Consider the following 52,630-nt stretch of genomic DNA (forward strand, 5'->3'; position numbering starts at 1 on the left):
GTCGAGGACTCGCTCGCCGAAAACGTCCAGCGCGTCAGTCTGCACCCGCTCGATCAGTTCCGTGCTTTCCAGACCTTGCGGGAGCAGGGGCTTGGCGAGGAGGAGATCGCCGCGCGCTTCTTCGTTTCGGTCGCGACCGTCAGGCAGCGGCTTCGTCTGGCTTCCGTCTCGCCGCGGCTTCTCGACCTCTATGCCGAGGACGAGATGACGCTGGAGCAGATCATGGCCTTCTCGATCACCAACGACCACGTCCGCCAGGAGCAGGTCTGGGACACGGTCTCCCGTTCGCATAGTCGTGAGCCCTATTACATCCGCCGGCTGCTGACCGAAACCGCGATCCGCGCCAGCGACCGCCGCGCCGTCTATGTCGGTATCGAAGCCTACGAGGCCGCAGGCGGTGTGACCATGCGCGATCTGTTCGACCAGGATCAGGGTGGCTGGCTGCAGGATCCGGCGCTGCTCGAGCAGCTCGTGATGGAAAAGCTCAAGACTGACGCCGAGGCGATCCAGGTGAGCGAAGGCTGGAAATGGGTCGAAGCGGCCTTCGATTTCCCCTACGGCCACACGTCCGGCCTGCGCCGCTTCTACGGCGAGCAGGCCGAAATGACTGAAGATGAGCTGGCACGCTATGACGCCACCCGCGCCAAATACGACAAGCTCGACGCAGAGTATTCGGAGGCAAGCGAGTACTCGGAAGCGACCGAACGGAAGCTGGAAGAGCTCGGCAGCGAACTCGACCGGCTCAACGACCGTCCGTACGTGTTCGAGCCACAGGAGGTCGCCCGAGGCGGTGTCTTCGTGTCGCTCGGCGCCAGCGGCGAGCTCAAGATCGAGCGAGGCTTCGTGCGGCCGGAGGATGAACCGAAGGCCGAGATCGATCCGACCTCTGATGTTGGCAACGGTCGTGCGGATCATGGCGGTGATCTACCAGTATCCGGCGGCGCCGGCGGTGAAGGCACCGAACCGGACGACGAGGACGAAACGATCAAGCCGCTTCCCGACCGCCTCGTTCTCGATCTCACGGCAGCCCGGACGATTGCTTTGCGCAACGCACTGGCGAACAACCCGGTCATCGCCTTTGTCGCCGTCCTGCATGCCTTTGTTCTAAAGACCTTCTACGTCTACGGTTCGGATTCATGCCTGGAGGTGACGCTGCAGAGCGCCCGCTTCAGCCAGACGCCCGGTCTCGGCGAAACGGTCTGGGCGAAGGAGATCGATCAAAGGCAGGAAGGCTGGGGGCAGGATTTGCCCAAGGATCCGAACGATCTCTGGGATTTCCTGATCAAGCTCGACGAGGTCAGCCGGCAGGCCCTGTTTGCGCATTGCGCCTCGCTTTCGGTCAACGCGGTGATCGAACCCTGGAACAAGCGGACGCGCGCCATCGCCCATGCCGATCAGCTGACCCGCTCGATCGGCTTCGACATGGTGGAAGCCGGTTGGACGCCGACCACCGACAACTATCTCGGCCGCGTCACGAAGGCGCACATCCTGCAGGCGGTTCGTGAGGCAAAGGGGAACCAGGCAGCGGAGCTGATCGGCCATCTAAACAAAGTCGACATGGCCCGCGAGGCCGAGCGGCTGATGACAGGCTGCGGCTGGTTGCCGGAACCGCTTCGCATGACGGTCGAGGAAGCCACCATCGAAAGCGATGGTGTCGAAGATGACGCGGCCGGGTCCGATGAGGGCGAGACTGTGTCCGAAGCCTCGGGCCTGCCGGCCTTCCTGCTCGATGAGCCAGGAACATCGAGCGATGACGCCAGCGATACGGAGAGTGGAATCGACGGCGAGCATCTCGCTGCCGCCGAATAGTTCACGAGCATCATCAGCCTGACCCGATCGCCGTTGCGGTCGGGTCCTTTTCCCAACAGCCCGGCCATCGCGCCGGGCTTTTCCGTTCAGGAGGCACCTATGCCCGACTTCACCATCGAGACCACCTATCACCTGCCGGTCTTCCGGCGTCGCACCTATGAAGCTGGCACGCTGGACGAGGCGTGCTGAGCTGCCATCGAAGATGACAGTTGGGATATCGCCGAGAAGGACTTCGATTCCTCGGGCGCAATTCATATCACCGGCATCTGGGACGGTGCACATGCGGCCTATGCGGGGCCGCCGCTCCAAATCCCTCCGCAGTTCGACGAACCTGTCCAGCGCCGGGCGCGTCATTTCGAGATCCTGCTCGGACTGCTGAAGATCCTGTTCGATGACGTCCGCGCGGCCCGGCCACCGTCGCTCGATTGGCTCGACCGATCTGTCTGGGCGATTGCCCGAGGAGAAGCCATTCTCGCCGGAGACCCGGATCCTGAAGGGCCGGTCGGCCCACCAAAGCCTTCCCACGTCCTGGTCAGACTTCAGGAGGATCGTGTGCGCGCCGCAATCACCGCGGTGCTCGACATAGACCCGAACTTTAAGGGTTTAACACCCGAGGCCGTGACCGACGACGAGGTCCACGTCGCGTGCCTGTCTATTGCCACCACGATGGACTTTTCCGACGTGGTCGGAAACGCCGAATTCCAGGCGGCGCTCTTGGCAATCCGGTCGGCGCACCGCCGGCTGGCTTCCGATTGACCCTCTTCCCAACATCCTTCCCAACCTCGCCCGGCTATCGCGCCGGATTTCCGCTTTTAAGGAGACAGCTTATGACCACTCTCACCTCCAACAACCCGTCCGACCGTTCCGGCTTCAAGGTCGATATTTCCCGCGGCGAACGCATCGGCCGCGTCTCGTCCGAATGGTTCTCACGTCCCGACGATGAACGGTTCCTGTCGCTGACCGAACTCTACGATACCGTTCGATCCCGAGCCGAGCGCGCCCATGCCCGAACGATCGAGAGCGCTGCGATCCGTGTCGAAGCAACGCGCGACAATGCCGGGCGGCTTGAGCTTCTCGTTCCAGGTCAGTGCCAAGCGATCGCACCGACCCACTGGAGCTACGGCCAGCTTTGCAGCCTCGTTGGCGCTCCCGCCACCTATATGCGGCAACTGCCGGCGCCGCTTGCGGCGATCAACCTGCAGCATGGCCTGCTCAACCATCGTGCCGAGCTCGTCAAGACGCTTGAGATGGATGACGGCCGGCTGGAACTGCGGGCGGTGACCGGACCGGAATACGGTCGGATCTGGGATCATGAACTGGTCTCGTCGGTCATGAAGATCGCCGGCAACGGGACCGGCGACACGATGTGGAAAGTCCCAGGTGTTCTCGACTGGGCGACGATGACCCACAATCCCTTCGTCGACATCACCAACGACACGACCACCCTTTATGCCAGTGATCGCGACGTCTTCCTGTTCCTGGTCGACGACACCCATCCGATCGAAGCCGGACGCCTGCCGAGCGGTGAGCCCGACCTCTATTTCCGCGGCTTCTACGCCTGGAATTCGGAGGTTGGTTCGAAGACGCTCGGCATCGCCTCCTTTTATCTGCGAGCGGTCTGCGCCAATCGCAATCTCTGGGGCACCGAGAATTTCGATGAGATTACCATCCGCCATTCGAAGTTCGCCGCCCAGCGCTTCGCGCATGAGGCAGCACCCGCGCTAACCAGCTTCGCCAATTCCTCGCCGGCACCATTCATCGCCGGCATCAGGGCGGCGCGGGAGCGGGTCGTCGCCCGCAAGGACGACGATCGCGAGACCTTCCTGCGTCGGCGGGGCTTCTCGAAGGGCGAGACCGGCAAAGTCATCGAGATGGTGCTGTCGGAGGAGGGGCGGCCGCCGGAGTCGGTCTTCGACTTCGTGCAGGGCATCACCGCGCTGGCGCGCACCAAGACCAATCAGGACACGCGTCTGGAACTCGAAGGCAAAGCGAAGAAGCTGCTGGAGAGTGCCTCCTGACGCGCCTCGAGACAGATCAAACTAGCCTCAACATCAACATCACCATCAGCCCGGCCCCGTGCCGGGCATTTCCGTTCATGGAGCACTGCAATGGCTATACCCGATTTCGCTCGCTTGAATTTCGATACGCTGCTGCGCGCCGCGTCCGATGGCAATCTCGCTCTCATGGAATGCCTCGATGCCGCTACACGCCAGCCGCGTTACGTGGTCTGCGCCGTCAGCCGCAGTAACGGCGAATACGCCTTCACGCCGTTTGGCCATCTTGCCGAAGGCAATCCTTACGATGCCTATCTGCCGCCCGATCCCGATGATCCGACTGGCTTCATCGCGAGCCCGGCGACCTAATCCTGTCAATAGCCGGCGGTTTAAGCCGGCGATCCCCGATCCTGCCCTGGCTGCCCGATTTCGATCCTCCGACCTTCGGCAGGACGCCGGGCTCCGCTGTTCTTTCCTCACTCTGGAGCATCCTTCGATGAATATCATCTCGCATTCTCAGACCGTTTCCACTTCGACACGACCTCATTCCCAGAACCGCGCTGGAGCACTGATGGATGCTGGCAGTCAGATCACGCCGCTTCTGGAGCAAGGTAAAGTCCTCACCACAGCTGACCTGCGGCAAATTATTACCGAGGTTTTCGGCGGCAGCGACGCCGAGGGCGTCTGGATCTGGAAGGAGGCCTATGAGGCGACCGAGATCGCCCAGGTGCTGTTCCTGCACAAATTCCGCGCGATCGTATCCGGAACCCGGTCGCCCGAAGCGACGCTAGCGATGCTGACGAAAGTGGCAAGCCTCGTGCCGACCCATACACGCCGATCCGAGGAGAGCCAGGCACTTCAGCAATTCTCGACCCCGATCCCGCTTGCCTATGTCGCATCTCGTGCTGCCGGCATCATAGCCGCTGACGTGGTGCTCGAACCGTCGGCTGGTACCGGCCTCATGGCGATTTTTGCAGAACTCGCGGGTGCACACCTGACGCTCAACGAATATGCGACTGTCCGGTGCTCGCTGCTGGAGCGGCTCTTTCCCGGTGTTTCGATCTCTCAACACGACGCCGCGTATATCGACGATTACCTCGACCGGTCCATTCGGCCGACCGTGGTGGTGATGAATCCGCCATTCTCCGCCGGCGTTCATGTCGAAGGTCGCGTGGCTGATGCCGCCTGGCGGCATCTGGCCTCCGCGTTCGCGCGGCTTGCTCCCGGTGGGCGGTTGGTCGCCATCACCGGCGCGAGCCTCTCTCCTGACAATCCCGCATGGCGCGACGCCTTTTTCCGACTGCAGGTGCCGGGCACCGTTCTGTTCAGCGCGGCGATTGGGGGCAGCATCTACGCCCGTCATGGAACGACGATGGAAACGCGCCTGATCGTGATCGACAAGATCCCGGCCGACGATCCGTCGAAGCTCGTAACGTCAAGCGGTACAGCGCACGATCTCGAAACACTGCTCACCTGGATCACCGGCCTTCCGCCCCGCGCGCCCGCGGCGGCGTCGAACTCCATCGGTGCGCTCTCCAACGGTAGCCTGCGCGCGGACACGATGCGTCCAGCAGCGGTTGCCGCCCCGGCGTATCGCCCCGCGGTCGGAGGACAGGCGCAGCCTGCAGCAACGGTCCGTCCGATACCCGTCGATGAGGAGATCATCGAACTCTCCTACGAACTGCGGGACGCTCGGCCGAAGGATGAGGCAAACGCTGCTGACGGTATCTACGAGACCTACCGGCTGCAGTCGATCCACGTTCCCGACGCAAAACCTCATCCTGACACGCTGGTCGAATCGGTTGCGATGGCCTCGGTCGCACCGCCGAAGCCGAGCTATCGCCCGCACCTGCCGAAGCGCATCGTCACCAACGGTGATCTCTCCGACGCCCAGCTCGAAAGCGTCATCTATGCCGGCGAAGCCCATTCCCGTTACCTCGCTGGCCATTGGAGCGCCGATGCCTCCTTCGACAATCTCAAGGCTGTGGCGCCCGACGCGGAGGATGCCGTTCGCTTTCGCCGGGGATGGTTTCTCGGCGATGGAACCGGGGCCGGGAAGGGCCGCCAGGCTGCCGGCATCATTCTCGACAACTGGCTCAAGGGCCGCCGTCGCCACGTCTGGATTTCCAAGTCCGACAAGCTGATCGAGGACGCGCAGCGTGACTGGAGTGCGTTGGGCCAAGAAAAGCTGCTGGTCACACCTCTGTCTCGCTTCCGGCAGAGCAAGGCGATCAAGCTGGAGGAGGGCGTCCTCTTCACGACCTTTGCGACGTTGCGCAGCGATGAGCGCGAGGGCAAGCGATCGCGGGTTCAGCAGATCGTCGACTGGCTCGGAAGTGATTTTGACGGCGTCATCGTCTTCGACGAAGGCCACGCCATGGCTAACGCTGCCGGCGGCAAGACTGAGCGCGGCGACAAAGCGGCATCGCAGCAGGGCAGGGCGGGGCTTCGCCTGCAACGTGCCCTTCCGGACGCCCGCGTCGTCTACGTCTCGGCGACCGGCGCATCGGAAGTCGAATCCCTTGCCTATGCCGAGCGCCTCGGTCTCTGGGGCAGCAGCGACTTTCCCTTCCCGACCCGCTCCGAGTTCATCGCGGCTATCGAGGATGGCGGTGTTGCGGCGATGGAGGTGCTGGCCCGCGACCTCAAGGCGATGGGCCTCTACGCCTCCCGTTCGCTCTCCTTCGAAGGCGTGGAATACGAGATCCTCGAGCACGAGCTGACCGAGGAACAGGTTCGCATCTACGACTCCTATGCCGGGGCGTTCCAGGTCATTCACAATCACCTGGACGCGGCAATGGAGGCATCCGGTATAACCGGCAAATCCGGGACGTTGAACAGACAAGCCAAGGCGGCCTCACGTTCGGCCTTCGAAAGCTCGAAGCAGCGCTTCTTCAATCATCTTCTGACCTCGATGAAGACGCCGGCTCTTCTCAAAGCGACCGCTGCAGATCTGAAAGAGGGTCACGCTGCCATCGTCCAGCTGGTTTCGACGGGAGCAGCGCTGACCGAGCGCCGGCTGGCACAGATCCCGACCGAGGAATGGGGCGATCTGCAGGTGGACGTGACGCCGCGGGAATATGTCATCGACTACCTGATGCACTCCTTCCCGGTGCAGCTCTTCGAGGAATTCTCCGACGCCGAGGGCAATCTCAGCTCGCGGCCGGTTCACGATGCGGACGGCAACCCTGTCATCTGCCGGGAGGCCGAACGCCGCCGCGACGAACTGGTCGAAACCTTGGGCAGCCTGCCGGCGATCCCGACCGCTCTCGACCAGATCGTCCAGCACTTCGGAACGAGCCAGGTGGCCGAGATCACCGGCCGCTCCCGCCGCATCGTCCGCCGTGAGGATAGCGGCTCCATCGCCCGCTATGCCGTGCAGAACCGGCCGGGCAGCGCCAACCTAGATGAGGCCCGCGCCTTCATGGATGACGAGAAAGGCATTCTCGTCTTCAGCGACGCCGGCGGGACCGGCAGATCCTATCACGCGGATCTCGCCGCCAAAAATCAGCGCCTGCGTCTTCACAACCTTCTGGAAGCAGGCTGGCGCGCCGACGTGGCGATCCAGGGCCTCGGGCGCAGTCATCGCACCAATCAGAAGCAGCCGCCCCGGTTCCGGATGATCGCCACCAACGTCAAGGCCGAACGGCGCTTCCTCTCGACCATCGCCCGGCGTCTCGACACGCTCGGCGCCATCACCCGCGGCCAGCGCCAGACCGGCGGACAGGGGATGTTCCGCAGCGAAGACAATCTCGAATCCCAATATGCCCGCGACGCGCTGCGGCAATTCTACGGACTGCTGCATGCCGGCAGGATCGAAGGCTGCTCGCTGGAAACGTTCGAAAGCATCACCGGCCTGTCGCTCACCTCGGAGGAGGGCGGATTGAAGGATGAGCTGCCACCCATCCAGACCTTCCTCAATCGCATGCTGGCGCTGACCATCGCTATGCAGAACCTGCTGTTCGAGGCCTTCGAGCAGCTGCTGGCCGCCCGCATCGAGGGGGCTATTGCCGCCGGCATCTATGACAAGGGCCTGGAGACGATCACCGCAGACAGCATGACGGTCACCGACCGCCGGCTGATCTACACGCATCCGGTCACCGGCGCGCGGTCGCATCTCTTGACCATCGAGCGCAGGGATCGCAATGCGCCGATGCAGCTCGAGGACGTTCAGACGCTTGTGAGCCAGGATCCGCGCGCGAAGCTGATGATCAACGGCAAGTCGGGCCGGGCAGCCGTGATGGTCCCGACCCGCTCCATCATGCTGGAAGACGGCTCCATTCAGCCGCGCGTCTCGCTGATCCGGCCGACGGATGAGCTCCGCTTCGAAGTCCGGCAGCTCGAAGAGACCAGCTGGCAGGAAATAGACGAGCAGGCTTTCGCAAATGCCTGGGATGCCGAGGTTGCCGCCGTGCCCGAATTCTCGACGTCCACGGTGCACATCGTCAGCGGATTGCTGCTGCCGATCTGGAAACTGCTGCCACAGGATTTCTGCCGGGTGCGGCGTCTGCAGACCGATGACGGCGAGCGGATCGTCGGCCGCGTCATTGCGCCGGATCGGCTCGCCGGCCTTTGCCGCAACTTCGGGATCGATCAGACGCAAGTGCTGGCCGGCGACCAAGCCTGGACGGCGCTGGTCGACGGATCCTCGATCGTCGGCCTTGCCGGTGACATGGCCCTCCGCCGCGTGCGGGTGATGAACGAGTTCCGCGTCGAATTGACGGGCTTTACCGACGGTATGCGCGACTGGCTGCGGTCGATCGGCCTCTTCTCCGAGATGATCAATTGGAAGCTGCGCTTCTTCGTGCCGGTGACCGATGAGGGCGCGGAGATCCTGTCGAAGCTGATGCAGCGTCATCGCCTCGTCGATGTCGCGCGCCGGTCGTGAGGGAGGTCTGCCATGCTTTCCGCGTCGGATCTGGCGGGCCGTCTCGCGCAAGACGCCGAGGCGGTCTGCCGTCATTACCTCTCCGCCGGCCGCCGCGCCGGCAACTACTGGCTCGTCGGCGACGTCGCCAACAACAAGGGCCGGTCGCTCTATGTGCATCTGATCGGCCCGCGTGCTGGCCGGTGGACGGATGCGGCGACCGGTCAGTTTGGTGACCTGCTCGATCTCGTCCGCGAGACCTGTGGCCTCGTCGATTTCCGGGACGTTGCCGAGGAGGCGCGCCAGTTCCTCAGCCTGCCTCGGCCTGAGCCGGGGTCGTCGCGCAGCACGGACGCCCATAATTCTGCGGCAGTCGAGCGGCCCACGTCTGAGCGGGCCCGGCGTCTGTTTCGGATGACCCTGCCGCTTACAGGCACGCCTGCCGACGCCTATCTGCGTGAGCGCGGCATTTTGCGGGCATCGACCCATGCGCCGCTCCGTTTCCATCCGTCCTGCTACCATCGCGATCTCGTCACCGGCCGGGCGAGCAGCTATCCGGCTCTGATTGCCGCCGTGACCGACGCTGCCGGCGCGATTACCGGAGTGCATCGCAGCTGGCTCGATCCCGATGGCGTCGGCAAGGCCAAGGTGGACAATCCCCGCCGCGGACTCGGCAGGCTGCTCGGTAATGGCGTACGTTTCCGCTTTCCCGTCACCGATCCTGTACCAGTCCTGGCGGCGGGCGAGGGCCTCGAAACCATGCTCTCGCTCTCGCACGTGATGCCCGGCATGCCGATGGTCGCGGCCCTGACGGCCAATCACCTCGCGGCCTTCAACTTCCCGCCCGGATGCCGGCGCCTCTACATCGCCGCCGACGCGGATGCGGCCGGCCGTCATGGGATCGAGGGATTGAGCCGCAGGGCACAGGAACGCGGGATCCTGCCGCTGGTGCTGTCGCCGGAGCTCGGCGACTTCAACGAGGATCTTCGCTGGCTGGGTCCCGACCGGCTGACGGCAAGCCTCAGAGCTCAACTCATTCCCGAAGACACGATGGCCTTCCTGCCCGCCTGAAGCCGGGCGCAAAGGGTGGGGGAGGGGCTAGCGGCAGCACTGGCGAAGGGCGGTCCATTCGTCTCATTCCGAATGGGCGCGCCCGCGGGCCTGCCGAGAGGCGACCCTTACCACGCGGGGCTCCGGCCTTCAGCGGGTCAGTCGGGTTTCTTCCCCTTCCGGTCCGCAGGCGCGGCCCGTCATTCCTCGCGGATCAAGAAACCCTCCCTCCGCCGCCCGGCGCTTCGCTGGGCCGCTGCGCTTCGCTTGCGGTTCCGGCCTCGGCCCGCGTGACCGGGTTCGCCGTCAGGCCGCGAGAGGCGCGGCCCACGAAACGGAGACCACCATGGACCTGATCCTTCACCCCGACGACGGCTTCGAGTCCCATCACGCTCCCTCTCCGACCGACCGCTTCATCTACGAGATGCAGGTCTTCGGCTATCGCCCGTTCCAGGACGAGCCCGACCCGCGGCCATTGCCGGAAGAGCCGCAAGTCCAGTCATCGATCACCGTGATCTTCGACGCCTTCGCCGAAATGCTCGGCGACACCCGGCTGGAGCCCGATCTCGAAGACCTGTTCTGGTCGATCCCCAATCTCTTCCATCGCGCCGGCGAGCGCATCCAGCGCGAGCTCGACCGCAACGAGGAGGCGCAGCGTACCGGACAGCGCGAACAGGACGGCTCGGAGGTGAAGAGCGTCGAGCTCGAGCGTCTGATCGCCGAGGGCATCACGCTGTTGGAACGCCGCAATGCCTTCGAGTTCATGCGCGACTTTTCCGCCGATCTGTTCGAGGCGCAAACCGGGTCCGCCTGGCGGCCGCGCACCGGCTCCAAGGTCAGCCACGCAAACATGACGGCGGCGATGATCGATAGCCGCGACTTTCTCTCCGCTCGGCGGCGCGCCGAGACCGAAGTGCTGATCCCGGCCGGCACGAAGATCGCTTTCGCCGGTGGCATGGACTATAACGACCACGACCGGATCTGGGCCAAGCTTGATCAGGCGCATGCCAAGCATCCTGATATGGTGGTGCTGCACGGTGGCTCGCCGAAGGGTGCAGAACGTATCGCCGCCTGCTGGGCTGAAGCCCGCAAGGTGACGCAGATCACCTTCAAGCCGAATTGGACGAAACACGCCAAGGCCGCACCGTTTCGGCGCAATGACGATATGCTGTCGGTCATGCCCGCCGGATTGATCGTCTTTCCCGGAAACGGCATCACAGGCAATCTCGCCGACAAGGCACGCCGGCTCGGCATTCCGGTCTGGCAGGCATCAGGAGACGGCGCGTGAGCGCCGTCTTCCGGATACATGGAAAAGATGGAAAACATGGAAAAATTGGATTATATGGGAATCGAAGTGGAGATCTTTGCGATGAAGCAGTTCACGACAGGCGACCTCAACAAGCAGATCGGCGACGTTACCGATGCGGCAAGCCGCGAGCCGGTTGTTCTGACTCGCCACAAGAAGCCTCGCTTCGTGCTGATGAGCTACGATCACTATGAGCGCATGCGCACCGGTGGCGACCCCCGCCGCGCCTTTCATATCTCGGAAATGCCCGCCGAGCATGCAGAACTGTTCGACGAGGCGCTCGATAAGTTGGCGCGCGGCGAAGGCTACGACGATGAGCCGTGAATTCCGCCCCGGCGAGGTCATCTCCTATCCCTACCTCTGGGCCTGGCAGCAGCAGCGCGGTGAGACCGAAGGCCGCAAGCAGCGTCCCGTCTGCGTCGTCATCGCCATCCGCAATGCCGCCGATGGAAATACCCATTTGGCGCTTCTCGCCATCACCACCCAACCGCCGCAAACGGGTCGCGCCTCATTGGAGATCCCGGACATCGAGCGCAAGCGCGCGGGCTTAAGCGATCTGAAGCAGTGCTGGATCATGGTCGACGAATACAACTACGATATCGTCGAGCGCTCCTGGTACATCGAGTCCGGTCAGGACATCCTCGGCCGCTTCAGCAAGTCCTTCATGGTGAAGATCGCCAGACTGTTTGCCGAGGCGCGCGGTCGAACCGGCCGGGTCAACCGCCTCGACCGAGACTTGCCGCATCCCCGCCGCCCTCCGAAGCGACATCCCTTGAAATCACGTCTGTCACGCAGTCCGGCTCCGCAGAACTGCAGTTGCGTCAGGAGAGGCGGACAATTCGCGTGCCACGCCACCGAAGCCGTCTTTGATGACGAGGATGGATCAGAACGGTGCCGATCTATCGCGTCGCGTCTGCCTGGTTGACGGCCAGTCCGTTGACCCGAACACCACCGACGCATGCCACGCGCGCGGTGTACTCGGCGGGGCCATAACCGGCAGCCAAGGCGAGGTCTCCTGCTGACGTCGCAATCAAGGACCATTCCCGTTCTTTATGTCGCCTTTCTAAGGGACCGGCCGCGATCAGCGTCAACCCGCAAGGGGTTCCCCTTCGCTACGCTCCGGTGACGCCTGCGGCAGGCCCCTTCTTCGGGCGCCATCGGGAATGGTCCCGATGCAACGAAGGAGACAATTCCATGGCTACCACGATCGCAACCCTCACCGAAAAGACCGACGGCACTCTCGAAGGCGTCTTCGCCACCATCCGGGTCAACGCCCCAATCGCCCTCGTCCCGAACGCCAGCAAGGCGAGCGAAGAAGCCCCGGACTACCGCATCATCCACCGCAAGACCGGCTTTGAGATCGGCGCGGCCTGGAACCGCATCTCCCGCCAGACCGGCGAGGAATACATCTCTACGAAGCTCGAAGCGCCCGAGATCGGCGTGATCTTCGGCAACGTCGCCCCGGCGCCCGGCGGCGAGCCCGGCAAGAAGGTCATCCTCTGGAACAGCCCTGCCTGAACCGGACCGCCGGCCCCGAAATCGGGGCCGGCCTCCCCCATTCCAAAGGAGGCCGCCATGAGCCGCTACACAATTACCGTCATCAGGACCGCATCCCGCCACTCCGACCCGGATGCCATTATCGGCTACGACCGCCCGCTTCAGACGTTCTTCCTCCAGGCATTTCCGGACGCAGGTGGCGAGAATCTCGGACTCTGGCTTGGCACTGACTTAAGGGAGTTCGAAACACTGTCGCAACTGCGGTCCGCAGCAATCGCACGCGGTTTCGACTTCATACCCTTGGCATCCGGCATTCTTCACAAGCTGCTGGACGACCATGCCCGGGAAGCGCATCACGCGGTCAGCGACACGATCATCCAGGATCTTCTTGAGCGGACATCCGCCCGCTGACGCAAACCCCGAACGAAAATAGCCCGGTACGGCGCCGGGCTATTTTTTGCTTGCTGACAAGATTACTTGTTCAGTGCATCCTTCAATGCCTTGGCCGGCGTAAAGGCCAGCTTTTTGGCCGCGGCAACCTTGATCGTCGCGCCGGTCGACGGGTTGCGAGCCTCGCGCTCGGGTGTCGCCTTCACCTTGAACTTGCCGAAACCGGGCAGCGACGTCTCGTTGCCGGCCACCGCGGCTTCGGTGATGGACGCGATCACCGCTTCGACGATCGCCTTTCCCTGGGCCTTGGTGAGGCTGTGTTCGCCGGCGATCTTGTCGGCGATTTCATTGGTTGTGGTCATTTTCTTCTCCGCATCGTTTCAGATGCAGAATCCCTGCCATTGCCGACCGGAGCTGTCATCGACATGCTGCGGCAAATGGGGCGGAAAGCCCAGGATCTCCACAGTTATTCACGTGATCACGTATCAGTAACCCGCCGACGGGCATCGAGCCCGTCCTCGGATTCGGGCGCGATACGGAGAGGAAATGTCTGCTCAGTCCATCCGAGGGTGTCATGGGTGCATGACGGCCTCAAGGACGAGCGGTGCCCCCAATTTTGCCTCCGCTCCGGTTCCCTGCACTCCGACAAAATCGGCACCCCCACTCGCCGCCGCTGGCGGTCGCGTTCCGCGATCCCTGACCCCGCCACGCACCCATGACCGCGCACGTCGTCTTTCACAAACGTCAAGGAGACGACGACGATGCTTCTGGAACAACACATTGAAGAGCTTCGCCTCGAACTGCGCGAAGCAATCGACCCGGTGGAGCGCCGCGAGATTGAAAACGAACTGGAGCTGGCGCGCGCCGAACTGGCGGTGATCACCGCAGAGCAGGAAGGCGCAATCGACACCGAGCCACCCTTCTGAGGGTGGCTTTCGCCATGTCGCCTGGCCTGACGCGCCGGATCGACCGGCGCTTCAGGCCAGCTTCGCTCGCCACCGGCAGGTGTCAGAACCTGCGGAGGTTCTTGTGGGAAGGGCGGAAGCGGTGGGATACCCCCACTCCTGTTTCGCTCCCATGCCATCGACATCAGGATGGCATCCGCCTCCGCGGCACTCCCTTCGCTATCGATCACCCGATGCATCTTCCCGGATATGCGGTTTCGGCCCGTATCCGCGAGACCGCCTCTTTCGCAAAAGCTGAAGGAACAGCCTGACCGCCTCTTCCTCCCGCGCGAAATGATGCTCCCGCCTTTGACCTCTTGCGCCGATACGACCCCATCGACGGATGAGACAGGCCTCGCCGAACAGGTTGGGCTCGATCGACATGGCATAGTAGCGGGCCATGTTTTTCTTGGCGTCGATGCGTTCGACATAGAGCTGGTAGCGTTGCGCGATCATGACACGGAGAATCGGGCAGGGCCGACTCGGCGTCCAACGACATGTTTGAATCGGTCGGCCTCTATTGATTCATGGCGGTGATGGGTTGTCGGAAGGGGCAGCATGATCCGGGCGAGCCGCCTGCGGCGGACGGTGCTATTCGCTGGCGCTCACGGAGCCCGTAAGCGGTCTCCGCCCATTTGGGTGACGCCCCTCTCGCGGCTGCCGCATCCTCAGTGCGATTATCTGCACGAGCAGCCAGACGAAAAGGTTGCAGGGCCGGCTGCGCTCGGCAAACGGTCACGTCGCCTGTCGGCGACGTGGTCTATCTCTCTCTGACTTCCTATTGTCGCATTCGCCCCGGCGGCCTCAAGGACGTCGCGGCCCCTCCAATTTTTTCCGCTGCGCCGCTGACGCGACACAACGAAAAAATCGGTTCCTCCGCTCGCCGCCGCTGGCGGTCGCTATCGCGATCCTTGACCCCTTGGGTCGCCAATGCGGGCACCTTTTCGTCAGAACGAAAAGGAGGCTTCTTATGTCTGATTTCAACTTTCTCATGCTTCATGCCAAACTCGCCGGCTTCAAGCTTCTGGTGAGCGCGAACCGTATCGGCTGCGAGGATGAATTCTCAAAGATGCTCCACGACCGGCTGATGGCCGGCCTTGATGGGGCGATCCGCTCGACGCGCCACATCATGGACCTGCAACGCGAGTTGGTCATCGGGGACGATTTGGAGGGGACGATATCGTGCCAACTCCAAGGCGAGGAGGAAGTCCTCGCCCGCCGCACGTTTGTGCTCCTCGATGAGCTAGAGATCGATTACTTCACCTATGAGTATCGGGTCAACGGCGGTGAATGGCACAACGCCTTGTCGGCAGACTGCGACGGCATCGAGATCAGCTATCCGACGACCGTCTCGGTGAGCGACACGGAGATCGGCCCCCTCGCTACGATCATCCACGATATTGCGCGGGAAACAGGTATTGCCATCAGCGTTGCGCGCGTCGTTTACGCTTGAGCTGATGGGACGAGAGGCCGTTCCGCCTCTCGTCTTTCCCATTGGCTTGACCGCTTGCAGGCATCGAGCCAGCGCGCGTTCCTGAGGGGAGAGACTTGCCGCCTCTCCCCTCAAACACCCCTCTCCCTGTGGTGCGGGATGACACCCGCCCGGCCTTTCGGGCCGGTTGGCGGACGCTGCCGCGACTTTCCCAAACAAGACGGAGAGGATGAACTCCTTGCGCTGCGCCCGCATTCTTCGGTCATCCGCTCCAGGTGTTCATCCTCTCCTGCAGTGCGCTCGCCGTCTCATCGTTCGCATGTCGTCGATGCCCGTTCCCTCCGGTCCTCTCGACTCCTCACGACGACAGCTCGCTTCAGCATCTCCCATCAAATCGGCCTGGGCACCGTGCTGTTCCTCCGGCGCGGATCACAGGCTTGCCCCTGTGAGCGCTATTGCTTTGTCTCACGACTCGCAACAGCATCAGCGCCTCGGGCACGGTGTCCAGGCCGATTTGATGGGAGATGGCAGGATAGGCTATCGGTATACCGTTAGCCGTTTTCGCCCGAGGGACGATGGCCGAGAGGCGTGATCAGTGCCGGAATCTGTCGCCGCTTATTCGCAGGGGTAGGGGTCTGCCGGGGACATGGATTTGGGCTTGGTAGAGATCGTTCGGCGGCAGAAAGAGGCACCTTCTCACGGCGGCACATTAGATCGCTGGTCTGTGAATCGGCGAGCGGGCAATTCCCCCGCTTCGCCAATCAGGCGTTCTCGCGTTTCGGCGGTTGGGCTGGTCGGTGGATCAGCGAATAGGTTCGTCAGCGATTGTGCGGCTCGGAGAATAGGTGAGGGGGTGCTTCGCCAACTGCGCGCATCGGCAAACCGGCGATCGCGCTTATTGCTCATAGACGATTTCAGCGAATAGGTGGTTGAGCCAATTAGCTTTTTGCGGATTGGGAGTATGAACCGATAGGTAGCTTCGCGAACCGACGGTTCGGCGATTGCGCGGATGAGCGATCTTGCGAATGAACGTCGAGGCTGCTTTTAGCGGGGAGGCTTTTACCTGCCAATTGCCAAGGTAAGCCGCCAGTTCCTCGGGCGTTGGGTACCGACTGCTTGAGAAATTCCAGGAACGCTGCCACGCGAGCGCTGAGCAGATGTCGCGACGGATTTAGCGCCGATAATGCGATCGCAGATCATCAGCAGGTGCAGGTTCAAGACGTCGTTTGTGCGTGGCCGCGGGTGAGGCAAACGACCTTGCGGCGAGCCTCGGTCTTCAACACGAGCCTTTTAGATGGTATGCCGCCCGATCAGCAGAGTCCCTATCCGAGCGATGGAGGTTGATGATCCGAGCGGCATCTTTGGAGCTTATTCCGTGCTTCTTCGCGAAATAATCGACGTCATATGGATCGGAAATCTTCTTGCGTGCGTCCTGCTCGATTTGCTGACGTCGCTGCATAGAATTCTCCTCTTAACTGAGGGAAGGGTTCATGCAACGATGGCTGCTTCGTGGTTGTTTGACGATAGTGAATGGTGTTCAGCAATCGTCTTGGAGGCAGTTCTTCGCTGGCTGTTGCAGCGAAGACTCTGCCGCGTCAGCGGGAGGGACCGCTTCGTCGGGTTTTGGTGCTTCCATTTGATGTGGGCGGCGCCCCTTGCTCGGTATAACCCTCATGCGTCGGAAGTTGCGGCAGGTCGTCTCCGCAGCATTTGAAGCCCTCAGGCGGCCGCATCTGGTTGATAAAATATTATACTGGAGTATAAGTACGGCTCGCGGCGCGAGGAGTAAGGTCAAGGGAGATCAGAACACCACTGCGCGGCCTCTACGCTGTTAACAACCGGGTCTGCATCTGACACACAATCGTTCCCTACTGACGAAGGAATGGTACAAAGTTCCGATATCTATCGATTGCCCGGGCTGCGGCGCACAGACCCGGTCCGCCGGCATTGTTGTCGGACCATCGAGCCTCGTCAACGCTGCCGACGGCTCTGAGAACGATGTTCTGAAGCGGCCATGGACACCGCTTGATGCCTTCGCATTCGTCGAGTCGCTCGGTGGTCGAACTAAGAATGTCGGGCAGTTCATCGTCGACCGCTTTCACAGCGCGTTCGAGTTCAGGAACGATCGCTTGCTGTCGATCTGCGAGCATTGCGGGGAAAATCTCTCACCCGCCACTACCCGCTCTGTCGCCATGAACGGCTTCGTCCGCCTTGGACAGAGACGTCTGCTGGTCAACGAACGGATGCTGCTCTTCGCATCGCACGTTGTGTTGACGGAATTCCATGGCGGCACGTCAATCGAGGAAAGCGACCTGCCGCATCCAGATTACGCGCTCATGCTGATTTGCGATGCGGAAAGCGCAGGCGGCGAAACCGGTACCGTCGAACTGTGGCACAGCATCGCGCGTAATGACTACGCCATCACTGTGAAAGGTCACGAAGGTCGGGAGATCTTCTGTGACACCCTCCATGATGACCTCGCGGTCTTAGTGGCCACTATTTCCAATCTCGGACTGGTCCTGACGCAGCTCCACCTGGCACAGCCATCATCACCCTACTGCCGGCTTGCCCGTGATCTCTTTCTCGAAACCCTTGCCCATGCCGGATATCGGCAGGAAAATTAGAAAGCAACACGATGCGGATTTCCAAAACGCGATCGGGATCTTTGGCGATAGTGATCCTGTTGTCCGGATGTGGCGACCTGACACACCCACCGCGACCGCTGCCCCCAGTCCCATTTGCTTACCTCAGCCTCACCGCTTGCAGAGCCTATGCCAGCAATATCGTCGAGTGCCAGCTTGAGTATGGTACCCAGTTCGGACGCCAACGCCTCGGTCCTGTCCAGCAGACGGGTCTTAATATCAGTGGCGGTGACAGCCGCTATCAGGTCGCGTCCTGCTATCCGATCTCGAGGATCCAGAAGGAATTGCCCAATTTCGTGTGCCGAATCTATAGCTCCCAATCAGGAGTTCATACCGGTTCGGTGCTGATCAAAGGCGGCACAGCGGTGCGCCTAGCCCGCATTCTGGGCGATCGTGAACAGATCCAATATCGTTGGACGTCGGATAAATGGTCGCGGCTACACGACTGAATTTGCTAAGGAAACGAGCACTCCGCCATCGCTATTGCTGCCGACAATTATACCAGAGTGAAACTTTAAGGTTGATTTCCGTAACGGAATGCAGTTCAAAATCTTATACCGCAGTATAATTTTGGACTGGTTCGGCCATGGATCGCATCCCGTTTTCGCCCGTGAAGAGACCGCAAAAGGCATGGTCGCGAAGCGCGCTGTGGGTTGCTGGAATGTCAACCTTCCTGCTCACCGGTTTCGCTTCCGAGCCTCGCGACAGCGATCTGCCCTTCTATTCGGGAACGCCTGCTCACGCCGTTGGGCCTGGCGGTATCACGACTGAGAAGGTGGGGAGAGTGGCAGCCCGGTTGAACCCAATCGTCGCGTCACGTCTGGTCGTTGCAGCCAAGCAGCCGCCACAGCCGACAATCGATTGGGTCAGCTTCAGTCAGCGCTTTGACGCGTCGAAAGATGGACATCCGATTGGACCCGGCGTTCTTTCGTTGGACACGGTTGAAGAGTTTGAAAACAGTCGCGCGGAATTGCAGGGAGAAACGGCTGATAGCGCGCGCCGCGAACGCACCGTGCATTCGCCAATCCCCGTCTTCTCCTTTGATCCGACGCCGTCCCCTCACATCGTCGATCCGCCGGCCGCGTTAAAAGCTGATGCCGACCCGGGGTCGATACAGCCCAGACCCGATCTCCTTTCCGGCATTCCTGAAGAATATGCAAAACTCGCATTGGCGAGCGCCGCTGCAGAGGAAGTTGACCCGAACTGGGTGCTCTCGATCATGCGGGCCGAAAATGCGAGCTACGATCCACGCCTCGTCAGTCCAGCAGGTGCCGTCGGCTTGATGCAGGTGATGCCGCGGATCGGCGCAGCCTTCGGTGCGAATGATCTCACCGATCCCGAACAGAATATCCGGGCCGGCACTCGATTCCTCAGTGTTCTCATCGACAAGTATCGTAATCCGGTGCTTGTCGCCTCAGCCTATAACGCCGGTGAGCCTCGTGTCGATCTTCACCACTCCTTGCCGCTGATCCGGGAAACCGCGGATTACGTCACGCGTGTCGTCGGGTTCTACCTTGGCGCGGCGGCGACCTCTACGCGCCTACATGCCGGCCTGTCATTGCCGTCGCAGCCCGGCCCGAAGCGCCGGGCAGGAACTGCCGATCGCGCAAAATCGCCGATGCTTGTTTTTTCTGTAGCAGATCCGCTCACAGCGGCGAAGCGCTCCCCCCGGGAAGACGGACCGACCCACGTCGGCGGTCCGGTTAAAATCGTCAAGGAAGAGGTGCATTGATGAATCTGATCGCAGTGGCAGTCCTTTATGGCAGCGTCGCCTGGCGTTCAAGGACGAAGCGCAAATGGCTTGGCAATGCCGCAATGGTATTTGCGGCCAGCCTGATCCTGCTTGTCAGCCAGTTCGAGCCAGCTGCGGCGCAGAACCTCGATGCCTTGCAAAACGCTGCTGACCGGCTGGTGCAGTTCTTTACCGGCCCCTTCGGCCGCTCGGTCGGAGCGATCGCCTTCATCGGCATGTTTCTGGCCGCAGCCTTCGGTTACTGGTCCTGGGGCGCCCTGCTTCGGGTCGGGGGAAGCCTTGCCGGCATGTTCGCCGCCGCCGAACTTGTCGACTTCCTTGCTGGCAGTGGGTCGTGATCATGGCGACATCTAGCGGCAACACCGACGGCGGAGACGACTACATCGAATGCCATCCGGTCATTCTCGCTCTGACACGGCCGCCGACGGTCATGGGGATCCCTTACACATACTTTCTGGCGGAATGCTTCATCTCGCTGATGGTGTTCATGATCTTAGGCTCGATCCTCTGGTTCCCGGTCTCCTTCGTGATCCTTCACAGCATTCTCTATGTGCTGACGGTGAAGCTCGACCTGTGGTTTTTCGAGATCGTCGGCCGGCTCAGTATGTGCGGCGTCAATCCTCTGGGTCGACGGCTCGGCGGTGGAATCAGGACCTATGGGGCGTGATCGATGGGCACCATGGCGAGATCGTTGAAAGGCAGCTTGTCGAAAGGTTGGGAGATATTCGCCGACCGCAGCATATCGACACACGTCCCGTTCTATGCGCCGATCGAAAACGGCATTATCCGACTGAAGAACGACTGCCTGGTCTCCACTGTGCAATTGACCGGCTTTTCGTTTGAGACCGCCGATATCGAGACCATCAACATGCTGCAGCGGCAGCGCAACGCCGCGTTCCGCGCGATCTCGTCGATCGGCAATTTTGCGCTATACACCCACGTCGTCCGGCGCAAGGTCGCACCGTCGCTGCCATCGGCTTTCGCCGATCCCTTCATGCGGCGTCTCGACGACGTATATCAGTCGAGCATCTCCAGGAACGAGATGTTCGTCAACGACACCTACGTGTCCGTGGTTGTTCGGCCGCTGTTCAAGAAGGGGTCGGCGCTCTCCCGTGTCATGGGCTTCGGCGGCAATGTCGTGCGCAAGGAGCAGTTTCGTGCGATGCGCGACAGACTGGTCGAAGCAACAAGGGCTCTGGAAAAATCGCTTGCCGCCTACGGTCCGAAAGTCTTGCGCGACGTGCGGCGCGCCGAGGTCGATCTTGGCGACGGAAAGACGATCTACCGGACCATCTCCGACGACACGATGCTTGAGGAAGGCACGCGAACAATCTGGTTCTCGGAGCAATGCGAGTTCTTCTACACGTTGCTGAACGGCGGCCGGGTCCGGCCGATCCGTCTCGGCAATATCCCGATCGACGAGATGCTGCCGGCGCGACGGACGTCGATCGGCAATCGGATCATCCATCTGCAGGGCGATACGGTGGGCGACGACCGTTATGCGGCGATGGTATCTCTGAAGGAATATCCGCCGGAGACCGGCGCAGGCATGCTCGACTACATCCTCAGGCTGCCTTTCGAGATGGTGCTGACCCAGTCGATGTCGTTCATCGACGACATGGCTGCCCGCAGCCGCATCGAAAGGCTCGATCGGCAGATGTCGAAAGCCGACGAGGGCGGCTCCAGCGTCCAGGCCAATCTCGACATCGCCCGGGATGAACTGGCCCGCAAACGCGTTGCCTTTACCGAGCATCATCTCACGGTCATGCCGATTGCCAGGACGACGGCGCAGGTTGATGATGCTGTGGCGCTGATCGGGAATGAGCTCGGCGCGCTTGGCGCCTCCTATGTTCGGGAAGATCTAAATGCCGAGCCGGCCTATTGGGCACAGCTCCCCGGCAACCAGGCCTATATCGCACGCCGCGCTTTGATTTCGACGCTGAACTGCGCGGGCTTGAGCAGTTTTCACGCCTATCCCTATGGCAAGCCGGACGGAAACCACTGGGGTCCGGCAATCACCATTTTCGAGACGACCTCCGGCACACCCTTCTTTTTCAACTTCCACCAGGGAGACGTCGGGCACACGACGGTGTTCGGACCGACGGGTTCGGGCAAGACCGTTATCATGGCTTTCCTGATTCTGCAGGCCTACCGCGTCAGCCCGCGACTGAAGACGATCGTCTTCGACAAGGACCGTGGCCTCGACATCATGGTGCGCGCGGCGGGCGGCCGATACATGACGCTCGAGCCCGGCGCACCGTCAGGGTGGAACCCGCTGCTGCTTGACGATACCGAGGAAAACCGCGTTTTCCTGTACGGGCTGTTGAGCTTCATGCTGAAGCCGTCAAAGGACGGCGAGAGCCTGACTCCGCAGGAAGAAGCGATCATTCGCAACGCGATCAAGTCCGTGCTCAAGACGAAGGACAGATCATATCGCCGGCTCTCTTCCTTGCGTGCCCTCTTGGCCGGAAGCGAGAGGACCGAAGGCAGCCTGATCGCCAGACTCGACAAATGGGTCGACAAGGGACCCTATGCCTGGCTCTTCGACAATGCCGACGACGACCTCCACATTTCCAGGCCACTGATCGGTTTCGACATGACGTCGATCCTCGACGATCCGACGGTGCGCACCGCGGCCCTCCTCTACATGTTCCACCGGCTGGACGAGATCTATGACGGCAAGGCGCCGATCATCAATCTGATGGACGAAGCCTGGAAGCTGCTCGACGACGACGAGTTCAAGCGCACCATGAAGGACTATTTCAAGGCCATCCGGAAACGGAACGGTCTGGTGATCTTCGGCACGCAATCGGCCGACGACGTCGTGCAATCCAGTGTCAGCCGCACGATCATCGAGCAGACATCGACCAACATCTTTTTCGCCAATCCGAAGGCCGATGAGCACTCTTACATGGAGCATTTTGGCCTCTCCAGGGCCGAATTCGAATGGGTCAAGAACGGTGACCCGAGCTCGCGGTTCATGCTGATCAAGCAGGCGAAGAGCAGCGTGATTGCGCGCGTCGACATGTCCCACATGCCGGAGTTCATCAAGGTCATGTCCGGCCGGGAGGAGACCGTTCGCGAGGTCGAGATGCTGCTCGACGAATATGGAGACGATCCGAAGAACTGGCTGTCGAGATTTTGCGACTGGGAGGGAGAAGCGTCCGATGACCAACGCAAGACTTCCTGAGCTGGCGACGGCCGCCGTGCTGGCGCTGGCGACAGTGATGACCCCTGCGGCCACCCGCGCTCAGGTTCCAGTCATCGACAATGCCCGCCAGAAGATCCAGCAGGCGACCTTGAACTGGTACCAGAGCTATCAGGCTGATACTCGCAAACTGAAAGGCGCCTCGGGCGGTACGACTGACAGCGTAGCGCCCGGTCAGGGCTCCGGCGCACCCGCCGATTGCTCGGCAGACGGCATGGGCGGCGACACGGCACCGGCGGCGCCATCGCAGCGGACGCCGAGCCAGCAGGAAGTCGCCCGTATGGTCGAGGACGAGGCGACCCGCCAAGGTGTCGATCCCAATTTCGCGCTCGCCATTGCCGAACAGGAATCGCGTTTCCGACAGTCCGCGCGCTCGGCGGTCGGCGCCACCGGTGTCATGCAGCTGATGCCAGGAACCGCAGCTCAGCTGGGCGTCAATCCCTACGATACGCGCGATAATATCCGCGGGGGCGTCAAATACATCAAGCAACTCCAGGGAATGTTCGGCAGTCGCTACGACCTGATCTCCGCCGGCTACAATGCCGGGCCATATCGCCAGTCGCTGCAGAATGGTCAGATCCCGAACATTCCTGAAACCCAGGATTATGTCAAAAAGGTCTCCGCCTACTACGGCCGCAACAAGGCGCAGAATGGCGACCGAACCCCACCAGCTGGCGACAACACCGAGCCCGAAAGCGCGAGCTACGGGAACGGTTGCGGTGAGCAGCTGAAAAAGGCTGTCGACCGCAATACGCAGGCGCAGGTCGAGCGCGGATCGGTCTGGAATGATCTGCTTGGGAATTCGATTGAAGCGAACCAACAATATCTGCTGCGCCTGCAGGCCGGGCTGCAATCGTCGTCGGCGAACTTACGCGGCTCCGGTGGCGGCAATTCGAAAGATTTCGACGGTTCGCTCGTGATGGCGCAGATCCAATGCCCATCGACGATCGTCGACACCGGCAGCACCCGCTGCTTTGCCGTGCCGTCGACCGCCACGACCGAGCAGATCCAGCGCTGGCTCGATGACCTGCAGGAACAGGCACGCGCCAATGGCACCATCGCGACCTTTTCGGTGATGCAGGATCCCGTATTGGGCCTGGTGACGGTCGTCGACGCCAGAGCGACAGCAAACTGAAAGGACAGGAGAGGTTAGGCACATGAAGAAATTTGTCGTAGCGGCAGCCCTTGGCATCGTCGCCGTCTCGCATGCTGACGCGCAGGTTCCCGTCAAGGATTCGGAGAACATTTCGCTCAGCGAGGACATCAAGAAACTGTCGTCGCAAATTCAGCAGGACACCTCGGTCGTCAAGGACAACACGACGAAGACCTTGCAGGCGATCACCGGCGATCGCAGTCAGGATGCCAGCCAGTTCGCCAAACTTGCGACCGGCAATGGCTTCAGCATGGGGCAGGCGCCGGACTTCGGATCGATCCTGTCGGGAAATCAGGCCGTGTTCGGCGGCATTAGCGGTCAGTTTCAGAATACGGCCGCCAAACTGATTAACGGCCTCAACCTGGTGAAGATGGTGGTCGATACCGTCAAGGGCGGGGAGCTCTCAGGCGCCAACCAGGCCTATTCGCAAGGGGTCAATGCCTTGACGACGATGACGGCGCTGACGGATGCGATGAACAGCGCAACGAAGGATCGGCAAAACTCGTTCATGCAGGCGACCGAGAAGATCGGCACGGCTCAGGATCTGAAGGGTGCGCTCGAACAGAACACCCAGATGGTGCTGCAAGGCAACCAGACCGCAAACGAAGCCGTTGGCTCCCTCAACAACCAAGTCATGCTGCTGAACCAGCAATACAAGGCGGCGCTCGCCACTTCATCGCAGAACCTCAAAACCTTCGCGCCGCTTCCCGACAGTGTCATGCGGGATGGAGGCTTGGAGCAACAGGGGGCCTCGGTTCGCGATCAGTTGAAGGCATTCGAGGAGCAGGAGCAGGAGCAGTGAGGCTGGCCCTGATCCTGGCATTTTGTTGCGCGGCTCTCAGTGGCTGCGGCGGCAAATACGAACAGTTGGCGAAATGCTCGGCCGACGAACACCCCGTGCCGGCGCCCGGCTACGATAGTGCCCCGCAACCAGCGCCGCCGGAACAGGCGCTGGCGAGAGTGGTCAAAGATGATTGCGGCCCGATGCGGCCTGTCAATTAGGATGCGAAATGGATCCAGTCAGCTACGCGATCAATTTCTATGGCGACGCGCTCAGATATTTCGACAAGATCAACGAAGCCTCCCTCGAACGGGCGTGGGGCCTGTTTGCTGAAAATAGCAATCTTGTCTCAGCCATCCTGGCGATCTTCCTGATCCTCTACTTCCTTTGGGGTGCACTCGGACTGTCGAGCGTATCCCTGCAGGACATGGCGGTTACGGCCTTCAAGATCGCGCTCGCCTGTGCACTGATCATGTCCTGGGCCACTTTCTACGACAGTATCGGCCAGTTCGTATTGTCCTCGCCACAGGATCTCGGCTCGGCTATTTCCTCGGCAATGGGCGGGCAGTCGGCTGGGTCCGATCTTGCCCAGCAAGTCGCCAGCATGGCGCGCAAGGTCTACGACTTCGCCATGCAGCTCTTCAATTCCTATGAATCCGGCTGGCTGCCGAATGTCACCGGCGCTGTGGTCGTGTTCATTGTGCTGGTGTTCGGGCTGCTGCCGATGCTGCTAATCCTTACCGGCGTCACGCTGTTTGCCAAGATGATCACCGCCGTCATGCTGGCGATCGGCCCGATCGCCATCCTCTGCTACTTTTTCGGCATCACGCGATTTGTCTTCGACGCATGGGTGAGGGGCGTCGCCTACGGCATGTTCATGCTGCTCTTCACCTACATCATGGCCGGCCTGTCGTTCGGTTTTCTAATCGGCATGATGGACACGATCAACGGCGACATGGCGACCAAGGAAAACGCATTGGCGATCGTGCTCGCCATGGTGCTCTACCTGGCGCTGATCTCCTATTTCATTTTTCAGGTGCCGGATTTCGCCAGAACCTTTTCCTACGGCACGGCAATTTCGGGCGCGCCGGGTGGAGGCGGTGTCGATACCGGTTACAGCGCCGCGCGCAGAACACTTGCATCCAGCAATTCGAGGGCCGGGCAGGCGGGGGCCGTCGCGCTTGGCATGCTGACTGGTCCGAGAGGCGCCGTGACGGCGGCAGCACTTGCCGGCCGCGGCAGTGTGGCCGGCGTCGGGACGCTCGGCAGGATGCTCACCAATCGCCGCCGCAACAGCGAGTGAACGAGACATCGATATTCGAGGGTAACACTTGGCATTGTTCAGAAGACAGATAACACCTGCGCCGACCGATCATGTCCCCGGGCCGCAGGAAATCTATGACCGGCACTTGTCCTGGGGCGAGAAGAACCGCTCGCTTCGGACCTTGATCGGTCTCATCCTGCTTGCCTTCGCGGTGGCCGGCTGGGCCATCGCCGGGATGCTCTCGTATTCGGTGGCGCAACTCTTCCCGCTTGTCCGCACCGAGGTTGTGCCCCTGATCGTGGACAAGAACACGGGCTACATGGAAACCGTGACGACGCTCGACAAAGATCGGTCGAGCGTCTCGGAGATCCAGGCGGTTCGCGCGTCGTTCGTCGGCAATTACGTCATCCGCCGCGAGACCTACGATCCCCGCTATCTCTCGGACAACTTCGACATGATCGCGCTGTGGTCGGAACCGAACTCCGAGGCCTTCAAAGAATATGAGGCGTGGATGAACCCGAGCAACCCGCGAGGGCCGGTGAAGACACTGGGTGCCACCGGCGACATCCATCCGGAGATCCTGTCGGTCAATCCTCTCAATGCCTCGACCATGGCGGTCCGATTTGAGACACGGGAACGCCAACGCGGTGGCGACGTCGTCAATCGCTGGTCTGCGACAGTGCGCTACCGGCAGATCAATCTTCCCGCCAGCAACCGAGTTCGTCTGTACAATCCGCTCGGCTTTGTCGTCACCGAATATGCAAGGGTTCCGGAAACCATGCCGTCGGGGCCCGCCCAATGATGAAACGGATGGCGGCGCTTTCATTCTTACTGCTGCTGGGAACCACGGTCGGGCATGCCGAACTGGTTGCACGTCCGGGAAGGCTCGATCCTCGAGTGCGCTCGCTACCCTATTCGGCTGAACAGGTTTTCCTGGTGACCGGCACCTACGGTATGGTGACGACGATCCTCTTCGGCACGGACGAAGAGATCACCCAGGTCGTTGCCGGCGACACCGTCTCCTGGCAGATTCTGACCTCGGCCGACCGGCGTTCCCTGACCTTGAAGCCAATGGAAAAGGACGCTTCGACCAATCTCTCCGTCGTGACCACCAGGCGGACCTACTCCTTCGATCTGCGGGTCAATGACAGCAAGGCGATCCAGAACCAAACCTTTAAGTTGCAGTTCACCTATCCCGAAGATGCCGGTCTGAAGGGGACGGCTGAACTCTGGAAGCAGGCGCAGGATGCTGCCGGCAATTCGAACCTCAAGAACATCCGCCGCGACAAGGTCAACTACGACTATGGCTTCAAGGGAAGCGATGCGGCAAAGCCGCTCTGGGTATTTGACGATGGCCTGAAGACCTTCATGAAATTCACCGGCGACATTCCGGCGATCTTCATCGTCGACCGGAAACGCCGCGAGAGCCTCGTGAACTACCGCCGCGAGGCCGACTATATCGTCATCGACAGCGTCTCGCGGCAGTGGTCGCTGCGCTATGGCACCGAGGACGAGACCTGCTTGTTCAATTTGCGGACTGTTCCCGCTGATCTACCGGCGCCGATCGAAGGTGCGGTGGCGCCGAGGCGGATTGGTGCCGGCAGTACCTTGCAACAAGCTCAACATTAGGAAAGCGCGCCATGTCGGATCCAAACTATCATTCGCTCGACACTGACAGCGCAATTGGTGGGCCGGTCCGGCGGAGCGGCGTCGGTCTCATGCGGCCGATCGCGGTCATAGCGGCCATCGCCGGCGTGGGCGTCGTCCTTTATTTTCTGCTTGCCGGCGGCGAGCAGCAGCCGGCGATCGACACGACGCCGCGCGAGGAGTTTCGTCCGGTCCAGACACCGAGGAACGAAGGGTTCAGAACGCCGGCCCCGCCTCCTTTGCCGACGGTCGTCGTTCCGGAAGCGCCGCCGCCACCTCCTCCGCCGCCGCCAGCGCCCGTCGTTCCGGCGGCTGCTCGCGTTTTGCCGCCGGCCGAGGTCGACTGCACCAGAGGCAAGAACCCGGACAATCCCCGCTGCATCGAGCTCGCGCGGCAAGCCAAGCTGCTGGAGCGTGTTCGCTCCTCCGCCATCGTCTTCGACCAATCGGACCAGAGAAACGGCGCGCCACGGGCCTCGACCGACGTCACGGGTGCGGGACTGTTCGGCGCCAGCGATCCGGCCGGGGCGCAAACGGCAGCAGCGTCAAACGGCGGCGGCGCGGTCGACAGTGATCGTGCTTTCCTGAAGGCGATGGGCGGGCAGGGTGTGGACGTTTCGGTGGCAGCCGAGAACCGCCGCACGGACGCCTGGATCCCGCAGGGCACGATGATCCGCGGCACGCTGGAGACGGCGATCAACTCAGACCTCGCCGGCATGGTGAAGGGGATTGTACGGGAAGACGTCTATTCGTTCGACGGCCGGCGCATCCTCATACCGGCAGGCTCGTCCCTAATCGGCGATTATAAATCCGGCGTCGAGCGGGGGCAGGAGCGGATCCTGATTGTCTGGACACGGATGATCCGCGGAGACGGCGTTTCGGTGCAGCTCGGCTCCTATGGCACCGATCGGCTTGGGCGCTCGGGCATGACGGGTGTCGTCGACCGAAAGTACTGGGAACGGTTCGGACCACCAGCGATGATGACCCTGATCGGTGGCGCCACCCAATACATCGCCCAGCTTGGTCAGAAGCAGGATCGCAATATCACCATTATCAACGACAATGGCAGCGTCACCAGCATCCCGCAGGACGGTGGCGAAACGTCGCAGGACCGTGCCCGCGAAATTGCCGCCGAGACGATTGCCTCCGGCATCCAGCAGCTGGCGTCAGAAGCGTTCCAGGACAGCCGCAATATCCGGCCGACGATTCATATCCCGCAAGGCTCCGACATCAATGTCTTCGTAACACGCGACCTCGACTTCGCCGGGCTTTATCCGGATCCGGTCCGCGAAGAGTTTGAGAGACTGCGCAGAAGGAAGCTTGGCAAATGAATGCACGTCCAGCAATTTCTGCTGAGCAGCACTTTCTATCTGAGGCGATCGAGCCGATCCGGCCGTTCCTCGACGATCCCGGCGTGGTCGAGATCTCCTGCCAGCGCAGCAATGAGATCTGGCTCGAGCGTATCGGCCAACTCAGCATGGTGAGGCAGCAAGTCGACGGCCTCGACCAGGAATCAATCCGCCATATGGCCTCGCGCGCCGCCTCGTTCACCAGGCAAACCGTCAATGCCCAACATCCGCTCCTGTCGGCGACGCTCGTCAATGGCGAGCGCGTGCAGTTCGTGCTGAACCCGACCTCGGCAACCGGCCATGCCTTCTCCATCCGCAAGCAGTTCATCCGCCGTTTCGATTTGACCGACTATGAGAAGGCTGGCGCTTTCCGCTTCACCAAGGTGACGGGGGACGACTATATTGACGACGTCGATGTCGAGCTGTCGCGGCTGCTGCGGGCCGGCAAGGTTCGAGCCTTCCTGGAGCTCGCGGCGATCAATCACCGCAGCATGCTAATTTCGGGCGGCACCTCCACCGGCAAGACGACCTTTCTGAATACGATGCTCACCGCCATTCCGAACCATGAGCGGTTCATCCTCATGCAGGACACAGCCGAACTGGAGCCGAGCCAAGAAAATGTCGTGTCGCTGCTGGTCTCGAAGGGCGGCCAGGGCGAGGCGAGGGTGACGATGGGTGATCTGCTCGCCACGGCGCTCCGTCTCAGACCGGATCGGATCTTCATGGGCGAGCTGCGCGGCGACGAGGCCTTCGACTTCCTCAATGCGATCAATACCGGGCATCCCGGTTCAATGTCGACGATCCATGCAAACTCGCCGCACCACGCCTTCAACCGACTGTCGACGCTGGTACTCAACAGCAATGTGCGCATGGAGCGCGACGACATCATTCGATACATCCGCTCGATCATCCCGATCGTGGTCCAGTTGAAGAAGAGCGATGCCGCCGGCGGTCGGGGCGTCAGCGAGATCTACTTTGCCGATGAGGTGGACGAAAATGGCAAGCGTATCCACGCACACAGAGACTGACCGACCGAAATGGACGGGCCTGCAGCGGGCATCGTTGTTCACATTGCCGATCGCACTGTTCGGAATCGTTCTCCTGTGGCTCGCCTTCTTCACGCTGATCTATGACGCCTACATCACCTCGTTCGGATCTTCGTCCTACTTCGATTATGTGGGACAGGCGCGCCTGATCGACGCCGTCCACTATACTTGGTCTATCGTCCGTGTCCGCAACACGGTCGGACTTTCGCTGCTGGCCTTCGTGCTTGCCTTGCCGTTCCTGTTTTTTCTGCTCTGCCTCTGGATGCTGAAAGGCGGCAGGGCGCTGTCGCGCAAGATCCTCTACCTCCTGCATGTCCGGTCGATGTTTAGTCTGATTGCCCATACGGCTCTCATCTTCGCCGCCGCCTATGCCGGCGTCATCGTCTATGGCGTAGCCTTTTATCTCGTTGCCACAAAGGCGGGTGAGCATGCCGAGATTGCCAGCTACTATGGCAATCATCTGGCCGCGATGTATCAGGCGCCGTTCGGCGCAATTGATGCAGCCGGCGGCTATCAGAAGCCATCCCGGCAGACGGTGCTTGCCGCACTCGCGGGTCTCGCTGCCGCCGGTACCATCGTCGGATTTCCGATCGGCGCGGCAATCCAGAAGCGTCAGCGGATGATCATGGGTAAAGCGCGGCTGGCGACCTTGAAGGACGCCGCTGATTTTCGGCTGCGCGACAAGCACGGCATCGTCCTTGGGCTGAAGCAAGGCCTGCTTCTGCGCAACGACGGCGACCAGCATGTCATGGTGATCGGTTCGCCGGGGCAGGGCAAATCGCGCGGCTTCGTCATCCCGACGATGATGAGCTTTCAGGGATCGCAGGCCGTCCTCGACATGAGCGGCGAGCTGTTCGAGGAGACTTCGGGCTACCTGAAAGACAGGGGATACGAGGTTTTCCTGCTGGCGCCCGGCTCGAAATTCACCGACGGCTACAATCCCCTCGACCTGATCAGTGACGAGCCGAACCAGCGGATCACCGACCTGCAGAAGTTGACGCAGATGCTGTTGCCGGAGCGGCTGCGATCGGATTCCTCCGACTTCTGGGAGGAAAGCGCCAGGATCCTGTTGACGGCGATGCTCGCGTTTGTGCTCGAATGCCCGGATACGCGCAAGTCACTCAGCGAGCTCTATCGCATCCTCAACTCGATGTCGGACGAGCGCAAGGCGATCATCCAGTTATTGGAAAACTACGAGCCGGTTCTCTCCGACCAGACCCGTATGCAGCTGACCAAATTCGCCGGCCGCCATGAAAAGCTCGGGGAGGGGATTGCGGCTGAGATCGTCGCCAAACTCAACTTTCTGCAGAACCCATTGGTGGAAGCGCTGACCTCGATCACCACCATTCCGATCGGCACCATCAGAAAGCGTAAGCTCGCAATCTATATCCAGGCGGACTGGAACGCCATGCAGATTTATGAGCGGCTGATCTCGATATTCATCCAGCAGATGGCCGACAAGCTCGTGCAGATGGGACCGTTGCGCAACGGTGAGCATGAAGTGCTGATGATGCTCGACGAGTTCGGCAATGGCGGTCGGATCGATACGGTGCTGACGCTCGCTCCGCTTATTCGCAAGAATGGCGTCCGTTTCGTGTTCATCCTCCAGGACGGCGCCCAGCTCGAACGGTTGTATCAGCGCTCGGGCCAGAAGATCCTGATGGGCGCGTCGACGATCAAGCTGTTCATGAATTTTCAGAACCAGGAAGATGCGACGGCAGTCTCGATGGCTGCCGGCAAGACGACGGAGTGGGTCGAGCAATCGTCCTATTCGCATCGTCACGGCCGAAGGCAGCGGTCGATCTCGAAGGTGCCTGTCTCTGTCGATCTCCTTCCCGTCAATACGCTGATGATGATGAAGCCGGAAGAGGCGATCCTGCAGGTCACCGGCATGCCGCTGATGCGCATTATGAAGCTAGATTCCGGCGGTGAGCGGATGTTCTCGAAAGTGCGAAAGTTCAAGCCGGTGAAAAGGCCATGCATTCAGCCAGTTGAATGGACGATCGACGACGGCAAGTCCGCTCCGGCGGCCCCGGCCTCGTCAGGCGCTGACATTGATGTCGTGCGCTTCGTCGTCAAGGATGGTGTCCGCCAGGTCTACATTTCCTCTCTCGACGAGCTGCGTCATCGCCTGGATCTCGACGAGACGCGCGAGGCCGGTGCGACGGAGGAGGAGGTACGGGCAGAAAAGCAGAAGCAGCCGGGAGGCCAGCGAAAGGGAGATCCGGCGAACGGAAAACGAAAGCGCGGCATGCCGAAAACTTCTGGTGCCGCTCGCGAGAGTGACATCGATCTCGATATCGACGAGGAGAAGCTCAGCCGCAATGTCTATTCGGGCTCACCGGCACATCGGAGCGCTCGAGCCAAACAGGCCAATGGTCCATCGAAGCAAATCAGTCCTCGGCCGGTGGCGCCTGTTCTTCAGCGGCAGGAGGTCAGAGACGTATTCGGGGTCGATCTTACCGCGTTGAACGAGGTGATCTTCCAGCAGGCCGAAGAGAATGCACTTGAGCCGGTCGAGCTCAACGCGGATGTCGAGCTCTTGATAGAGAGCCTGTCGGATCGGCTCACGGAGGACAGCTCGAGAGCCTACCTGCGCCAGTTCGCTAGCTTGGTGCGGGATCCGCTGGGCGAGGATCGGGAGCAATCTGGGACCGAGGCGCATGCTGAGTAGATGCGACGTACCCCGCAACGACGCAACACTGCGTCCCCATCTGCCAGGGAGAACGACACATAGGTGAGATCCGACATTTCTTACACCGCAATATTTCAGAAAGTGGTCATCTCGAACGAATTGTTGCTGCCGCCAAGGCTGACGCCGGCTTTTGGCTGATGGTGAAGGAGCGCGAGATGGAAAGGCAAGCGAACCGAGCCGAGGTTGGCCCAGAGGGCGATGGTGAGGATGCGATCGACAAGTCGGCCGGTGAGGCTGACGCCCACGATCACAGAACTGGCCGACGACCTCGTCTCGCGCATGTTCGGAACTTGCCCACCCGAGGTACTGGTGATCATCCAATAGGCGCTCCTCGATGCCGCGAGAGTCGAGCTGAGCGCTGTCCGGTGAAGGCCAATCAAACGCTGCGGAAAATTGGCGACCACAATTGATCTTCAGGTCAGGATGTCGTCATCGGATGTTGGCGGGGTATTTCTGGCCTGACGAACTTGATCGATCACCCAGTCTTGTAGCCGCTTGGCGGTGTCTGCGGCCTTCGCCTCCGCGAGGTCCTTGGGAAAAATGCCAAAGATCGGCCCGAGATGCTTCATGCGAGGCAGCGTCCTTTCCTTCGCCTCTCGGTATTCGTCGGTCTCCATCCCAAATGCTTCGACGATGAGGTTCACGGGCGGGGATCGTCGATACGACGCCTCCAATATGAAGTCCGGCCTGCACACACCAATGGGAGTGTCCAATGCGAATAGCGGCTTGATGATCTTGATGCGAAGATCCGGCGCGGCGTCGAAGAGAGCTTGCTGTAGCCAGAACAGCAGATGCGAAACGTCTCTTTCGAATCCCGATTCGACCGGAAAGAGCGTGTCGCCATTATAAACAGGCTGCGCATAGGCCTGGATCGCCCGCACAGGGCCTTCGTCATCCTCCTGAAAATCGACGTTCAGCAAAGTCAGGAACGGACCCCTCAGCGCGGGATCGCCCCGCAATGGCTGGCGGACCTTGCCGAGCACATCGATCTTGCGTGAGGACGATGCCGGCATGATCGTCTGCGCCGAAACGCTTTTCGAAAACACCAACATAAAGCCGGTTCGTCGAAGGTTCTCCGGCCAGTCCGGACGAGAGGTCCAGAGCAACCGCTGCCAACGGCTGGCCGGGTCCCAGTAATCCGCACCCCATGTCGACATCAGTGCGTTCAGTGTCCAGGTCCGCAGCACCCTGAGCTCCCTCGCGGCGGAACGCATCCTCGAGAGCTGACCTCCCAGCGCAAATTCGGGATGGTCCTGCAGTGGGGGTATGACGTTTGTACCCGCCCTGTCCAGCATCCGCCACAGGATGCCGCCAAGTCTGGAAGGACGGTCGTTTCGTTCCCTCGATCGGGTGGGATCATCGTCCGAGAGATCAGCAAGACGGTTGGGGATGGCCGGAAGGGCGTCGATATAGCTGCGCTTGGGTTTTGGCAGCGGGCGGATCTGATAGCGACGATCGAACAGCGCGGGAGCAGCGTCCTTGTCTACATGGAACGGGCACGTTTGCGCATGGTTTGGACGCTCTTCATGCCGGTGCGGGTCCGCCTCCTTCGGGGTCAGTCGTCGCAGCGTAAATGTACGCTCCTGTTGGATCGGTGCGAGCAAAGGCTGCAAGCCAGCGGCGAGGCAATCGCATTCAATCCAGCCGTCCATCACTTTGGAGCGTTTGATGACCGAAAGCGCAATAGCCTCATCTTCCTTGGATGCAGCGTTGCCATACCAGGCACGCAACGCGGTTGCCTCTCGGTCGGACAGGTCGGCAAGTGGATGCGCTGGACTGTTGCGAACGACGATCCGCATGCGAGACCTTCAATAACCGAGGAGCCAGAGCCGATAGCCGAGGTATCCCACACCGGCGGCGGCGCTTGCGGCGATGATCGTCTCTCCCCAAGCTCGGATGTTCCAAGCCCTGCCTTTGTCGATGCGCGAACCTTCGAGCACAGCCGAAAGGAAGGCATAGATCGGGATCATCATCGCGAAACCCAGCGTGAGGCTGTCTCGGATTACGATGCAGGCGAGGAGGAAAACAAATCCGAGAACCAGGGTCGCCACACAGAGCCGCCGCAAGTCAAATCGGTAGCCATGCTTTTTAAGCGACGTCATCGAGAGTCTCCTTCGAACTCAATTTCGAAAAATATAACTGCAGTATAAGTGATGAGCGAGCAGCGGCAAGGGACTCGAATCTATGGAGGGACTTGTCCATGAGGATTCGTGCCGATTGAAGACGGCGCCAACTAGCGGGCTCGGCGATCCCAGGAGGTTGCGACATCCTCTTGCGGGGCGTGATCGTCGCAGTGTAAGACGTGTAACGAAGTTGTGAACGCTTGGATGCAAGAGATAGGCAACAAAGGGTTTACGCTTGGTCATCGTGGTCTCTAGCCGGCGTCAGGCATTGGATGAGCAGTAGAATTTCGAACAAGTCCCGGACCAGCAGCTGCGGCAGCATCCTCTGTCGCCGGGATGAAACGTCTCATCGTGCCGTATCGAGCACATTTTCCGCCAGGGAAGGTGTTCTATGTCTCGTGTGAAAGACGATCCGTCCGGCAACGCAGTGGACGTTTCGGCATTGAAGGCGCTGTCGTTTCAAGAAAGGCTCGCGATCGGCCTGCGCCGATTGAAGGCCGAGCGGGGCTTGTCGAACAAGGATCTGGCCGAGCAGCTCGGTGTGTCGGAGGCCTATATGTCGCAAGTGACCCGCGCCATGCGTGACGTCAAGCTGTCGACCCTCGACAAGATGCAGCGCGAGTGGAACGTCATTATCGAGGATTTGCTCAGGGTCACCAAAGACGATCTCTCTCGGATAGAAGCGTTGAAAGCGCGCCGAGGGAAGAAAAAAGCTCCCGAGACCACGTCATGATTTTCCTGTCATAGCGCACGATCGGCCTGCGCGAATTTAGTGATCGAGGTTAAACCAGAACCTTTCCTTCACGCCTTGGTCGTTCGGGATATCGAAGAAATAGGGATCGGCTCGCCGCGGTCGCGGCGTGGCAACTTGCTGGATGCAGCCATCATGGCCGTTGCCGAAACTGCGCTCTATCGTCATACCTGACTGTCTCGTGTGGGCATTGCGCTCGATCGGTGATCGGCAGAAATCGACTGTTTTGATGCACTGGTCGGGCTCGCCGCGCCAGCCACCGTCGCCTTGCGAGCTATAGCCGACCGTCGTTCCGGCCGGGCAATCCTCGTAGTTTTCTCGCCCCGGCTTGCCTGCCTTGGCCTCATGGCAAATCGGCCAGGAAAATCCCGGTTCCTTCATCGCGGCAATGAGCTTTGTCATAGGTGGAACACAGTAGGCCACGCCGTGCCAGGACGGATTTTGCGATGCCGCACACAACAGAACCTGACATCCCCAGGAGGCGTCGTCGGCTTTTGCGCCGCTCGAAGGGACACTAAGGGCTATAGCTGTCAATGCGGCGACCATAATCAGGAATGGTTTCATAATTCGCCTCCGTTATCGACTATTGTATTTGCGCCTAGGTGCCGTCGATTCTCGCAAAGGAAAGCACGCCCGGTTGCGCCGAGCCGGCAAACGAGCCCGACGTTGTTGCGATGATGCCGGTGCAGGTGACGCCGGGGATTGCCGCGCGAGGCTTGCACTCCGAAATCCTGATCGACCGGCCCGACTTCGCGATCGCAGCGCTTGCCTCTTCGTTGTTGGAAGCGTCGACCGGCATTGGTTGTTGCGCCGCGTCCTTCAGCCCGGCGATCTCTTGTTCCAGGTTTGCGATATGGCCGCTTCGCACCAGCTCATTGATCGCGTATCCTCCCGCTATTCCACCAAGGAGGGCGATGGCGGCAGCAATCACCGCGGTATCGGGACGCTTGGCCATCGGGAACCTCAATACCCCTCGATGCCCAGTCGCTTGAGGACAGCAACCGGATCGGTCTCGCACTCCTTCTTCCAGTCCGCATGCTTGGCGCAGGCGTAAGCGTATTGGCTAAGGTCTGCCGATGACAGGTCGGCAAGCCTGTTGCCGATCGCTTTCCATCGCTGCACGGCCGCCGGATCGCAGCCGGCGCCGCCCGCGCCGCACAAGTTCGGATCGCGCTGTTCGCTCGGATTAGGCGTGGCGCCATCTTGCGCGCCGCTCGCGACCGGAGCGAGGACGAGCAGAATTGCCGCGACACCGAGGGAGCAAAAGATGCGATTCATTCAATCTCCTTACACGTCTTTGAGTTTACCGAGCCGCTTGGGTAACAGGCAAAGGCAGGGGCAGGCTCGTCTCGGCTTCTGGTGATTGGCCGTCCGACTCCTCTGCGGCCACAGTCGATGCGGTGTAAAGCCAAGGGGGAAGCAGGTCCGGTGACGACCAGACTCCAAAGCCCAGCCCCCTGGCTTTCCGCTCAATATCGAAATAGGCAGGGACTTGTGGCTCGTTGCGGTAGTTGAATGCGTAGCCGATACCCTCCGCAATTGCCGTTGCTGCCAGATTTGTTTCGCCGACAAAGCAATGGGCGATCAGGATCTTGTTGGTGTCGCGGCCAATTGGCGCGCAGTTGACGTTCTGCCCAAGTGTCCGGAGGATCATCCAGGCACGCGAAACCTGACCGGCGGGCCACTCCACGCCATCGTTCTTTGCGGTCTGCTCAAGGCGAGGGGCTTCATACCCAGCCAGGCGGACGATCTGTCGGCTCTTGACGAATTCGAACGTGGTCGCATCAACGACCTGAACCTTGCCGTAGATCTGACGCGGCACATCGGACGGGCGGCTTTGCGCAAGCAAAGCCGTCGGGACCATTGCGAGCCATAGTATCGAGGCAGCCGCAACTCTCATTGTTGTGCCCCCGCCTGTTGTTTGATAACGGAAACCGGATGCGGTAGGTCCGAATAGGACCAGAGTCCGGCGCGCGCCGAACGTGCACTTTCCTCCGCAACCCGGTAACCTGGAACAATCAGTCGCCCCGCGCTATCGACGGCGGCAAATCCCCAACCTTGCGCAATCATATAGGTTGCCAGATCGTACCGATGCTGACCAGCCGTCGTCTGGCATGCGACGACGGCGTTGTTCTGGTCCAGATTTTTGATGGTCGCGCAGACAGGCTTCGTGTCCCGGATCAATGCCTGCGCCATGATCAGATCCAGCTCTCCGCAGTCCCTGATAGCACCGCCTGAGACGGTGACATTGGTTCCTCGAAGACAAGACTGCAGGCCATAGAGCCGATAGCGTCGGCCACTAGAGATCCAGGTGTCGCCCGTCTCGAATTGTGCCTCCGTCGGAAACGGAACGAATTCGGGTTGGGCGCCACCAGCGTCAACGGCCGAGGGAATGTCGGTTTGCGATGCCTGAACAGGGACGACCGATGGCGAGAAATGCGGTTCGCGCACGACATTGCCGTGGGCGAGCATCGGCATGATTGTCGTGGCAGCATAGACACCGGAAGCTGTGATCGTGGAAATGAACATGAGAAGCCCGATCCGCATCAATTGGTCGACGGATTGACCGGATGGTAAGGATGGGTGAACTGGCCGTTTGCCCAGATTCCGGCCTGCTCACCGCGTGCGGTTTCCTCGGCTTGCAGGTATTCCGGGAACACAGGCCGACCGGCGCGGTCACGGGCAGCGAACGCCAAGCCCTTGCGGATGAGCGCCTCGGAGAGCGATAGAACCGCGCCATTGTCGACGAAAAAACATTCAGCAAAACGCACGGTCGGTCTGCCGAGATTTTGCGCGAAAACGTGGCAAGGGAATGCATCGCCGGCACCTGCCTTTGCCTCATCCAGCGTCGCAGTCATGCCGGCAAGCGAAATCATGGCACAGGTCGTCGGCATTCCGGCAAATTCCAGTGGCTCGGTCGACAGGCAGCCCTGGACGCCGGCCAGTTCGATGACGACGCCATCGGCGCCGAGAAAGGCGCTGCCGCTCAGCGCGGCTATTGGGCTAACTGTTTGCAGATCAAGCCGGGCCGCGATCGATGAGGTGTCTAGCGATATTTGCGGTCCGGGGATCAGGTCGCGGCCCTCTGCATAGGCGTTCTGATAATAGCGGACAAAATCCGAGACCGTGTCGGCCCGCGCGGCAGAGGGCAGGGCGATCAGGGCATTTAGAAGGGTGCAAAAGAGGAGGCGGTCGAACCGCCGTGCGCCATTGTTCATGCTCGCATCCGTCATCTGTTGATTATTTTGAGCATGCACGAAATTATACTGCAGTGCAAGTCTGGAAAATGTCCGAGGATTGCAGTATGTGTTGTCGGACACCGGAGACGTGCAGATGGAGAAAGGTAATGTCGGCGGCAAGAAAGGCGCTTAGGGTCGTTGTTTTTCCATTCCGAGCGGCATGGTTTCTGATGTTGATCGCGAATTTTCTGGCCGTCTCGGGCGTCTGCCTTCTCGTCGCGGCCTTCGTTGCATATGGCATCGCCCTGGCGTTTTCGTATGCCTTTCTGCCCGCAGAATGGACGCAGGCACTATGGCGATGGGCAGCGGATCTGTATGCCCAGTCTTCCTGGTTCAGAGCTGCCGCCCTCGCTTTCTTCACGCTACTTTTGTTGCCCATCCTCCGATTTTGGCCGGCGAGGGATTCGGTGGCGAATGCGGCGCGGGAGCGCGAGATCACACAGCTGAATGACGATTTGATCGCAGCGCGGCAGCAGGAACAGCTACGAGCCAGACTTCGCACCTGAAAGGAGAGGCTGCTGGCACGGTTGAGGGGCGCTGGACCCCACAACGTCCTTGTCGGCCGCCACTGCGATTGAACACAATCCGCAGCGCCGCCGATTTTTGATGCAAAGGATGAGGAATTTCATGGCAGTCAAACCACTTTCGCTTGCTATCTCAACGTTCAAAGGTGGTGCAGGAAAATCGACCTTGAATGTCAACCTTGCAGCGGAGTTCGCCCAACAGGGACACAGAACGCTGCTCATTGATTGCGATGAGCAGGAGTCATCGACACGCTGGTACAATGTCTCGATGAAGCGCGGCTTACTTCCGAGCGATGGCACGTTGCTGCATCTGCGAGTAGCTCCCGTCGATCGGTTTCGGGACCGGTTGGCTGAAGCGCCCGAGGCGGATATTCGCATCTACGACGTTGGCGGTTACGTCCACCAACGCGCAATCGAGGTCTATCACGAGTGCGACGCAGTCCTCATTCCGATTATCCCGGAACCGACCGCCGCGACATCAGCGATCAAGGTCGCGACCATTTTGAAGGAGATATCCAAAAAACGGCCCCAAGGACCGATCCCTTATGCGGCGATCTGGAACTACGTCGACATGATCGCTCTCAAGCACAATCGGTCGCTTCCGGAAGTTCACGCAATCCTGACCAGCGGTAAGATTCCCATGGTGGAGACGGTCATCCGCAAGAGCAATCATTTCAGCGACGTCGGAGCCGGCTTCGGTTCGCTCTATTCCAAGCTCGCCAGCATTGAGAACAACTCGTCGCTGACGCCATCGGCCAAGCGCCGGGCTAGCGAGAGCGTGCTCGATGCGATCGATCTCGTCAAGAAGATCAACAACGAATTCATCGGCCTCCTGCAGGCGGAGGCGGCTTAGAGAGATGGCGGGGGAAAGGACACCGGCCGGCAACATTCTAGCCCTTGCCCGGTCGAGAGAGAACCAGGCGAAGGAGGTGGAGGAAACTGCCACCTCCTACATGCCGACCAATATCGATCTTGAAACGCTGATGCCGGATGAGGCGGCTGGAGAGCAGAGTGAGAGCGTCACGCCCAACGTCGGTACACCGGAAGTCAACACCCCGGATAAGAATCAACGCCGCGAGCGACCGTCATCCAAGGGGGCCACGGCGGCAGGCGAAGCCACGAAACGCAAGCGCATCTCGCTGTATCTCGATGATGACGTGCTGACGAAAATCTTCCGGGTTTCGTTGGAACGCCACGAGCAACTGTCCTCAGCGACGCACCGGTTGATTGTCGAGGCTCTGAAGGCGAGGGGGCTGTAGTTCATGCGCGAACCGGCGATCATGTTCCGGCTGCCCCCTCAGGTTTTAAGCAACCTCGACGCCCTTGCCCGGAGGCTCGATGTCTCCGTGAACATAGTCGCCAAGCTCATTGTCACCAGGGAGATCATGCATATTCCGGCGATGCTCGAGGAGCACGACCGGCAGCTGGCAAACATGCACCAGTTTTTACGAGATCTCGCCTTCCGGAACGAGGAGTTCCTCTCGGAGGAGGGTGTGCATGCCGAAAGTACCAAAGCGATCGCGCATCAGCTCGAAGAAGTCATGAGCGCTCTTGATGCCATCCGCGACGCTGCCTTCATCCGGCCGTCCACATTTATCGCCGATCTGATCAGGAGCCACGATGAACGACCTGTCCAGAAGTCGCTCCGCATCTAGACCCGGAAGTCGTCGGCTGCCGAGCTATTTCGACCTCATAGAAGACGAGTTGCGGCGGCGCGGGGGCGGGGGACCAGCGAAGCGGCCGACGTTTGCGAGCCCCGCCTTGCCCACTGCCAAGCACGCCGGCGTGGCCTCGGCGTTCAGCCGTGCGGCCGGCAACAACGCGGTCGTCGTCAAGGTCCTGTCTTACGGGGCCGGCGCAAGTTCGGCTCGCAACGTCCTCGCCTATCAAAGCAAGGAGGAGAGGGCCCTTGACCAGGATGGCCGTGAGGTCACCGATCTAAATGCCGCCGTGCGGTCCTGGGAGCGGGAGTTTGGCAACCGGAACGGCACCCAGGACATTCTCCGTCTGACTTACGAACTTGAAAAAGGCGAAGGCGAAGACATAGCGCGCGCTCTCGGTTCGCTGGCGGAAGACGGGTTCCGTCACACGGGCGATACCGATCGAACCTATGCTTTCAGCGTCAGCGAGGGTGTGAAAGGTGGGACCCGCCTTCATTTTGCTCTGGTGATTGCCCATGAGAAGAAGGACCGATCGGATCGAAGCAGTGCCAATCGCATCCCTGCGGAAATCGATGATGTCCGTGCGATCGACGAGCGATTGGACAGGGCTTTACGTGGTGCCGGTATCACTCCGGTTTCGCGCTATCCGGCTGAATTCTCCTCCGGGCCCAAGGGCCTGACAGCCACCTTACATGCGATGCAAAGGGCAGGGGCGGAGGTAACTCTGTCGACGAAAACACACGTCAAGGACCGGCCCAGCATGAGTGGCCGTTACGAGCGCGGCGGGGAGCGGCGCGAAGTCACGACCAAAGACCATAAGGAACTGACGGCCGAGGGCCAGGTCGTTGGTGCGCTTATGCAGACCCGCCAGCCGCGGGATTTCATGCACCTGTTGCTGTCGGGGCCAGCCAATGTCGATCGCGACCGCTTCATCCTGGCGGGTCGCGATTTCCTTAAGGAACAGTTTGCGGGCCACCGCTATGCCTACGCCGTCCATAACCGCAATGATCTTGAAAAGCATCCGCACCTGCATGTCATCATCGCCCTGCGCAATGCGAGCGGAAAGATGCTCAATCCGAATATCCGCGACTTCACCGAATGGCGGGTCCGTTTCGCTGACAATGCACGTGAGCGCGGCATTCCGATCGATCGCCAGAAGCGTATCGAACGTGCTGGCCCACCGCCGGTCAAACGATGGGAGTGGGAAATGTTTCGCCGGATGGGCGCAACGGCGCCAGCAAACGTAGTCGACAAGGTCAGGGCTAAGTTGCGCGACACGCCGACCGCGCCGAAGCGTGAAGAGGCCAAGAAGCGGCTCGAACAGAGCCGGCGTTCCGTCGGGCGCGTCATTCTGATGCTGGAAGGTATTGCGAAGGACCGCAGTGCACCGAGCACCGCGCGTGAGCTCACCCATGATCTGTCCATCGGGCTTCGGCGCGAATACGGGCGACTTGAAACAGCGGTCCGCGAAGGCCGTGATCCCACACGAGAGAAAGGCGAGGACCACATGCTGCGATCCACACCCATCAGTGCCGCGCAAGCAAAAGCAGCGAAGGAAACGCTGGCGAACACCGCGCTCACGGTTGCCGTGAAGATTGCCAATCCATCTGATCGGCTGATCTTCGAGCAGGCGACGAAGATCATCGGCAAAGTCGTCGGGCTGCAGCTCGACTCACGCGTTGACAAGAATCGAGACCGAACGGAGTCTGGCAGGGATAAGCGGAGTTCGGACAGCCTCGAAACCAAGTCGGCTGCCGGTCGCGATCATATTGCGGAGCAGGGCGTGGTTAATAGGAGTTCGAACAACCGTTCTCTCGACGCATCGCGCATCGCCCGGTCTAATGCGGAGCATGACGCGCCGGAAACAGATCGTTCGAATCGGGAGCGCCCGAAACCCCAGCAGCGGGATCGCGACATACCAAAATCGATCAAGCTTCGCCCGCCTCAGGAGAAGGACAGGGACCGCACCCGCTAACCCTGCGAACCGCACTGTTGGCCACAGTTAAGCTCTCCAGCGATGGACCAGCCCAACGTCGCCTGGATCTTGGCGCGGAGTCGCTTAACCTCCGTGGCTTCAGGCGAAGACAAGTTGGGGGCATGCTTTCGGGCCGCACTCTGAGCGGTTCCCTCGCTTCGGTTGTTGAAGTAGTCGATTACCGAGACACCCGCATCGTCGGCAGCGAGGCTACCAGCGGTCGAGCTGCCGATGAAAACGGTTTCCTTCCTGCCGATCCCATACCGCTCCATAACTTGGAAGATCGCTCCGGCGCCAGCCTCCTGTTGCCGATCCGCCTGGCGCTGAAGGCCGGTTCCGCTTGCACGTGGGACGTCACTCCATGTCACCCAGAAATCCGGCATGGCACATCTGATGCTCAGTAATGCGTCAAGCAATTCGGTCAGGGTTGCGAATTCTGATCTTCCATAGGCACCCGCGTCCATCCCACGCTCGTCCGAAATAAAGCCGAAACGAGCATTGAGGTGTCGCAGATGCCTTAACGTTTCAACGAATTGTTCGTCGATATCTCCGAGCATGTAATCCCCGGAGGGACTAGTCTTTCTCAGGAGGGTGCCATCTCTCTCGAAAATGACGAGGCCCGTCGAACCGATCCTCCTAAAGATCCTGTCTGCATATTTTGCATGATTGTTCATTGGCTAAATTCCAAACCTTGAAGCCAGCTTCGCCATCACACGACTTCGAAATGATGCGCAGCTTCCTCTTGGGACCAGTCGGTCGCGATTGTCGTCGTTACCGGTTATGGGACGGGAAATCAGCGCGGTTCGGTGAGGTCTCCGGCGTTCGTACAAGCGAGCGGCAAAATGGCTTCCTCCTCTCACTCGCTGCTCATCTGTTCTGAAATCAACATCCCAAACTTCAAAATTTTGCTCCTGATAGTAGAATCGCTATGCAGTTGCGTGTAGTTGCGATACCCGTTGATCGGGCACAAGCGCACGAAATCTACCGAAACGAAACGAAAGCAGAGTCGGTAAGCCATTGCCAAAGAATGGAAAGTTATTTCTCCCTCCGCCGAAAGACGGAAGTGATTTCAAAGAACTCTTCAAACAATTGGCCGCGGCAGGAGCGGGCCGGCCGTTGGGAGGTGATGGCTTTCCCGCAGGCCCGTGGACGCCCGAACTTCTCGCTGAGGCGATTTCACAGATCGATTCCAACCGGACTGGGGTCGATCTGCGAACGGTCCAGCTTTGGTTTCAAGAAAATGAGAAGGGTATCAGCACGACCAATATTCGTTGGCTGGCAAGGGTCTTCGGGTGTGATGATCCCGTAGCAACAAGCGAATGGCAGATGGAGCTAAGTGCGGCGCAATCTCGCTTGACGGCGAAGAGGCGAGGTTTGAAGAAAGCGGGAAGCAGCCCTGCGGCAGAGGTTCCAAATCTGGCACTGAATGTCGTCGATGAGGAGATGGAGTCGCCGGCAAAGCTGGAAAGGGATACCGAGGCTAATCAGCCGAGCCGACGTTTTAATTTGGCGAGGAGGTCGGAGGCGCTATTTAGCCGCGGATCTCCCTTAGATCTACCTGCGTCGGTGTTTGCGGGTGCCACCGCCCTTGGGTTTCTCTCGTATATTGTGGGGATCCACAACGCGACTTACAATCGGGCGGATGGTCTCGTCAAACAGGTAGGTTTCCTCTGGGCGCCCAATTGGACGTTCCTCTTTATGGTGTTCTTGCCACTGTTTTTTGCGTTCGTCATAGAGTTGCTGTTGTTTTGGAAGAATGAAGGGCGCTTACGGATTGTAGCGGCGGGCAATCGTGTGGAAAGCGACGACGCTTGGGCCCGCAACGTAGATGCTTCTTCGTATACATATTGGGCGGTCTTTTTGATCTGTGTGTTGTTCGCCGGTCTTTTTCAATGGATCGGCGTGTGCTTGATTCCGCTGCTAAAAGGCGGTGGCAACTATGCGATGGATTGGGGCAAGTTAGCGCTCGTGCAGCCTGAAATCATATCGGTGCCGATGGAGATTATATTCACAGGGCTCGCTTACCTCTATATGTGCCTGTGCTTCTATCTCTTCTTCGCAGGCCTCATTTTGCTTCATACGGTGGTTCATGACCTTTGGAAAATTGGAGAGGCATCGAAGAATCGGGCGGGAGGAGATTATGAATACGAGCTAAATGGGATCGCCTTGCTGGTGATGCGCGGAATTTTTCGGTGTACTATTTTGGGGATCCTGATCGCCATATGCATGAAGGCCCAAAGCTCTTATCTGGCATCGAACGGAAAGAATATTGTCGACTGGTTGCTCGGCGATGTGACTTCAGCTTTTTATGGGGGCAAAGATATGGGCAACGGATCCAGCTATAGGATGCCGACCCATTACAGCAGCCTTCTTGTCGCTATTTCGACCTGTATTGTTTTTCTATACGGTTCCATCCGTTTAGGTGCCGGATCCCGGTTTCATTTCCCCTTGTGGAAGATGTCAGCGGTCGTGGGGTTACTCTTTACTAGCTACCTGCTGATCGACGCGTTTACAGGCTTTTCGATCCTTCTCGGCATTGGAGTGCTGTTCGCGATGTACGGCCTTATTGACCCGGGGTTTGGGCGATGGAGAGCGCGCGACTTAGGAAGCAATCAAAATGTATCATAGTTGGCTTGATCGTTGGGATGAGCGACGGGCACGGCGCGGTGAGGAATCGAAGACTGCAACCGATTTCGTCCTTGACGCCGACCGCGCCTTTCCAGGCGCTGAGAACATAGGAAGTATCGACGAATTTTGCGTCCTTGCGGACCAGGCCGTTGCTGATCCGTCCTTTTTCGATGAGCCAGGCGGGGACGATCAGCGCTTTCAAAGGCAAGATGAGTGGCTTAAATTTCCATCGGGCATGTCTACTGACGTTGAAGAGAACAACGTCGTATGGGCGAAAATCACAGAAAGCGGCTCCTTCAACAGGGTAATGGTGATTTTTCACCATTGGAATGCAAGCACCCGAAGTCACCAGATTGCGAAATTTTTCTCGAGACGCGGCATCACGGTTGTTGAGATTGCCATGCCCTATCACTTCGAGCGCAGCCGTCCAGGCGCGGTGCACGCCGACTATATGCTGAGCGCTAATCTCGGTCGAACCATCCAGTCTGTGCGGCAGGCAGTATGGGACGGGCGAAAACTCATTCGTTGGTTGAAAAGCGAAGGCTATCGAGAGATTTCCGTTCTCGGTATGAGCTTAGGTTCCTGGGTCGCGGGTTTGATCGCTGCGCACGACTCGGCTGTGTCAAAAGCCTCGTTGTTTCTTACAGCAGGAAGTCTCGCAGACATGGTTTGGACAGGGCGCGCCACACGATCGATACGTGAAAGCCTTGAACCCGTTATTGAGCTGACCGAGCTCAGAAGGGCGTGGGGTCCGCTTATCCTAGAGAACTACGCGCACAATTTGGCACGGACCGATCTCGAACTTCATGTTGTGTTGGCTAAGAGGGACAAGGTTGTTCTGCCAGAGATATCACGGGGGTTCATGCAGAGGCTGAAGGCCGCCGGAGCTAGGCCAAACATTTTGGAATTAAACTGTGGTCACTATTCGCTCGGCATGCCGCCTTACATTTTGCTGGCCGGTTTGAGCCTGAAACGGTTTCTGTCGTTCCGCTAGACTGAGGGCTCTTGATCTCACAAGGTGACGGTTGCTGCGATGCAGATGGCCGAGGAGAGATGTGCGCGCAAGGGTGGTAGCGGGTGACGGGTGGCGATGCGTCGCCATGTTGATTTCCCTACGGAACCGACCGCGCTCAGTTCCGTAGGGCATCAACGATGCAGGTTCGGCGCTCCTGCCGATTAATAAGGGATGATGGTGGAGGGCGCTGAAGTGTCGTCCCGACAGTCGGATCGTGGGAGCATGAATATACACTGTTATGTTATAACATATCGCATAAGCAGATTTATGGAACTGGCGTTTGAAAAGGCGAATGGCCACCAGCAATCGACATGGCCACTCATGGACCAACAATCAAACCCACAGTACGCTAAGACGGTATCAATGTGCCAAGGATCGAACTGCGGGTCCTTGAGGATAAAGTTGACGGCATATTTTTTGCCGCCGATATCCAGCCTTGAGCGCCTCGTTGACCAGGCCGAAATTCGTCTGCTTCGGAAAATGGGCTCAGCGGCCTGGATCGGGCGTTCGCCCAGGCGACATTCATCGTATTGACACCCGAGGCGAAGGAATTGCGGACGCTCGCCGGGGCATCGTCAACTTAACGGAATATGGAATTCGATGTGCGATGAAGGTTGATGACAGTACCGTGATCCACTCAATCATCGACATCGCTTTCCCGCCGAAGTTATTGCCCACGCCGTGTGCAGAAGAAGTTATCCTCGCGCTTGAGATCAACGGTCGGCCACTCACTCCAGCGCGCGGAGGACCGGTTCGATTGGTCGTGCCAGGTTGGTATGGCACAAACTCCGTGAAATGGGTTGGTTCGATCACGGCTGCGGATCGGCGCGCAAGCGGCGCCTATACGACGCGCTTCTATAATGACCCCACCGCGTCGGGAACGAAGCCGGTTTGGGGCGTGGCCCCGGAGTCCGTCATCGTGTCGCCGTCCCCAGATGATCTGCTGTCAGCGGACATGCCAACGAAAATATGGGGCTGGGCTTGGGGAGACCACCAGATCTCCAGCGTCGAGGTCAGTGTGGACGGGGGAGGGTCATGGCGGACTGCCGCAGTAGGGCCGCGCGAGGGTAGAAGTTGGCAGCGGTTCGAGTTGCCATGGACCCCTTCATCAGGCCAGAATATCTTGCTATGTCGGTGCACGGACGAACTTGGGGAGGGACAGCAGTTGACTGACGCGAGAAACGCGGTACACACGGTTCAAGTTGAAGTTAATCCTTGAACCGGAGCCTGCGACACTGAGATGGGCATCCACGGACGCACGAAAAAAATCGAGATTTCTCGATGAGCCAGCGGCAGTACGGGCTGCCACATCGACAGGACAAGCGCTTTCCTGCGAAAGTTGCGATCGGGTGGAACCGAAGCGGTAGCCCGCCTCACACCGGCGGCGCGATAGTCTAGCGTGGCGCGCCCAACGATTCTCGCGGCGGCAATTATCGTTCGTCGAATGTGCACGAATAGTAGCTGACCCTGCTACCTCATCCGGAAGACCGGATTGTCGGGAAAACCTTTCGCCTCCCAAGGCAGCGTGGTTGTCGTCGAACTTGTTTCGACGGCAGCCACGTGTTGTGTGTGTTTCGGCGTGCAAATTTGGCTCTGACTCACTTTTGATGAAATCGAGTGCTGGCTGATGTTGGTTTCACATAAGGAATCAGCACCATGGGTCATTCGCTCCGGTCGTCGACGCTCGTTCCTCGCGGTTTTGTGGTCTACAATACAGCCATTGATGACGCATGTTGATCGCAATACGTCCGGCGAGCACAGCAAGCCTTTGCCCAGTCTGCGGAACAAGGTCGGAACGAATCCACAGTCGATATCAACGACGCTTGGCTGACCTGCCGTTGGTGGGAAAGCCTGTTCGACTTGTCATTGATGCGCGACGATTCCACTGCGACGCAGTGTTGTGCGGCCGGCGAATCTTCACCGAGCGCTTTGACGGGGACGTTCTCGCGCCTTCGTCGCGGCGAACTGCGAGGCTCGACCACATCGTCCAACTGATCTCGATCCATGGTTGGAGAAAGCTCGAACAGGCTTGGTCGCGTCCTTCGCTAACGGCGTCGTCAAGGACCGTGCAGCCGTCAGCGCCGCGATCACGTCGCCATGGTCGAATGGCCAGACCGAAGGGCAGATCACCAAGCTCAAATTGGTGAAACGCCAGATGTATGGCCGCGGAAAGATTGACCTCCTCCAGGCCCGCGTCATCGGCACGGAATAAAATCCATCACCACCAAAATTGCGTCAGAGCCAAAATTGGATGCCGATAAGGGGTGAATTTTGGATGCTGATTGACAGATGAATTATGCGGGCGTCGTCGTTCTTGCCGCGCTGCTCCCGTCTCCGGTTCATAAGAGACAAGTCCAATCGCCGAGTCACTTCCTAACTTGCGCAAACCGCCGCGCATTGGGTGGCCTGTTCACTTTTTTCGCGGCGGCCAGCGCCTCGATCATCACCAATCTTTGGGGTATTGTCACATTGATTGAGCGGTAAGGAAATTGAGGTTGCAGCGCACCCATGAGCGTGAGTGCACCGACCTACAAGAACCACCGCTATCCGATCGAAATCGTAGCCCGTGCTGTCTGGCTTTACTTTCGCTTTAATCTGAGCCTGCGTGATGTCGAGGAAATGCTGCTCGATCGCGGGATCGTCTTTCCTACGAGACCATCCGCCGATGGTGCCGAAAGCATGGCCTTGATTATGCGCGCCGCATACGCCCCAAGGCGCCGACGAAAGACGATGTCTGGCACCTCGATGAAGTCGTGGTGCGCATCAACGGTCGAAAATGCTGGTTGTGGAGAGCGGTTGATCAGGACGGATATGTGCTCGACGAGATCGTCCAGACACGCCGTAACACCAAGGCGGCCAAGCGCCTGCTGACGCGACTTCTGAAGAAGCCGGGCATGCCGCCAAAGCCTATGATCACGGACAAATTGCTCCGACGGGGCGGCCAGACGCCAGGTCATGCCGAACGTGGAACACCGCTCGCATAAAGGCTTGAACAACCGGGCGGAGAGTTCTCACCTGCCGTGAGAAAACGGGAGCAAACGCGACAGGGTTTCCGGTCGGTTGGCTCATTGCAACATTTCGTGTCGATCTTCTCCGCCGTCCAAAACCTCTTCGTCCCATCCCAGACCAACCGCTCCGCAGCACAAATTCGAACCCATCGACGCCAGGCAATGGCAGCGTGGGAAGCCGTGAGTGCACGGCCTGCCTGAAAAGCGCAGGCTCGGCCTCACGTGGCCACATTCAAACAACGTGACAACGCCCATCCGGGAGCCGGCGGCGCAATCATCTCGAAACGAAGGACGACCTCATCGGAAACGGCAACAAACTGAGCAATAGTACTTATTTACGACATCACGAATATAGCTAGTCTAAGGCGTCTTGTCCCGCCAAATTTCAATCAATTGTGGAGTCAGCCGATGACAGCAGCGTTTTGGAGTCAGCCGACGACAGTTGCGGATTTGACCAGTACAGGCGTGGCTATCGGCGCTCTTGCGCCTGTGGTTACTCTGACACCTGCCTTCGCGCAGACCGACTTGGTTGCGTTATCGCGCTATTTTTCCTGATGCGGCTTTGCGGGAATGATGGAGGATCAAAGTGCTTTTCCCACTCGAATCAGCGCTGAAGGCGGATTCCAAGTCTGTCGCAGCGTCTGGCGACTACGATATCGTCGTCGTTGGTTCCGGCATTTCCGGAGCTATAATTGCCAAGCAGGCTGCAGAAGCTGGCAAGCGTGTCCTTGTGCTTGAAGCCGGAACCGGTGCCCATAGCTCTTTGGCAGGCTATAACGTTCTGCTGACGACCTTCTATTCGGCAGCCACCAAGGATAACCAGTCGCCCTTTCCGCTGAATGCGAACGCGGCCATGCCCCGCAGCACGCAGCTTCGCAAGCTGCAGGCGGGGGAAACCGATAGCTCGACCTATATCGTTCAATCCGGACCTTATGCGGCAATATGCGGCCCATCCTGTCGTTCACGGTTCCGGAATATACCATGAAGGGTGCCGCCTATGGCCGCCAGTTTGCGCGCACCGTCTTTACGCGTCTGGGCGCGCAGGATCATACCCATTATGACCCCAGCGATTTCGGCTATGTGGCCTATGAGGGGCAAGGCGATGCGATCCGCGGCGGCACCGGCACCCACATCATGGGAACGACGAAGACCAATTCCGTCGTGGACAAGAACCAGCGCAGCTGGGACCACGAAAACCTCTACCTCGTGGGCCGATTCGGTATAGCCAATGTCACCTTGACGCTGGCCGCCACGTGCTTCCGAAGCAGTCGCGACATTCTGAATATCTGCACTGAACAAAGACCAATATCCGATACGCGGAACGAACTGCGGAACTCGACGCAAGCGACACGAAGCCCGACTGTGCACCTAACTATATTCCAGGGAGCTTGAGGATGGATCCTTATGGCATTAAGACGCTCGATGAGCTGAAAGAGTTTCTCCACCGTGCGATGCAGCTCGAACATGCGACGATTCCGCCGTATCTGACGGCACTTTACTCGATTAAGCCCGGTGTAAACCGGGATGCGGCGCAAGTTCTTCGCGTGATCGTCGTGGAAGAAATGCTGGATTTGACCATTGCGGCCAATATCCTTAATGCCATCGGTGGCACGCCGGATCTTACTAGGCCAGATTTCGCGGTTAACTATCCCGCCTCGCTCCCTGACGGCGAGACCGACTTTAAGGTCAGCATACAGGCTTTCAGCCGTGAAGCGCTGGCGACATTCTTGAAAATCGAGCGCCCGGCCCGGCGCCCCGAACATCTCGCTGGCAAGGGCCTGATACAACGCAAGAACTCCCCGCATATCACAGCGCTTGGCAGTGATCCGAGGCACGAAGATCTCCATTTTTACAGTATTGGCGAGTTCTATTCGGCAATCGCAGACGGCATCAAATACTTAGAAGCCGAAGCGCGCCGGGCGGGCACAACGATTTTTATCGGCGACAAGTTTCGCCAGATTACCTCGGAATATTATTATTCCGGAGGCGGTGAGTTGTTTCCCGTGACCGATCTGAAAAGCGCCCTCGAAGCCATAGAGCTCATCATGGAACAGGGCGAAGGTGACGGTGGCGGTATCTACGACGATGACGAGCACGAACTGGCCCATTACTATCGTTTCGATGAACTGGTCAAAGGCCGCTATTACCGGAAAGGTGATCAGCCCGGACACCCCACGGGTCCGCATTTGCAGGTCGACTGGGAAGGCGCTTATCCCATCAAACCGAACCTCAAGGTGGCGGAAATATCCGAAGGCTCGGAATTGCGTGAGGCGGCGACCGACTTCAATACATGTTATGGCGAGTTTCTGGAGCTTTTGACGCGTGCCTATAATGGCCAGCCGAGCTTGCTGCTGGAAGCCGTTCCGATCATGTTCGAATTCCGCAATATAATCGTTGAACTGATCCGCAATCCCCTGCCGGGCCATCCCGGTAAGTACAGCAGCCCCACCTACGAGATTCCCCACAGTGCAAAACAGGCAGCTGTCACCGGGCAGGCGGAGGCGATCGCATGAGCAGCCGTTTCGATGCATTTCTCGACCTTTCTGTCGAATTGACGGCCTTTTCCCGCTTCGATCTTTTGGGAGCGGGCCTGGCGGAACTCTCGACACGCTCGACACGGTGGTCGGGAGCGAGGTCGCCGACACGCTGCTCACCGCCCTTCGTCACCTTGCCCCATCCGTTCAGTTCCACATCCGTGCACCAACGCCAGATAACATAAGACGGCGATGTCACGTTGTTTGATCAACGGCCGAAAAGTCGCTTGGCGGTAAACTCAGGCAATTGCAGCGGTCACGGCCTTCCACTGCGCCATGGCGCGGATCCGATGAATATGGGTGGCTAGGGCTGAGTGTCTCTGGTGCGGCGCGACGAAAAGATTT

At 59.9% G+C, this 52,630-nt stretch carries 49 protein-coding genes and 8 pseudogenes; 43 read left to right on the plus strand and 14 right to left on the minus strand.

What is annotated here, in order from left to right:
* The 11 genes and pseudogenes from BS629_RS21435 to BS629_RS21490 all read left to right on the plus strand — a co-directional run.
* Positions 1–1,809: ParB/RepB/Spo0J family partition protein (locus tag BS629_RS21435; RefSeq protein ID WP_077988449.1), on the plus strand; the 1,809-nt coding region annotated here is incomplete at its 5' end.
* Positions 1,810–1,908: 99 nt separating this feature from the next.
* Positions 1,909–2,565 (plus strand): annotated as a pseudogene (locus BS629_RS21440) (hypothetical protein).
* A 71-nt stretch (positions 2,566–2,636) separates the two neighbouring features.
* Positions 2,637–3,827 (plus strand): DUF932 domain-containing protein, encoded by a 1,191-nt coding sequence (locus BS629_RS21445; RefSeq protein WP_077988450.1) that lies wholly within the window; start codon positions 2,637–2,639, stop codon positions 3,825–3,827.
* Between the two features lie 90 nt (positions 3,828–3,917).
* Positions 3,918–4,172 (plus strand): DUF6117 family protein, encoded by a 255-nt coding sequence (locus tag BS629_RS21450; RefSeq protein ID WP_077988451.1) that lies wholly within the window; start codon positions 3,918–3,920, stop codon positions 4,170–4,172.
* 127 nt (positions 4,173–4,299) lie between these two features.
* Positions 4,300–8,691, plus strand: a complete 4,392-nt coding sequence (locus tag BS629_RS21455) for a bifunctional class I SAM-dependent methyltransferase/DEAD/DEAH box helicase (protein ID WP_077988452.1) — start codon at positions 4,300–4,302, stop codon at positions 8,689–8,691.
* A 12-nt stretch (positions 8,692–8,703) separates the two neighbouring features.
* Positions 8,704–9,741, plus strand: coding sequence for a DUF7146 domain-containing protein (locus tag BS629_RS21460; protein ID WP_017958519.1), 1,038 nt, complete (start codon positions 8,704–8,706; stop codon positions 9,739–9,741).
* 325 nt (positions 9,742–10,066) lie between these two features.
* A complete protein-coding gene (locus BS629_RS21470) occupies positions 10,067–11,008 on the plus strand; it encodes a DUF2493 domain-containing protein (protein WP_077988453.1) in 942 nt (313 codons plus the stop codon).
* Positions 11,009–11,089: 81 nt separating this feature from the next.
* A complete protein-coding gene (locus BS629_RS21475) occupies positions 11,090–11,350 on the plus strand; it encodes a type II toxin-antitoxin system Phd/YefM family antitoxin (RefSeq protein WP_077988487.1) in 261 nt (86 codons plus the stop codon).
* Positions 11,340–11,756, plus strand: a pseudogene (locus BS629_RS21480) (hypothetical protein); the annotation flags it as partial. The gene BS629_RS21475 and the pseudogene BS629_RS21480, both read left to right, overlap by 11 nt.
* A 464-nt stretch (positions 11,757–12,220) precedes the next feature.
* Positions 12,221–12,544, plus strand: coding sequence for a DUF736 domain-containing protein (locus tag BS629_RS21485; protein ID WP_025398107.1), 324 nt, complete (start codon positions 12,221–12,223; stop codon positions 12,542–12,544).
* A gap of 57 nt (positions 12,545–12,601) precedes the next feature.
* The gene (locus BS629_RS21490) at positions 12,602–12,934 is read left to right on the plus strand and encodes a hypothetical protein (RefSeq protein WP_077988454.1); all 333 of its coding nucleotides are present in this window, start codon (positions 12,602–12,604) and stop codon (positions 12,932–12,934) included.
* Between the two features lie 62 nt (positions 12,935–12,996).
* Here the strand turns inward: BS629_RS21490 and BS629_RS21495 are convergent, their stop codons facing one another.
* Complete coding sequence (locus tag BS629_RS21495) at positions 12,997–13,275, minus strand: HU family DNA-binding protein (RefSeq protein ID WP_011654510.1); 279 nt, start codon at positions 13,273–13,275, stop codon at positions 12,997–12,999.
* Between the two features lie 399 nt (positions 13,276–13,674).
* Here BS629_RS21495 and BS629_RS39290 point away from each other — a divergent pair, with 399 nt between their 5' ends.
* A complete protein-coding gene (locus BS629_RS39290) occupies positions 13,675–13,839 on the plus strand; it encodes a hypothetical protein (RefSeq protein ID WP_165419125.1) in 165 nt (54 codons plus the stop codon).
* Positions 13,840–14,037: 198 nt separating this feature from the next.
* On the opposite strand, the gene BS629_RS21500 is transcribed toward BS629_RS39290, so the two are convergent.
* Positions 14,038–14,313 (minus strand): WGR domain-containing protein, encoded by a 276-nt coding sequence (locus BS629_RS21500; RefSeq protein WP_077988455.1) that lies wholly within the window; start codon positions 14,311–14,313, stop codon positions 14,038–14,040.
* A 514-nt stretch (positions 14,314–14,827) separates the two neighbouring features.
* Here BS629_RS21500 and BS629_RS21505 point away from each other — a divergent pair.
* Positions 14,828–15,310, plus strand: coding sequence for a hypothetical protein (locus tag BS629_RS21505; protein ID WP_017958527.1), 483 nt, complete (start codon positions 14,828–14,830; stop codon positions 15,308–15,310).
* 1,255 nt (positions 15,311–16,565) lie between these two features.
* On the opposite strand, the gene BS629_RS39885 is transcribed toward BS629_RS21505, so the two are convergent.
* Positions 16,566–16,748: a hypothetical protein gene (locus tag BS629_RS39885; protein WP_077988457.1), complete on the minus strand. Its 183-nt coding sequence runs from the start codon at positions 16,746–16,748 to the stop codon at positions 16,566–16,568.
* Between the two features lie 670 nt (positions 16,749–17,418).
* Here BS629_RS39885 and BS629_RS39890 point away from each other — a divergent pair.
* The 14 genes from BS629_RS39890 (at position 17,419) to BS629_RS21590 (ending at position 32,806) form a co-directional block, all read left to right on the plus strand.
* Complete coding sequence (locus BS629_RS39890) at positions 17,419–17,913, plus strand: hypothetical protein (RefSeq protein WP_240604636.1); 495 nt, start codon at positions 17,419–17,421, stop codon at positions 17,911–17,913.
* 11 nt (positions 17,914–17,924) lie between these two features.
* A complete protein-coding gene (locus BS629_RS38480; RefSeq protein ID WP_131618372.1) occupies positions 17,925–18,380 on the plus strand; it encodes a hypothetical protein in 456 nt (151 codons plus the stop codon).
* Between the two features lie 212 nt (positions 18,381–18,592).
* A complete protein-coding gene (locus BS629_RS21530; protein ID WP_077988458.1) occupies positions 18,593–19,663 on the plus strand; it encodes a lytic transglycosylase domain-containing protein in 1,071 nt (356 codons plus the stop codon).
* On the plus strand, positions 19,663–20,022 hold the full coding sequence (locus BS629_RS21535) for a TrbC/VirB2 family protein (protein ID WP_077988459.1): 360 nt from the start codon (positions 19,663–19,665) through the stop codon (positions 20,020–20,022). The genes BS629_RS21530 and BS629_RS21535 overlap by 1 nt, the downstream gene beginning before the upstream one ends.
* Positions 20,023–20,024: 2 nt before the next feature.
* Positions 20,025–20,351 (plus strand): VirB3 family type IV secretion system protein, encoded by a 327-nt coding sequence (locus BS629_RS21540; protein ID WP_077988460.1) that lies wholly within the window; start codon positions 20,025–20,027, stop codon positions 20,349–20,351.
* 3 nt (positions 20,352–20,354) lie between these two features.
* Positions 20,355–22,874 carry a VirB4 family type IV secretion/conjugal transfer ATPase gene (locus BS629_RS21545; RefSeq protein WP_077988461.1) on the plus strand — a complete coding sequence of 840 codons (2,520 nt, stop codon included), beginning with the start codon at positions 20,355–20,357 and terminating at the stop codon, positions 22,872–22,874.
* Complete coding sequence (locus BS629_RS21550) at positions 22,852–24,027, plus strand: lytic transglycosylase domain-containing protein (RefSeq protein WP_077988462.1); 1,176 nt, start codon at positions 22,852–22,854, stop codon at positions 24,025–24,027. Before BS629_RS21545 ends, BS629_RS21550 begins: the two co-directional genes overlap by 23 nt.
* A gap of 22 nt (positions 24,028–24,049) precedes the next feature.
* Positions 24,050–24,847, plus strand: coding sequence for a conjugal transfer protein (locus BS629_RS21555; protein WP_077988463.1), 798 nt, complete (start codon positions 24,050–24,052; stop codon positions 24,845–24,847).
* 208 nt (positions 24,848–25,055) lie between these two features.
* On the plus strand, positions 25,056–26,129 hold the full coding sequence (locus BS629_RS21565) for a TrbL/VirB6 family protein (protein WP_077988465.1): 1,074 nt from the start codon (positions 25,056–25,058) through the stop codon (positions 26,127–26,129).
* Between the two features lie 28 nt (positions 26,130–26,157).
* Positions 26,158–26,892, plus strand: coding sequence for a VirB8 family type IV secretion system protein (locus BS629_RS21570; RefSeq protein ID WP_077988466.1), 735 nt, complete (start codon positions 26,158–26,160; stop codon positions 26,890–26,892).
* A gap of 8 nt (positions 26,893–26,900) precedes the next feature.
* Positions 26,901–27,719: a TrbG/VirB9 family P-type conjugative transfer protein gene (locus tag BS629_RS21575; RefSeq protein WP_245315101.1), complete on the plus strand. Its 819-nt coding sequence runs from the start codon at positions 26,901–26,903 to the stop codon at positions 27,717–27,719.
* An 11-nt stretch (positions 27,720–27,730) separates the two neighbouring features.
* Positions 27,731–29,068 carry a type IV secretion system protein VirB10 gene (gene virB10, locus BS629_RS21580; RefSeq protein ID WP_077988467.1) on the plus strand — a complete coding sequence of 446 codons (1,338 nt, stop codon included), beginning with the start codon at positions 27,731–27,733 and terminating at the stop codon, positions 29,066–29,068.
* Positions 29,065–30,114 (plus strand): P-type DNA transfer ATPase VirB11, encoded by a 1,050-nt coding sequence (gene virB11 / locus BS629_RS21585; protein ID WP_077988468.1) that lies wholly within the window; start codon positions 29,065–29,067, stop codon positions 30,112–30,114. The genes virB10 and virB11 overlap by 4 nt, the downstream gene beginning before the upstream one ends.
* Entirely contained in the window at positions 30,083–32,806 is a 2,724-nt protein-coding gene (locus BS629_RS21590; protein ID WP_077988469.1) for a type IV secretory system conjugative DNA transfer family protein, read from the plus strand. The genes virB11 and BS629_RS21590 overlap by 32 nt, the downstream gene beginning before the upstream one ends.
* A gap of 95 nt (positions 32,807–32,901) precedes the next feature.
* Here the strand turns inward: BS629_RS21590 and BS629_RS38960 are convergent, their stop codons facing one another.
* The 3 genes from BS629_RS38960 to BS629_RS21605 all read right to left on the minus strand — a co-directional run bounded on the left by BS629_RS38960 (position 32,902) and on the right by BS629_RS21605 (position 34,929).
* Positions 32,902–33,144, minus strand: a complete 243-nt coding sequence (locus BS629_RS38960) for a hypothetical protein (RefSeq protein ID WP_158081461.1) — start codon at positions 33,142–33,144, stop codon at positions 32,902–32,904.
* 96 nt (positions 33,145–33,240) lie between these two features.
* Positions 33,241–34,626, minus strand: a complete 1,386-nt coding sequence (locus BS629_RS21600) for a hypothetical protein (RefSeq protein ID WP_077988470.1) — start codon at positions 34,624–34,626, stop codon at positions 33,241–33,243.
* Positions 34,627–34,635: 9 nt separating this feature from the next.
* A complete protein-coding gene (locus BS629_RS21605; protein ID WP_077988471.1) occupies positions 34,636–34,929 on the minus strand; it encodes a hypothetical protein in 294 nt (97 codons plus the stop codon).
* A 412-nt stretch (positions 34,930–35,341) separates the two neighbouring features.
* Between BS629_RS21605 and BS629_RS21610 the strand changes: the two genes are divergently transcribed.
* Positions 35,342–35,683 carry a helix-turn-helix domain-containing protein gene (locus BS629_RS21610; protein ID WP_077988472.1) on the plus strand — a complete coding sequence of 114 codons (342 nt, stop codon included), beginning with the start codon at positions 35,342–35,344 and terminating at the stop codon, positions 35,681–35,683.
* A 36-nt stretch (positions 35,684–35,719) separates the two neighbouring features.
* On the opposite strand, the gene BS629_RS21615 is transcribed toward BS629_RS21610, so the two are convergent.
* Genes BS629_RS21615 through BS629_RS21640 form a run of 6 tightly spaced genes read right to left on the minus strand, consistent with a single transcriptional unit; the run spans position 35,720 to position 38,919 of the window.
* The gene (locus tag BS629_RS21615) at positions 35,720–36,265 is read right to left on the minus strand and encodes a hypothetical protein (protein WP_077988473.1); all 546 of its coding nucleotides are present in this window, start codon (positions 36,263–36,265) and stop codon (positions 35,720–35,722) included.
* A gap of 34 nt (positions 36,266–36,299) precedes the next feature.
* Positions 36,300–36,656, minus strand: coding sequence for a hypothetical protein (locus tag BS629_RS21620; RefSeq protein ID WP_077988474.1), 357 nt, complete (start codon positions 36,654–36,656; stop codon positions 36,300–36,302).
* Between the two features lie 8 nt (positions 36,657–36,664).
* Entirely contained in the window at positions 36,665–36,979 is a 315-nt protein-coding gene (locus tag BS629_RS21625) for a hypothetical protein (RefSeq protein WP_077988475.1), read from the minus strand.
* Between the two features lie 25 nt (positions 36,980–37,004).
* Complete coding sequence (locus tag BS629_RS21630; RefSeq protein WP_077988476.1) at positions 37,005–37,601, minus strand: thermonuclease family protein; 597 nt, start codon at positions 37,599–37,601, stop codon at positions 37,005–37,007.
* Complete coding sequence (locus tag BS629_RS21635) at positions 37,598–38,248, minus strand: thermonuclease family protein (RefSeq protein WP_245315102.1); 651 nt, start codon at positions 38,246–38,248, stop codon at positions 37,598–37,600. The genes BS629_RS21630 and BS629_RS21635 overlap by 4 nt, the downstream gene beginning before the upstream one ends.
* Positions 38,248–38,919 carry a thermonuclease family protein gene (locus BS629_RS21640; protein WP_077988490.1) on the minus strand — a complete coding sequence of 224 codons (672 nt, stop codon included), beginning with the start codon at positions 38,917–38,919 and terminating at the stop codon, positions 38,248–38,250. The genes BS629_RS21635 and BS629_RS21640 overlap by 1 nt, the downstream gene beginning before the upstream one ends.
* Before the next feature lie 128 nt (positions 38,920–39,047).
* Here BS629_RS21640 and BS629_RS21645 point away from each other — a divergent pair, with 128 nt between their 5' ends.
* From BS629_RS21645 to BS629_RS21665, 5 genes are all read left to right on the plus strand, one after another.
* Positions 39,048–39,446 (plus strand): hypothetical protein, encoded by a 399-nt coding sequence (locus tag BS629_RS21645; protein WP_077988477.1) that lies wholly within the window; start codon positions 39,048–39,050, stop codon positions 39,444–39,446.
* A 121-nt stretch (positions 39,447–39,567) separates the two neighbouring features.
* On the plus strand, positions 39,568–40,317 hold the full coding sequence (locus BS629_RS21650) for a ParA family protein (protein ID WP_183628493.1): 750 nt from the start codon (positions 39,568–39,570) through the stop codon (positions 40,315–40,317).
* Between the two features lie 100 nt (positions 40,318–40,417).
* Positions 40,418–40,723 (plus strand): hypothetical protein, encoded by a 306-nt coding sequence (locus tag BS629_RS21655; protein WP_245315104.1) that lies wholly within the window; start codon positions 40,418–40,420, stop codon positions 40,721–40,723.
* A gap of 3 nt (positions 40,724–40,726) precedes the next feature.
* The gene (locus BS629_RS21660; RefSeq protein ID WP_077988480.1) at positions 40,727–41,119 is read left to right on the plus strand and encodes a hypothetical protein; all 393 of its coding nucleotides are present in this window, start codon (positions 40,727–40,729) and stop codon (positions 41,117–41,119) included.
* Positions 41,085–43,100, plus strand: coding sequence for a relaxase/mobilization nuclease domain-containing protein (locus BS629_RS21665; RefSeq protein WP_245315105.1), 2,016 nt, complete (start codon positions 41,085–41,087; stop codon positions 43,098–43,100). The genes BS629_RS21660 and BS629_RS21665 overlap by 35 nt, the downstream gene beginning before the upstream one ends.
* Here BS629_RS21665 and BS629_RS21670 read toward each other — a convergent pair.
* Positions 43,097–43,774 carry a hypothetical protein gene (locus BS629_RS21670; protein WP_077988482.1) on the minus strand — a complete coding sequence of 226 codons (678 nt, stop codon included), beginning with the start codon at positions 43,772–43,774 and terminating at the stop codon, positions 43,097–43,099. The genes BS629_RS21665 and BS629_RS21670 overlap by 4 nt on opposite strands.
* Before the next feature lie 343 nt (positions 43,775–44,117).
* Between BS629_RS21670 and BS629_RS21675 the strand changes: the two genes are divergently transcribed.
* The 10 genes and pseudogenes from BS629_RS21675 to BS629_RS21705 all read left to right on the plus strand — a co-directional run bounded on the left by BS629_RS21675 (position 44,118) and on the right by BS629_RS21705 (position 52,264).
* The gene (locus tag BS629_RS21675; RefSeq protein ID WP_077988483.1) at positions 44,118–45,728 is read left to right on the plus strand and encodes an RcgA family putative transporter; all 1,611 of its coding nucleotides are present in this window, start codon (positions 44,118–44,120) and stop codon (positions 45,726–45,728) included.
* A complete protein-coding gene (locus tag BS629_RS21680; protein ID WP_077988484.1) occupies positions 45,718–46,722 on the plus strand; it encodes an RcgR family putative quorum lactone hydrolase in 1,005 nt (334 codons plus the stop codon). The genes BS629_RS21675 and BS629_RS21680 overlap by 11 nt, the downstream gene beginning before the upstream one ends.
* A 706-nt stretch (positions 46,723–47,428) precedes the next feature.
* Positions 47,429–47,962 (plus strand): annotated as a pseudogene (locus BS629_RS21685) (molybdopterin-dependent oxidoreductase); the annotation flags it as partial.
* Positions 47,963–48,473: 511 nt separating this feature from the next.
* A pseudogene (locus BS629_RS39895) lies at positions 48,474–48,626 on the plus strand (transposase family protein); the annotation flags it as partial.
* 110 nt (positions 48,627–48,736) lie between these two features.
* Positions 48,737–48,955, plus strand: a pseudogene (locus BS629_RS38485) (transposase); the annotation flags it as partial.
* 296 nt (positions 48,956–49,251) lie between these two features.
* A pseudogene (locus BS629_RS21695) lies at positions 49,252–49,952 on the plus strand (IS6 family transposase).
* 207 nt (positions 49,953–50,159) lie between these two features.
* Positions 50,160–50,303 (plus strand): annotated as a pseudogene (locus BS629_RS39900) (glycoside hydrolase family 15 protein); the annotation flags it as partial.
* A 34-nt stretch (positions 50,304–50,337) separates the two neighbouring features.
* On the plus strand, positions 50,338–50,736 hold the full coding sequence (locus tag BS629_RS39905; protein WP_245315106.1) for an FAD-dependent oxidoreductase: 399 nt from the start codon (positions 50,338–50,340) through the stop codon (positions 50,734–50,736).
* Positions 50,733–51,143 (plus strand): GMC oxidoreductase, encoded by a 411-nt coding sequence (locus BS629_RS39910; protein ID WP_245315107.1) that lies wholly within the window; start codon positions 50,733–50,735, stop codon positions 51,141–51,143. The genes BS629_RS39905 and BS629_RS39910 overlap by 4 nt, the downstream gene beginning before the upstream one ends.
* A 2-nt stretch (positions 51,144–51,145) precedes the next feature.
* Positions 51,146–52,264, plus strand: coding sequence for a ferritin-like domain-containing protein (locus tag BS629_RS21705; RefSeq protein ID WP_077988486.1), 1,119 nt, complete (start codon positions 51,146–51,148; stop codon positions 52,262–52,264).
* 260 nt (positions 52,265–52,524) lie between these two features.
* Here the strand turns inward: BS629_RS21705 and BS629_RS38495 are convergent.
* Positions 52,525–52,630 (minus strand): annotated as a pseudogene (locus BS629_RS38495) (IS6 family transposase); the annotation flags it as partial.

It is taken from the genome of Rhizobium leguminosarum bv. viciae USDA 2370, assembly GCF_002008365.1.
Taxonomy (GTDB): domain Bacteria; phylum Pseudomonadota; class Alphaproteobacteria; order Rhizobiales; family Rhizobiaceae; genus Rhizobium; species Rhizobium leguminosarum.

What these genes read in the sequence shown, in the direction of transcription:
- BS629_RS21630 (WP_077988476.1), bottom strand. Translation starts at nt 37,601, where the DNA reads ATGAGAGTTGCGGCTGCCTCGATACTATGGCTCGCAATGGTCCCGACG.
- BS629_RS21530 (WP_077988458.1), top strand. Translation starts at nt 18,593, where the DNA reads ATGTCAACCTTCCTGCTCACCGGTTTCGCTTCCGAGCCTCGCGACAGC.
- BS629_RS38480 (WP_131618372.1), top strand. Translation starts at nt 17,925, where the DNA reads ATGCGGATTTCCAAAACGCGATCGGGATCTTTGGCGATAGTGATCCTG.
- BS629_RS21615 (WP_077988473.1), bottom strand. Translation starts at nt 36,265, where the DNA reads ATGAAACCATTCCTGATTATGGTCGCCGCATTGACAGCTATAGCCCTT.
- BS629_RS21670 (WP_077988482.1), bottom strand. Translation starts at nt 43,774, where the DNA reads ATGAACAATCATGCAAAATATGCAGACAGGATCTTTAGGAGGATCGGT.
- BS629_RS21495 (WP_011654510.1), bottom strand. Translation starts at nt 13,275, where the DNA reads ATGACCACAACCAATGAAATCGCCGACAAGATCGCCGGCGAACACAGC.
- BS629_RS21455 (WP_077988452.1), top strand. Translation starts at nt 4,300, where the DNA reads ATGAATATCATCTCGCATTCTCAGACCGTTTCCACTTCGACACGACCT.
- BS629_RS21540 (WP_077988460.1), top strand. Translation starts at nt 20,025, where the DNA reads ATGGCGACATCTAGCGGCAACACCGACGGCGGAGACGACTACATCGAA.
- BS629_RS21475 (WP_077988487.1), top strand. Translation starts at nt 11,090, where the DNA reads ATGAAGCAGTTCACGACAGGCGACCTCAACAAGCAGATCGGCGACGTT.
- virB11 (WP_077988468.1), top strand. Translation starts at nt 29,065, where the DNA reads ATGAATGCACGTCCAGCAATTTCTGCTGAGCAGCACTTTCTATCTGAG.
- BS629_RS21640 (WP_077988490.1), bottom strand. Translation starts at nt 38,919, where the DNA reads ATGAACAATGGCGCACGGCGGTTCGACCGCCTCCTCTTTTGCACCCTT.
- BS629_RS21500 (WP_077988455.1), bottom strand. Translation starts at nt 14,313, where the DNA reads ATGATCGCGCAACGCTACCAGCTCTATGTCGAACGCATCGACGCCAAG.
- BS629_RS21470 (WP_077988453.1), top strand. Translation starts at nt 10,067, where the DNA reads ATGGACCTGATCCTTCACCCCGACGACGGCTTCGAGTCCCATCACGCT.
- BS629_RS21490 (WP_077988454.1), top strand. Translation starts at nt 12,602, where the DNA reads ATGAGCCGCTACACAATTACCGTCATCAGGACCGCATCCCGCCACTCC.
- BS629_RS21650 (WP_183628493.1), top strand. Translation starts at nt 39,568, where the DNA reads ATGGCAGTCAAACCACTTTCGCTTGCTATCTCAACGTTCAAAGGTGGT.
- BS629_RS39885 (WP_077988457.1), bottom strand. Translation starts at nt 16,748, where the DNA reads ATGCAGCGACGTCAGCAAATCGAGCAGGACGCACGCAAGAAGATTTCC.
- BS629_RS21485 (WP_025398107.1), top strand. Translation starts at nt 12,221, where the DNA reads ATGGCTACCACGATCGCAACCCTCACCGAAAAGACCGACGGCACTCTC.
- BS629_RS21620 (WP_077988474.1), bottom strand. Translation starts at nt 36,656, where the DNA reads ATGGCCAAGCGTCCCGATACCGCGGTGATTGCTGCCGCCATCGCCCTC.
- BS629_RS21660 (WP_077988480.1), top strand. Translation starts at nt 40,727, where the DNA reads ATGCGCGAACCGGCGATCATGTTCCGGCTGCCCCCTCAGGTTTTAAGC.
- BS629_RS21605 (WP_077988471.1), bottom strand. Translation starts at nt 34,929, where the DNA reads ATGACGTCGCTTAAAAAGCATGGCTACCGATTTGACTTGCGGCGGCTC.
- BS629_RS21635 (WP_245315102.1), bottom strand. Translation starts at nt 38,248, where the DNA reads ATGCGGATCGGGCTTCTCATGTTCATTTCCACGATCACAGCTTCCGGT.
- BS629_RS21680 (WP_077988484.1), top strand. Translation starts at nt 45,718, where the DNA reads ATGTATCATAGTTGGCTTGATCGTTGGGATGAGCGACGGGCACGGCGC.
- BS629_RS39910 (WP_245315107.1), top strand. Translation starts at nt 50,733, where the DNA reads ATGAAGGGTGCCGCCTATGGCCGCCAGTTTGCGCGCACCGTCTTTACG.
- BS629_RS21450 (WP_077988451.1), top strand. Translation starts at nt 3,918, where the DNA reads ATGGCTATACCCGATTTCGCTCGCTTGAATTTCGATACGCTGCTGCGC.
- BS629_RS21535 (WP_077988459.1), top strand. Translation starts at nt 19,663, where the DNA reads ATGAATCTGATCGCAGTGGCAGTCCTTTATGGCAGCGTCGCCTGGCGT.
- BS629_RS39290 (WP_165419125.1), top strand. Translation starts at nt 13,675, where the DNA reads ATGCTTCTGGAACAACACATTGAAGAGCTTCGCCTCGAACTGCGCGAA.
- BS629_RS21655 (WP_245315104.1), top strand. Translation starts at nt 40,418, where the DNA reads ATGCCGACCAATATCGATCTTGAAACGCTGATGCCGGATGAGGCGGCT.
- BS629_RS21610 (WP_077988472.1), top strand. Translation starts at nt 35,342, where the DNA reads ATGTCTCGTGTGAAAGACGATCCGTCCGGCAACGCAGTGGACGTTTCG.
- virB10 (WP_077988467.1), top strand. Translation starts at nt 27,731, where the DNA reads ATGTCGGATCCAAACTATCATTCGCTCGACACTGACAGCGCAATTGGT.
- BS629_RS21575 (WP_245315101.1), top strand. Translation starts at nt 26,901, where the DNA reads ATGGCGGCGCTTTCATTCTTACTGCTGCTGGGAACCACGGTCGGGCAT.
- BS629_RS21665 (WP_245315105.1), top strand. Translation starts at nt 41,085, where the DNA reads ATGAACGACCTGTCCAGAAGTCGCTCCGCATCTAGACCCGGAAGTCGT.
- BS629_RS21545 (WP_077988461.1), top strand. Translation starts at nt 20,355, where the DNA reads ATGGGCACCATGGCGAGATCGTTGAAAGGCAGCTTGTCGAAAGGTTGG.
- BS629_RS21445 (WP_077988450.1), top strand. Translation starts at nt 2,637, where the DNA reads ATGACCACTCTCACCTCCAACAACCCGTCCGACCGTTCCGGCTTCAAG.
- BS629_RS21550 (WP_077988462.1), top strand. Translation starts at nt 22,852, where the DNA reads ATGACCAACGCAAGACTTCCTGAGCTGGCGACGGCCGCCGTGCTGGCG.
- BS629_RS21625 (WP_077988475.1), bottom strand. Translation starts at nt 36,979, where the DNA reads ATGAATCGCATCTTTTGCTCCCTCGGTGTCGCGGCAATTCTGCTCGTC.
- BS629_RS21460 (WP_017958519.1), top strand. Translation starts at nt 8,704, where the DNA reads ATGCTTTCCGCGTCGGATCTGGCGGGCCGTCTCGCGCAAGACGCCGAG.
- BS629_RS21565 (WP_077988465.1), top strand. Translation starts at nt 25,056, where the DNA reads ATGGATCCAGTCAGCTACGCGATCAATTTCTATGGCGACGCGCTCAGA.
- BS629_RS21505 (WP_017958527.1), top strand. Translation starts at nt 14,828, where the DNA reads ATGTCTGATTTCAACTTTCTCATGCTTCATGCCAAACTCGCCGGCTTC.
- BS629_RS21600 (WP_077988470.1), bottom strand. Translation starts at nt 34,626, where the DNA reads ATGCGGATCGTCGTTCGCAACAGTCCAGCGCATCCACTTGCCGACCTG.
- BS629_RS21555 (WP_077988463.1), top strand. Translation starts at nt 24,050, where the DNA reads ATGAAGAAATTTGTCGTAGCGGCAGCCCTTGGCATCGTCGCCGTCTCG.
- BS629_RS21645 (WP_077988477.1), top strand. Translation starts at nt 39,048, where the DNA reads ATGTCGGCGGCAAGAAAGGCGCTTAGGGTCGTTGTTTTTCCATTCCGA.
- BS629_RS38960 (WP_158081461.1), bottom strand. Translation starts at nt 33,144, where the DNA reads ATGATCACCAGTACCTCGGGTGGGCAAGTTCCGAACATGCGCGAGACG.
- BS629_RS21705 (WP_077988486.1), top strand. Translation starts at nt 51,146, where the DNA reads ATGGATCCTTATGGCATTAAGACGCTCGATGAGCTGAAAGAGTTTCTC.
- BS629_RS21590 (WP_077988469.1), top strand. Translation starts at nt 30,083, where the DNA reads ATGGCAAGCGTATCCACGCACACAGAGACTGACCGACCGAAATGGACG.